The 57,671-nt window shown below is 67.9% G+C and carries 46 protein-coding genes, 3 tRNA genes and 1 riboswitch (1 of these 50 running past the window's edge); of the genes, 19 read left to right on the top strand and 30 right to left on the bottom strand.

The features are described from left to right. Both AC1RM6_RS23875 and AC1RM6_RS23870 read right to left on the bottom strand, forming a co-directional pair. Nucleotides 1-40: the start of an OmpA family protein gene (locus AC1RM6_RS23875; RefSeq protein WP_493105869.1), read on the bottom strand. The gene continues 545 nt to the left of window position 1, outside the view; the window shows 40 of its 585 coding nt (coding positions 1-40); the start codon lies at nt 38-40; its stop codon lies beyond the left edge, outside the window. Nucleotides 41-48: 8 nt separating this feature from the next. Continuing rightward, nucleotides 49-477 (bottom strand): FecR family protein, encoded by a 429-nt coding sequence (locus AC1RM6_RS23870; RefSeq protein WP_493105868.1) that lies wholly within the window; start codon nt 475-477, stop codon nt 49-51. Between the two features lie 41 nt (nt 478-518). On the opposite strand from AC1RM6_RS23870, the gene AC1RM6_RS23865 reads away from it, so the two are divergent. Next, nucleotides 519-938 carry an ATP-binding protein gene (locus AC1RM6_RS23865; protein WP_493105866.1) on the top strand — a complete coding sequence of 140 codons (420 nt, stop codon included), beginning with the start codon at nt 519-521 and terminating at the stop codon, nt 936-938. 33 nt (nt 939-971) lie between these two features. Beyond that, nucleotides 972-1,568 carry a peptidylprolyl isomerase gene (locus AC1RM6_RS23860; RefSeq protein ID WP_493105864.1) on the top strand — a complete coding sequence of 199 codons (597 nt, stop codon included), beginning with the start codon at nt 972-974 and terminating at the stop codon, nt 1,566-1,568. 135 nt (nt 1,569-1,703) lie between these two features. Here the strand turns inward: AC1RM6_RS23860 and AC1RM6_RS23855 are convergent, their stop codons facing one another. From AC1RM6_RS23855 to AC1RM6_RS23815, 9 genes are read right to left on the bottom strand one after another with little or no spacing between them, the layout of a single operon-like run. Further along, on the bottom strand, nt 1,704-3,929 hold the full coding sequence (locus AC1RM6_RS23855) for an ATP-binding protein (RefSeq protein WP_493105862.1): 2,226 nt from the start codon (nt 3,927-3,929) through the stop codon (nt 1,704-1,706). 35 nt (nt 3,930-3,964) lie between these two features. Further along, complete coding sequence (locus AC1RM6_RS23850) at nt 3,965-4,960, bottom strand: ATPase, T2SS/T4P/T4SS family (RefSeq protein ID WP_493105860.1); 996 nt, start codon at nt 4,958-4,960, stop codon at nt 3,965-3,967. Then, on the bottom strand, nt 4,957-6,057 hold the full coding sequence (locus tag AC1RM6_RS23845; protein WP_493105858.1) for a TrbI/VirB10 family protein: 1,101 nt from the start codon (nt 6,055-6,057) through the stop codon (nt 4,957-4,959). The genes AC1RM6_RS23850 and AC1RM6_RS23845 overlap by 4 nt, the downstream gene beginning before the upstream one ends. 1 nt (nt 6,058) lies before the next feature. Then, nucleotides 6,059-6,790 carry a TrbG/VirB9 family P-type conjugative transfer protein gene (locus AC1RM6_RS23840; RefSeq protein WP_493105856.1) on the bottom strand — a complete coding sequence of 244 codons (732 nt, stop codon included), beginning with the start codon at nt 6,788-6,790 and terminating at the stop codon, nt 6,059-6,061. Continuing rightward, nucleotides 6,787-7,944, bottom strand: a complete 1,158-nt coding sequence (locus AC1RM6_RS23835) for a TrbL/VirB6 family protein (protein WP_493105854.1) — start codon at nt 7,942-7,944, stop codon at nt 6,787-6,789. The genes AC1RM6_RS23840 and AC1RM6_RS23835 overlap by 4 nt, the downstream gene beginning before the upstream one ends. After that, nucleotides 7,941-10,346 (bottom strand): VirB4 family type IV secretion/conjugal transfer ATPase, encoded by a 2,406-nt coding sequence (locus tag AC1RM6_RS23830; protein WP_493105852.1) that lies wholly within the window; start codon nt 10,344-10,346, stop codon nt 7,941-7,943. The genes AC1RM6_RS23835 and AC1RM6_RS23830 overlap by 4 nt, the downstream gene beginning before the upstream one ends. 11 nt (nt 10,347-10,357) lie before the next feature. Further along, nucleotides 10,358-10,636, bottom strand: coding sequence for a VirB3 family type IV secretion system protein (locus tag AC1RM6_RS23825; protein WP_493105851.1), 279 nt, complete (start codon nt 10,634-10,636; stop codon nt 10,358-10,360). Next, a complete protein-coding gene (locus AC1RM6_RS23820; protein WP_493105849.1) occupies nt 10,636-10,953 on the bottom strand; it encodes a TrbC/VirB2 family type IV secretion system protein in 318 nt (105 codons plus the stop codon). Before AC1RM6_RS23820 ends, AC1RM6_RS23825 begins: the two co-directional genes overlap by 1 nt. Continuing rightward, on the bottom strand, nt 10,950-11,642 hold the full coding sequence (locus AC1RM6_RS23815) for a lytic transglycosylase domain-containing protein (RefSeq protein ID WP_493105848.1): 693 nt from the start codon (nt 11,640-11,642) through the stop codon (nt 10,950-10,952). Before AC1RM6_RS23815 ends, AC1RM6_RS23820 begins: the two co-directional genes overlap by 4 nt. A 146-nt stretch (nt 11,643-11,788) precedes the next feature. Here AC1RM6_RS23815 and AC1RM6_RS23810 point away from each other — a divergent pair, with 146 nt between their 5' ends. The 3 genes from AC1RM6_RS23810 (at nt 11,789) to AC1RM6_RS23800 (ending at nt 13,122) form a co-directional block, all read left to right on the top strand. Continuing rightward, the gene (locus AC1RM6_RS23810; protein WP_493105846.1) at nt 11,789-12,541 is read left to right on the top strand and encodes a response regulator; all 753 of its coding nucleotides are present in this window, start codon (nt 11,789-11,791) and stop codon (nt 12,539-12,541) included. A 63-nt stretch (nt 12,542-12,604) separates the two neighbouring features. Beyond that, the gene (locus AC1RM6_RS23805; protein ID WP_493105844.1) at nt 12,605-12,859 is read left to right on the top strand and encodes a type II toxin-antitoxin system Phd/YefM family antitoxin; all 255 of its coding nucleotides are present in this window, start codon (nt 12,605-12,607) and stop codon (nt 12,857-12,859) included. Continuing rightward, a complete protein-coding gene (locus tag AC1RM6_RS23800) occupies nt 12,856-13,122 on the top strand; it encodes a Txe/YoeB family addiction module toxin (protein ID WP_493105842.1) in 267 nt (88 codons plus the stop codon). Before AC1RM6_RS23805 ends, AC1RM6_RS23800 begins: the two co-directional genes overlap by 4 nt. 143 nt (nt 13,123-13,265) lie before the next feature. Here the strand turns inward: AC1RM6_RS23800 and AC1RM6_RS23795 are convergent. The 4 genes from AC1RM6_RS23795 to thiC all read right to left on the bottom strand — a co-directional run bounded on the left by AC1RM6_RS23795 (nt 13,266) and on the right by thiC (nt 15,631). Then, nucleotides 13,266-13,339: transfer RNA gene (locus AC1RM6_RS23795), tRNA-Cys, on the bottom strand. A gap of 1 nt (nt 13,340) precedes the next feature. Beyond that, nucleotides 13,341-13,415, bottom strand: a tRNA-Phe gene (locus tag AC1RM6_RS23790). Between the two features lie 25 nt (nt 13,416-13,440). Further along, nucleotides 13,441-13,515: transfer RNA gene (locus AC1RM6_RS23785), tRNA-Ile, on the bottom strand. Nucleotides 13,516-13,765: 250 nt separating this feature from the next. Further along, on the bottom strand, nt 13,766-15,631 hold the full coding sequence (gene thiC, locus AC1RM6_RS23780) for a phosphomethylpyrimidine synthase ThiC (protein WP_493105840.1): 1,866 nt from the start codon (nt 15,629-15,631) through the stop codon (nt 13,766-13,768). Nucleotides 15,632-15,973: 342 nt separating this feature from the next. Here thiC and crtY point away from each other — a divergent pair, with 342 nt between their 5' ends. The 9 genes from crtY (at nt 15,974) to AC1RM6_RS23735 (ending at nt 23,327) form a co-directional block, all read left to right on the top strand. After that, nucleotides 15,974-17,131 carry a lycopene beta-cyclase CrtY gene (crtY, locus tag AC1RM6_RS23775; protein ID WP_493105838.1) on the top strand — a complete coding sequence of 386 codons (1,158 nt, stop codon included), beginning with the start codon at nt 15,974-15,976 and terminating at the stop codon, nt 17,129-17,131. Further along, complete coding sequence (locus AC1RM6_RS23770; RefSeq protein WP_493105836.1) at nt 17,128-17,709, top strand: LOG family protein; 582 nt, start codon at nt 17,128-17,130, stop codon at nt 17,707-17,709. Before crtY ends, AC1RM6_RS23770 begins: the two co-directional genes overlap by 4 nt. Further along, entirely contained in the window at nt 17,706-17,987 is a 282-nt protein-coding gene (locus tag AC1RM6_RS23765) for a hypothetical protein (RefSeq protein WP_493105834.1), read from the top strand. Before AC1RM6_RS23770 ends, AC1RM6_RS23765 begins: the two co-directional genes overlap by 4 nt. 98 nt (nt 17,988-18,085) lie before the next feature. Then, nucleotides 18,086-18,424: a hypothetical protein gene (locus AC1RM6_RS23760; RefSeq protein ID WP_493105832.1), complete on the top strand. Its 339-nt coding sequence runs from the start codon at nt 18,086-18,088 to the stop codon at nt 18,422-18,424. A 103-nt stretch (nt 18,425-18,527) separates the two neighbouring features. Beyond that, nucleotides 18,528-19,727: an ADP-forming succinate--CoA ligase subunit beta gene (sucC, locus tag AC1RM6_RS23755; RefSeq protein ID WP_493105830.1), complete on the top strand. Its 1,200-nt coding sequence runs from the start codon at nt 18,528-18,530 to the stop codon at nt 19,725-19,727. Between the two features lie 205 nt (nt 19,728-19,932). Continuing rightward, complete coding sequence (locus AC1RM6_RS23750; RefSeq protein WP_493105828.1) at nt 19,933-20,682, top strand: electron transfer flavoprotein subunit beta/FixA family protein; 750 nt, start codon at nt 19,933-19,935, stop codon at nt 20,680-20,682. After that, entirely contained in the window at nt 20,679-21,608 is a 930-nt protein-coding gene (locus tag AC1RM6_RS23745; protein WP_493105827.1) for an electron transfer flavoprotein subunit alpha/FixB family protein, read from the top strand. Before AC1RM6_RS23750 ends, AC1RM6_RS23745 begins: the two co-directional genes overlap by 4 nt. Before the next feature lie 228 nt (nt 21,609-21,836). Beyond that, nucleotides 21,837-23,045: a GAF domain-containing sensor histidine kinase gene (locus AC1RM6_RS23740; protein WP_493105826.1), complete on the top strand. Its 1,209-nt coding sequence runs from the start codon at nt 21,837-21,839 to the stop codon at nt 23,043-23,045. A gap of 108 nt (nt 23,046-23,153) precedes the next feature. Next, nucleotides 23,154-23,327, top strand: coding sequence for a Thivi_2564 family membrane protein (locus tag AC1RM6_RS23735; RefSeq protein ID WP_493105824.1), 174 nt, complete (start codon nt 23,154-23,156; stop codon nt 23,325-23,327). Nucleotides 23,328-23,333: 6 nt separating this feature from the next. Here the strand turns inward: AC1RM6_RS23735 and AC1RM6_RS23730 are convergent, their stop codons facing one another. Beyond that, nucleotides 23,334-24,710: a UdgX family uracil-DNA binding protein gene (locus AC1RM6_RS23730; protein ID WP_493105823.1), complete on the bottom strand. Its 1,377-nt coding sequence runs from the start codon at nt 24,708-24,710 to the stop codon at nt 23,334-23,336. A gap of 5 nt (nt 24,711-24,715) precedes the next feature. Further along, nucleotides 24,716-25,954 carry a putative DNA modification/repair radical SAM protein gene (locus tag AC1RM6_RS23725; protein WP_493105821.1) on the bottom strand — a complete coding sequence of 413 codons (1,239 nt, stop codon included), beginning with the start codon at nt 25,952-25,954 and terminating at the stop codon, nt 24,716-24,718. A 79-nt stretch (nt 25,955-26,033) separates the two neighbouring features. On the opposite strand from AC1RM6_RS23725, the gene AC1RM6_RS23720 reads away from it, so the two are divergent. Both AC1RM6_RS23720 and lepB read left to right on the top strand, forming a co-directional pair. Then, nucleotides 26,034-26,654 carry a class I SAM-dependent methyltransferase gene (locus AC1RM6_RS23720; protein WP_493105819.1) on the top strand — a complete coding sequence of 207 codons (621 nt, stop codon included), beginning with the start codon at nt 26,034-26,036 and terminating at the stop codon, nt 26,652-26,654. Between the two features lie 96 nt (nt 26,655-26,750). Further along, nucleotides 26,751-27,686 (top strand): signal peptidase I, encoded by a 936-nt coding sequence (gene lepB / locus AC1RM6_RS23715; RefSeq protein ID WP_493105817.1) that lies wholly within the window; start codon nt 26,751-26,753, stop codon nt 27,684-27,686. A gap of 29 nt (nt 27,687-27,715) precedes the next feature. Here the strand turns inward: lepB and AC1RM6_RS23710 are convergent, their stop codons facing one another. The 3 genes from AC1RM6_RS23710 to AC1RM6_RS23700 are packed head-to-tail and all read right to left on the bottom strand — an operon-like array spanning nt 27,716 to nt 44,171. Beyond that, the gene (locus AC1RM6_RS23710) at nt 27,716-30,853 is read right to left on the bottom strand and encodes a CHAT domain-containing protein (RefSeq protein ID WP_493105816.1); all 3,138 of its coding nucleotides are present in this window, start codon (nt 30,851-30,853) and stop codon (nt 27,716-27,718) included. Then, the gene (locus AC1RM6_RS23705; protein WP_493105815.1) at nt 30,850-42,420 is read right to left on the bottom strand and encodes a beta strand repeat-containing protein; all 11,571 of its coding nucleotides are present in this window, start codon (nt 42,418-42,420) and stop codon (nt 30,850-30,852) included. Before AC1RM6_RS23705 ends, AC1RM6_RS23710 begins: the two co-directional genes overlap by 4 nt. Further along, the gene (locus tag AC1RM6_RS23700) at nt 42,420-44,171 is read right to left on the bottom strand and encodes a ShlB/FhaC/HecB family hemolysin secretion/activation protein (RefSeq protein WP_493105813.1); all 1,752 of its coding nucleotides are present in this window, start codon (nt 44,169-44,171) and stop codon (nt 42,420-42,422) included. Before AC1RM6_RS23700 ends, AC1RM6_RS23705 begins: the two co-directional genes overlap by 1 nt. A gap of 283 nt (nt 44,172-44,454) precedes the next feature. After that, nucleotides 44,455-44,655, top strand: a riboswitch (cobalamin riboswitch). Between the two features lie 79 nt (nt 44,656-44,734). Between AC1RM6_RS23700 and AC1RM6_RS23695 the strand changes: the two genes are divergently transcribed. Beyond that, entirely contained in the window at nt 44,735-46,648 is a 1,914-nt protein-coding gene (locus AC1RM6_RS23695) for a TonB-dependent receptor plug domain-containing protein (protein WP_493105812.1), read from the top strand. Between the two features lie 225 nt (nt 46,649-46,873). Here the strand turns inward: AC1RM6_RS23695 and AC1RM6_RS23690 are convergent, their stop codons facing one another. The 8 genes from AC1RM6_RS23690 to AC1RM6_RS23655 form a co-directional block, all read right to left on the bottom strand. Next, nucleotides 46,874-48,079 (bottom strand): glycosyltransferase family 4 protein, encoded by a 1,206-nt coding sequence (locus tag AC1RM6_RS23690; RefSeq protein ID WP_493105810.1) that lies wholly within the window; start codon nt 48,077-48,079, stop codon nt 46,874-46,876. Then, the gene (locus AC1RM6_RS23685) at nt 48,076-49,044 is read right to left on the bottom strand and encodes a Gfo/Idh/MocA family protein (RefSeq protein ID WP_493105809.1); all 969 of its coding nucleotides are present in this window, start codon (nt 49,042-49,044) and stop codon (nt 48,076-48,078) included. The genes AC1RM6_RS23690 and AC1RM6_RS23685 overlap by 4 nt, the downstream gene beginning before the upstream one ends. Then, entirely contained in the window at nt 49,041-50,183 is a 1,143-nt protein-coding gene (locus AC1RM6_RS23680) for a Gfo/Idh/MocA family protein (RefSeq protein WP_493105807.1), read from the bottom strand. The genes AC1RM6_RS23685 and AC1RM6_RS23680 overlap by 4 nt, the downstream gene beginning before the upstream one ends. A gap of 120 nt (nt 50,184-50,303) precedes the next feature. Continuing rightward, on the bottom strand, nt 50,304-50,876 hold the full coding sequence (locus AC1RM6_RS23675; RefSeq protein WP_493105806.1) for a JAB domain-containing protein: 573 nt from the start codon (nt 50,874-50,876) through the stop codon (nt 50,304-50,306). A gap of 8 nt (nt 50,877-50,884) precedes the next feature. Then, nucleotides 50,885-51,322 (bottom strand): hypothetical protein, encoded by a 438-nt coding sequence (locus AC1RM6_RS23670; protein ID WP_493105804.1) that lies wholly within the window; start codon nt 51,320-51,322, stop codon nt 50,885-50,887. 70 nt (nt 51,323-51,392) lie between these two features. Further along, nucleotides 51,393-51,740 carry a hypothetical protein gene (locus AC1RM6_RS23665; protein WP_493105803.1) on the bottom strand — a complete coding sequence of 116 codons (348 nt, stop codon included), beginning with the start codon at nt 51,738-51,740 and terminating at the stop codon, nt 51,393-51,395. Between the two features lie 67 nt (nt 51,741-51,807). Next, nucleotides 51,808-52,374 carry a helix-turn-helix domain-containing protein gene (locus AC1RM6_RS23660; protein WP_493105801.1) on the bottom strand — a complete coding sequence of 189 codons (567 nt, stop codon included), beginning with the start codon at nt 52,372-52,374 and terminating at the stop codon, nt 51,808-51,810. Between the two features lie 259 nt (nt 52,375-52,633). Further along, nucleotides 52,634-53,458 (bottom strand): alpha/beta fold hydrolase, encoded by an 825-nt coding sequence (locus tag AC1RM6_RS23655; RefSeq protein WP_493105799.1) that lies wholly within the window; start codon nt 53,456-53,458, stop codon nt 52,634-52,636. A 271-nt stretch (nt 53,459-53,729) separates the two neighbouring features. On the opposite strand from AC1RM6_RS23655, the gene AC1RM6_RS23650 reads away from it, so the two are divergent. Further along, a complete protein-coding gene (locus tag AC1RM6_RS23650; RefSeq protein WP_493105797.1) occupies nt 53,730-54,671 on the top strand; it encodes a GlxA family transcriptional regulator in 942 nt (313 codons plus the stop codon). Between the two features lie 24 nt (nt 54,672-54,695). On the opposite strand, the gene AC1RM6_RS23645 is transcribed toward AC1RM6_RS23650, so the two are convergent. Next, on the bottom strand, nt 54,696-55,727 hold the full coding sequence (locus AC1RM6_RS23645; protein ID WP_493105795.1) for a zinc-binding alcohol dehydrogenase family protein: 1,032 nt from the start codon (nt 55,725-55,727) through the stop codon (nt 54,696-54,698). Between the two features lie 80 nt (nt 55,728-55,807). Continuing rightward, nucleotides 55,808-56,524: a hypothetical protein gene (locus AC1RM6_RS23640; RefSeq protein ID WP_493105793.1), complete on the bottom strand. Its 717-nt coding sequence runs from the start codon at nt 56,522-56,524 to the stop codon at nt 55,808-55,810. Nucleotides 56,525-56,774: 250 nt separating this feature from the next. Between AC1RM6_RS23640 and AC1RM6_RS23635 the strand changes: the two genes are divergently transcribed. Beyond that, a complete protein-coding gene (locus tag AC1RM6_RS23635) occupies nt 56,775-57,530 on the top strand; it encodes a pentapeptide repeat-containing protein (protein ID WP_493105792.1) in 756 nt (251 codons plus the stop codon). The last annotated feature ends 141 nt before the right edge of the window (nt 57,531-57,671 follow it).

Genomic DNA, 57,671 nt, shown 5'->3' with positions numbered 1-57,671 from the left:
CGCCGAGCGCGACGAGCGCCGTCAGGCCGATCATTCCCATCCTCGCCATCATGGCACCTCGACGATGAAGCGGGTGCCGCGCACCCCAAGCAGCGAGGTCGGCGTGCGCACCTTCATCGCATCGCGCTGCGACTTGGCGATCTGGCCCGATACCACCGCCAGCGATCCGCGATTGACCTCGGTCAGGAAGCTGCCGGCCTGGGTCGTGCGATTATAATCGAACTTGCTCACCGCGATCCGGCTGTTCGGACCGACCGCGAAGCGGGTATCGTCGATGAAGGTCAGGCTCATCTGCCCGTCCTTGCCGGTCACCAGCACATCGCCGGCCTGGAGCTGGGTGCCCGGTGCGGGTGCGACCTTCTTGGTTCCGCGTTCGATGGCGGCGTTGCCGGCCGCACGCTTGATGCGGCCGATCTCGGCCCAGGCCGGCGAGCCCGCCAGACCGATCGCCAACAAAGTCAGAATCGCCCGGCGCATTCGCATCCCCTTGTCGCGATCATTGTGACATAGCTCAGGCCATGAGCGGGGGCGAATCCAAATCGGCGGCGGTAACGAGTTGCCTCGACGCGAATGCCAGCGTCCATCTCTTCGTCGAACTGGTGCGCGGCTTCGCCGGGCAACATCGTCTCGCCGATACCGATGGCGCGCGGCTCGCGATCATCGTCGAGGAACTGGTCTTCAACCTGTTCGACCATGGCGGCGTCACCGAAGGCGACATGATCGAACTCGCGCTGGCGCTGACCGATGCCGGGGTCGTGCTCGCGCTCGCCGATCCCGGCCAGGCCTATGATCCCCGCGGACATCGTTCGACCGAGGCGATCCCCGATCGCGGCGGCGGCGCGGGACTCGCGCTCGTGGCAGCGTGGACGACGGTCCTCGACTATCGAAGCGGCGACGGTCGCAACCGTCTCGACCTGCTGTTGCCGCTGCAAGACTAGCTTAGCATCGCGGAATATCGCTAGATATCGACGATGATTCGCCGTTTTCTGCTGTGCCTCGCCGCGTTCCTGTCAGCTTTGGGTGTCGTTGCCCCGCCGGCATCCGCCGCGCCCGGCATCGTCCGCGTCCGCTTCGACACCAGCGCGGGGCCGATCGTGATCGCGGTCGACACGAAGCGCGCGCCGATCACCGCGGGCAATTTCCTGGCCTATGTCGACGAAAAGCGGTTCGACGGCAGGACCTTCTACCGCACCGCCCGCGCGAAAAGCGATCCGAGCAGGGGGCTGATCCAGGGCGGCATCAACAACAAGGTCCGCTACGCGCGCAATCCGATCCCGCACGAACCCAACGACCGCACCGGGATCAAGCATGAGAACGGTACCGTATCGATGGCGCGCAACGCCCCCGGCAGCGCGATGGGCGATTTCTTCATCACGATCGGCGCCGCCCCACAGCTCGACGCGAGCCAGGGCTATCCGGGCTATGCCGCGTTCGGCCATGTCGTGAGCGGCTGGCCGGCGATCCGGCGCATCCTCGCCGCCCCGACCTTTCCCGGCGGCTATTCGCGCGAGACGATGGGCCAGATCATCCGCGAACCGTTCAAGATCGTCTCCGCCCGGCGGCTTTGAGAACAACCGGCAGAACTCCCGCCCCCTCTCCGTTCGTGTCGAGCGTAGTCGAGACACGGTCCACCACCGCGGGGTGTCTCGACTACGCTCGACACGAACAGCTGGTATTCAAGGCCCCCGGTATGAATCGGAAACTCAGGCCGCCTTCGCTTCCGACAGCGGCACCCGCAGCTCGGTGACGAAGCCGTTCACCGACCGCGCGAAGCGCACGTCGCCGCCATGCGCGCGCGCGATCGATCGGCACACCGCCAGTCCCAGCCCGCTGCCGCGCTTGTCCGACGAGACCGCATTGGCCGCGCGGTAAAAGGGCTCGAACGCCCGCTCATAATCCTCCTCGGGCACGCCGGGGCCGTCGTCGATCACCTCGGCGACCGCCTCGTCGGCATCGACATGCAGCCGCACCCGCGCGCAATCGCCATATTTGACCGCGTTCTCGACGAGATTCGAGAACAGCCGGCGCATGCCGAGCACGTCGACCTCGACCGGCGCCGGCTCGCTGCGCTCGATCGTCACCCTGCCGCCGACCATCGTCGCATCCTCGACGACATCCTCGAGGATGGTACCGAGATCGAGCCGCTCGCGTATTCCCGGCGACGAGGCGTCGCGGATGAAGCTGAGCACCGAGGTGATCATCGCCTCCATCTGCTCGACCTCCTCGATCATACCGGCGCGGACATCGTCGTCGTCGACATCCTCGATCCGGAAGCGCAGCCGGGTCAGCGGGGTGCGCAGATCATGGCTGATCGCGCCGATCATCGCGGTGCGATCGTCGACGAAGCTCTTGAGCCGGCTCTGCATGATGTTGAAGGCACGCGCCGCGCGGCCGACCTCGGCCGGACCGTCGAGATCGAGCACCGGCGCCGCCGGATCGCGGCCGAGTTGCTCGGCCGCGGCGGCGAAGCCGCTCAGCGGCTTGACGATCCGCCGCGCGAACAGCCAGCCGAGCGGCGCCACCACCGCGAACGCGATCGCGAACCACAGCAGCACCCGGCGCTGCCACGCATTGGGGAAGCCCTCGGGCGCCGGCTGTACCACCGCCCAGCGCCCGTCGCCGAGATGCAGCGCGGCGACGAAATCGCCCTCGACGAACGGCGCCGGCGCCAGGCCGAACAGGCCACCGGCGCGGCCCGGCAGCGGGATCACCGGCTCGGGCGAGGCCGACGATGCCGGTTCGGGCCGGCGGATATCGACCTCGGCCTGGGGCGGCTGGCGCAGCAACATCCCCGGGACGGCGGCCGCGCCGGCCGACGATGCGGCCTCGCCCCGCGGCATCACCGGCTGCGCCGGCCGGGCGAACTCGGACGGCAGCCGCTGCCCCTCGATCGCCGGGCGACGCGTCGGCGTGGCCTGCGCCTCGGGAACGATCGACGAGCGGCTGGGCATCGCCTGGAACGGCATCTGGCCGAGCGGCTGGCCCTGATTCTGGCCGGGGAACTGACCGGCGCCGCCGGGCCCGCCGATCCGCGGTTCGAAATTGCTGCCCGGCTGCAGCGTCTGCCCGCCCGGCGGCAGCACCGCGCCCCCCGCCGGACTGGTCGTGTTGCCGCCCGATGGCTGGTTCGGATTCGTCGGCACCACGGTACCGGTCTGCGATGGATCCGGCCGATGCGGGTTGCGCAATATATCGGGCACCGTCTCGCCATTGTCGCCGCGGATCCAGATCCCCCCGGGACTGCGATCGGCCCGCGTCGGGTCGAAGCGGATCAGCGGCTCGGGCCGCTGCGGCCGCACCGCATCGCTGCCGGGCGGCACCATGACGCGGTCGCGGCGCGGCCCGCCATGCTGGGCGCCATCGGGCAGCATTCCCGGCGGCAGCATGTCGCGGCTCGGCGGCTTGGCGCCGGCGGGCAGGTCGCTCGGCGGGAATGGCCGCGGCGGCGGCACCGTCGCCTGGGCGAGGATCAGCAGCGATGCCTGTTCGACGCCCGTCTTGGCAGGAGGCGACCAGCCGAGGACCGGGCCGTCATTTGCCTTGAGCGCGGTCTTGCGGCCCGCCGAGGTGCCGGCGAACGGCAGTGGCGTGTAGAAGGCCAGCCGGACATCGGCCGGATCGACGCCGAGCCGTTCGGCCAGTTCCTTCTCGGATCGTGTCGACACCAGCCAGCCGGCGCCGTTGAGATCGGGCGGCCCGGGCTGGATCACCCGCTGCAGCGGATCGGGGCGTTTCTCCGCGGTCGGTACCCCCTGCAGCGCCGCACCGATCTCGGCAAGGCTGTGCTGCGGGGTCGGCGCCGGCGGCAGGATCATCGTCAGCAGCAGCGTCACCAGTTGCGCGACGATCAGCCCCGCGAGCAGCAGCGCCAATATCTGGAGCACCAGCGGCGGACCGCCCCAGCGGCGAGGAGAGAGATATCCCGGCATCATGCCCCCATATTGCCATAGCCCCGCACGGCTCGCTATCGTTTGCCGTCATCGAGATCGCGCGTCTCGACGATGGCGCCGATCCGCCGTTGCCCGTTCACCCGATCGAGCTGAACCACGACATCGATCACCGACCGCGCATAAGCGATCGTGTCGACGCGGCCGAGCCCGAGCCCGGACTGCATCACCATCAAGGCGAGCTGCTCGAGCGCGCCCGCCGGCGAATTGGCGTGGATCGTGCTGAACGAGCCGGGATGGCCGGTGTTGATCGCGCGCAGGAAGCTCACCGCCTCGCGACCACGCAGCTCGCCCAGCACGATCCGGTCGGGCCGCAGCCTGAGCGCCGCCTGGAGCAGGTCGTCGGTCGAGACCCGCGCCTCGCCCAGTTCGCCCTTCACCGCGACCAGGCCGAGGCCGTTGGCGCCGTGCAGCCTGATCTCGGGTGTATCCTCGACCAGGATCACCCGCTCGTCGGTGGGAACCTCCCGCAGCAGCGCGTTGAGGAAGCTGGTCTTGCCGGTCGAGGTACCGCCGCTGATCAGGATCGTCCGCCGCCGCCGCACCGCCTCGCGCAGCCAGGCGACCGGCTCGGCCTCGCGATCGATCGCCGGCGGCGATGGCATCCACCCGATCGGACCGGCCGCATAGGCATCGAGCGGCAGGTCGATCAGCCGGTGGCGGCGGATCGCCAATGCCCAATGCGCCCGCGTCGCCGATGGCCCGACGAACTGGGCGCGTGCGCCACCGGGCAGCGTCGCCGCCAGCAGCGGCCGTTCGCGGTTGATCCCCTGATGGCTGACCCGCGCGACCTGTTCGGCGAGTCGCTGGAGCAGCCGGTCGTCGACCCCCGGCGCATCGACCCGGGCCATGCCGACCGGCGTTTCGATCCACGCCTCGCCGGGTCGGTTGACGAGGATCTCGGTGACGTCGCCCTGGGCCAGCCAGCCCGCGAACGGCGCGAGATAGGTGGCGAGATAGACGTCGCGCCCGGCATCCTCGTCGAACCGCGCATCCACCGGCGCGGCGCTCATGGCGCCGACTCGGCGGCGACCGTCGAGAAATCGAGATCGCGTGCGGTGAAGATGCGGATCGGCTGGCCTTGGCGGATGCGGACGGTCGGCGGGATCTGCGCATCGCGCTGAGCGGCGACCGACGCCGCGCTCTGCCCGCCCGAGACGATCAGCGAAGCGCCACCGGTGCCGACCGCGCTCAGCCCGCCGACCACCGACAGCAGGATCGCCGATCCGAAGCGCTTGCCGAAATGGCCGTCGACCTCGCCGCCCAGGCCGCTCCGCCCCGAAAAATCGGTCGCCGGCGATCCGAGCGCGATCGACACCCCGTCGGGCCGCAACAGCCGGGTCCACAGCACATAGGCACGGGTCTGACCGGCGGCGAGGCCCGATTTATACTGGCCGATCAGCCGCGACGAGCGCGGGATAAGGATATGGCTGCCGTCGAACGAGCGGACGTCCTGGCTGACCACCGCCCGAACATAGCCCGGCAGGTCGCTGTCGATCGCGGTCTCGAGGATCGCCGCGATCAGCGTGCCCTGGCTGACGGTGTTGGCGGGATCGGCCATCCGGGTCGCGCTCGCGGTCTCGACCCCGCCATCGCCGACCCGCGCCGCGAAGGCTTCGTTCTCCGACAGGCCGGCCGCACCCGCAGGCTTCACGGTCGGCGCGGCGATACCAAGCGCGGCAGCGGCGGTCTGGACGGCAACCGGGCTCGCATCGAACACCATCACCGGCGAATGGGCGGCATCGATCGCGGGCGTCGTCGCCGGCGGTGCGATCGGTATCGCCGAAGCCGGGGCGGCGACGACCGGCGCCGGCGCTGACGCCGGAACCGGCGCCGGTTTGACCGAGGGCAGCGCGACGGCGGCAGGACGGGCGGGCTCGACCACCGGTACCGACCGATTCGCGCTCATCGACCAGAAGGTGAGCCCGCCCAGCGCCAGCGCCACCGCACCGCCCGCGGCGAGGCCGAAGCCGTCGCGCCGCGCGGTGCGGCCGGCGACGATCGGGAAGCCATTGCGGCTGGCGACCATCAGCGCATTGTCGTCGAGCGTCAGCCGGGGATCGGACTGCACGGTCGCGTCGTCGTTCAGGATCAGACTGGTGCCGCTCATCTCAGCGCTCCGCGGTGCGGGCGGTCGCCGCCGGGACGATCGGCGCGATCCGTTCGATCGCGGCACTTTGCCGGCCCGATCGCAGCACCAGCCGCTGTGGCACCCCGTCGACGACGATATAGTCGCCCTGGACGCTGTAATTGACCGGCCCCTCGCTGCCGTCGGCGCCGATCGCGAGCATCGCCGGAAGATCCGCCCCGCGCGGCCAGGCGAGATAGATCGACCGGCCGTCGTCGAACGCGCGTTCGGGGGCCAACGCCTTGGCCCCCTTTGCCGTCCACGAGAAATTGAGCCGGGTCGGCGACGGCACCGGCGCCACGACCGGCGCGGGCGCGGGCTCGGCGGCCGGCGCGATCGCCGGCGGCTCGGCATAGGTGAAGCGTAGCGCGTAGAGCGGCGCCGCCCCCTTCGCCCGCGCGACGAGATCGAACATATAGGTCCGCCGGTCGGTCACCACGGTCATGTTGGTGCGCGCATTGGCGACCACCGGCTTGAGGAAGAGCAGGGTCGCGCGGCGGTTCGGGGTCACCTGCCACGCCGAAGAGTCGCCCAGCGCGACATTTTCGATGCGTTCGTCGGCCGCGAACAGGATCGTCGACTGGATGCCGGTGCGGCCCGCGACCGCCACCACCGCCTGCGCGTCGTAGAACAGGGTGCGGACCCGGCCATCGTCGGCCAGTGCGGGCATGGCCGCTGCCAGTCCCGCCACCCATGCGGTGATTCGCAGCATCATGGCATCTTCTCCTTCGACGGCGGAACCGGCCGGCCGATGACCCGCAACCGATCGCTCGCCGGCGAAGCGGGCGGCACGAGGAGGCCGAGCGACGCCAGCGGCGCACCGCGCAGGTTCGGGGCGCGGTCGTTGGCGGGAACGCCCAGCCCGGCGACGATCGCGTCGACGCGCGCACGGTCGGCCGCGGGCCGCGCGCCGCCACCCCGCGCCCGCGGCACGGCCGTCTCGAAATAACGGTCGCCCTGCGCGGTCGTGCGGATTTGGTCGGCGGGACGATCGTCACCGCCCGCCGGCGCCTGCCGGCCCAACCGCCAGCCGGCGGTCAGCGTCACCGCGACCTTGAGCACCATCGCCATCAGCATCAGATAGACCGCCGCGCCGAGGAAGATCGTCACCGCCGCACGCATCGTCGGCTCGCCGCCCATCGCCAGCCCGGCGATCGCCGGGGTCAGCATGGCCAGCGCACCGCCGCCGATCAGCACCGTCAGCAATGGCACCAGCGCGAACAGCACCATCGCCTTCAGCCAGCCCTCGAACAGCCCGCGGGTGCCGGCGAACAGGGCGAACACTATGAACACTGGCCCGAGCGCGAGCAGCGCCGCCAGCGCGATCCGCGCGACGATCAGCACCCCGACCGTGCCGAGCAGCAGCATCAGCGCCGCGATCCACAGCAGGTCGGCCGGGGTGAACGACGCCGCCGCCCTGGCCGGCTCGCTCGCGACCTGCGCCGCGCCGGCCGCGGTCGTGATCGCCGCGAACAGCGCGTCGAGCCGGTCGGCGAACAGCGCCGTCGCCGATCCCTTGGTGCCGACGATCAGCGATGCGATCTGGTCGGGCGCGCCGGTCGCGAGATTCCACACCACGCTCTGATAGGCGAGCCACGAGGTCGCGAAGGTCAGCGCCAGCCCGAGCCCCATCATCCGCGGGGTCAGCATCGACAGGCTCAGCCGCGACCGGCCGGTCAGCAGGTTGATCGCGAGCAGCACGACATGGAGGGTCAGCATCAGCGTCAGCGCGGTGCCGAGCACCGCATGCGCGCCGAACAGCCGGCCGAACGCGATCGCGGTCGCCTCGCCGCTCATGCAGTCGACGCTGCGCAGCGCCTCGGCGATACCGCCCGGCCCGTCGATGCCCAGGGTCGGACAGCCGCTCATTCGGCGGCCTCGAGCGCCGCGTCGGCCTCGGCGGCGCCCGGCCAGGGCGATCCGGCGAGGATCGGATACCAGCGCGCGGGATCGTCGCCGACCACCGACCGCAGCATGTCGAGCCGCCGCACCATCGCCTCGCGCCCCGACAGCACCAGCAGCACGTCGGGACAGCCCGCGAGATCGAGCCGCGCCACCACCGAATGATTGGCGTGGCGCAGCAGGAAGCAGCGGCTGTGCGCGGGCAGCGCCCGGATCAGGTCGAGTTCATGCTCGGACAGGCCGAAGCCATCGATATAATCCTCGGCGCGCGCCTTGGGGTTGGGCATGAAGATCATCGTCGCGGTCTGCTCGACCAGCGCCGGCGCGATCGCGCTGTCGAGCGCGTCGCGCGCCGACTGGGTGGCGAAGCCGACGATCGCGTTGCGCTTGCGCAGCGTCTTGAGCCAGTCGCGGATGCGCGCCGCGAAGATCGGATCGTCGAGCGCCTTCCAGCCCTCGTCGATCAGGATCATCGTCGGCTCGCCGTCGAGCCGCTCGTCGATCCGGTGGAACAGATACATCATCGCCGGGCTGCGCAGCCGCGGCTGGTCGAGCAGCAGGGTCATGTCGAAGCCGAGCACCCGCTGGTCGAGGTCGAGCGCGTCGGCTTCATTGTCGAACAGCCAGCCATGCTCGCCGTCGCCGATCCACGGATCGAGCCTTGCGGCGAGGTCGCCCGGTTCGGGGCGGCGCGCCCCGCCGAGCAGTTCGCGGAAATGGCGCAGCCGGCGCAGCGCCGGGTCATGATCGAAACAGGCATCGACCGCGGCGGCGATCCGCGCCTGCTCCTCGACCGTCGCCGCGTCGAGCAGCATCCCCAGCCAGTCGCGCAGGAAGGCGCGGTTGACCGGACTGTCGGGCAGCTGCAGCGGGTTGAAGCCGGTCGGCTCGCCCGGCTGCAGCCGGGCATGATGGCCGCCGATCCCGCGCACGAAGATCTCGGCGCCGCGATCCTTGTCGAAGATGATCGTGCGCGGCGCGAAGCGTTGCGCCTGCGCGGCGAGAAAGTTGAGCACCACCGTCTTGCCCGACCCCGATGGGCCGATCAGCGTGAAATGGCCGAGATCGCCCTCGTGGAAGTTGAAGAAATAGGGGGTGCCGCTGGTGGTCTCGAACACCGTCACCGCGTCGCCCCAATGATTGGCGTCGGGGCGACCGATCGGGAAGCCGTGGAGCGACAGGAAGCCCGCGGCATTGGCGGTCGAGATCAGCGAGCGCCGCACCAGATAGGCCTCGTTGCCGGGAAACTGGCCCCAGAAGGCGGGCTCGAGGTTGATGTCCTCGCGCACCGCAACCGCGCCGATCTCGGCGAGCGCGGCGGCGGCGGTCGCCATCGCCCGGTCGAGCAGCGCCGGGTCGGCCTCGCGCACCAGCAGGCTCAGATGATGATCGCCATACCCGACCTGGCCGGCGCCCAGCGCATCGCGCGCGGCGAGCATCTCGCGCCGCTCGGTGCCGCCCTCGTCCTCGCTCGCGCGCTGGCGGCGCAGCGCCAGGTCGATCCGCTCGCGGGCGATCTGGCGGTCGGCGGGCGCGAAGCTCTCGCTGAGCACCAGCTCGTGCGGCAGCCGCAGCAGCCCGTCGATCATCCCCGGATGGGTCGCGTCGGGATAGTCCTTGATCCCGAGCATGCCCGAAAAAGCGCGCGAGATCGGCCCGCGCGTCTCGATCGCGTCGAGCCCGAAGCTGACCCGCGCATAAGGGATATGATGGCCGAGATCGCCCCGCCCCTTGTCGGTGTCGGGCATCCGCACCGGCCGCATGTCGCCATTGTAGAGCGCCGACAGCAGCGCCAGCGGCTCCGAACAGCCATCGGCGATGCCGAGCGCGCGCGCGCCATAAGGCTGGAGCGCGGCGAGCAATGCGGTCACCGCCGCGTCGAGATCGCGCAGCTCGGCGGCGTCGAGGGTGAAATCGCGCGAAAAGCGCCGCCGCAGCCGCGCCGGCAGCCCGGTCTTGCCGCGCGCCGGCCGCCGCACCAGCGTCAGATATTGTTCGTTGACGAACAGCCGCCGCCCGCCGAGCCGCTCGCGCCAAATCCGGTCGATCTCGCTCGACAGCGGATCGGCCTCGACCGCGCGCGGCGCGACCCGCACCCGGCGGCGGATGACATGATGATAGACGATGAACCGCGCGTCGAGCACGCTGCGCAGCATCACCTCGCGCACCGCCGCCATATGGTTGAGCGTGTCGCTCTCCTCGGTCTCGAACGGCAGCCCGGCGACATGGATCGACCGCATCAGCGCCCCGTCGCGCAGCATCAGCGTCGCGGCGTCGACATGCTCGGCATAAGGCAGCCGGTCGCCCGCGCGGGCTTCGCGCCGGCCCCAGGCGGCGGGTCCGATCCAGCGGGCGGGCTTGGTCGTCATGGCGGCTCTCCTCACGGCGCGTAGCTGTTGCAGCCCCAGCGCCGCCAGTTGCGGACGCGCGGGCAGCGGCTGACCCGGGTCAGCCACAGGTCGAAGATGCGGGGTTCGCGCAGGCAGGCGAGATAGCCCGCGGCGTGGATCAGGGCGGCGACCGGCAGCGCCAGGAAACTGCGGGTCATCAGGAAGGCCTCGGTGGTCACCGCGGCTTCGATCACGAAGAAGCTGTAGGTCACCCCGCCGAACATCTGCGGGCGGGTCAGCGCGCGGAACAGGGCGGAGCGGGCGAGCATCAGCGCGAGACCATCGCCGCCGACTGGATGCCGCTGACGATCGCGCTGGCGCCGAACAGGATGAAGCAGCCGACGATCACGGTCGCGCCGAACCGCCAGTTGAGCCGGCCGGTCAGCATCATGAAGCCGACCATCGCGACCGCGATCACCGCGACCATCGTCGCGACATTGCCGAGCAGCGTCCCCTGCAGCCAGCCGAGCGCGGCGACGATCGGACCCGCACCTTGCGGATCGGCCGACTGGGCGAGGGCGGCGGCGGGGCTCGACGCGAACGTCGCGGCGGCCAGATATCGGGAAAGCGGGATGCGCATCGTCATTCTCCTGCGGGCGCGATCGGAACGGCGGTCGCCAGGCGATCGACGATCGCCGCGACATAGGCCTGGGTTTCGCGGATGGGCGGTATGCCGCCGGCGCGCAGCACCCGCGCGGGGCCGGCATTATAAGCGGCGAGCGCCTTCTCGATGTCGCCGTCGAACAGGTCGAGCTGCCGGCGCAGATAGCGCGCGCCGCCGGCGAGATTGGCGATCGGGTCGCGCGGATCGACCCCGAGCGTGCGCGCGGTCGCCGGCATCAGCTGGGCGAGCCCGATGGCGCCTGCCTTCGACACCGCCTGGGCGTTCCAGCGGCTCTCCTGCCACACCAGCGCCTCGAGCAGCGCCGGACTCATGTCGTTGGCGGCGGCGATCCGCTCGATCGCGGCGCGATAGGGCGCGGGCACCGCGGCCGCGATCATGGGAAGTGCCGAGCTCGCCCGAAAAGGCGATGCCGCGCTGTCGGGCAAGGGGATATCCGACGGGTCGGCGTCTGCGGGCGGCTCGGTCTCCTTGGCGCCGCCGTGCCAGCGGACAGCGCCTGTGCCAGCGCGGATCGCCACCGCCCCGTTGGGGGCGATGGCGATCACGTCGGCCTGGGTGGGACCAGCGAAGCCGGCGGCACCGCACGCCGACAAGACGCCGAACGCCTTGACCGCCGGGCCGCTCCACCAATGTCGCCTCACTGCTCTCATGGCAGGGAGATTCGGGGCTGCCGGTTACCCGCCAATGTCGGCGGATGGCGCGAATGTTGCGCCGATATGGCAATCGCACCGTTCGGAACGCCACTTTTTCGGCCTTCTGCAAAATGCCGGTGATGTTCGGCTGGCAATTGGGGGCCATGAACGCCATTCTCCCCCCCATGGATCTCGAAACCCATATCCTGATCGTCGACGACGACCCGGGGATCCGCACGCTGATGTCGTCCTTCCTCGACAAGCACGGGTTCCAGACCGACACCGCGGCCGACCCGGTCGAGATGCGCGGCAAGCTCGAAAAGCGCGCCTACGACCTGATCGTGCTCGACGTGATGATGCCGCGCGAGGACGGGCTCACCGCGCTGCGCGAGCTCCAGCGCGGCACCGCGCCGCCGGTGATCATGCTATCGGCGGTCGGCACCGACGTCGACCGGATCGTCGGCCTCGAAATGGGCGCCGAGGATTATCTCGCCAAGCCGTGCAACCCGCGCGAGCTGCTCGCGCGGATCCGGACCGTCCTGCGCCGCAACCGCGGCGAGGCCAAGCCCGCCTCCTCGGCCACCCCAGCCGCGCGCCAGTCGTCCGAGGGCGTGCTCCATTTCTCGGGCTGGCGGATCGACATGCTCGCCCATGCGCTCCACGATCCCGAGGACCGCCCGGTGATCCTGTCGACCGGCGAGTTCCGGCTGCTGCGCGCCTTCGTCGAGCATCCGCGCCGGGTGCTCACCCGCGACCAGCTGCTCGACTATGCGTGGAGCCAGGATGCCGAACAATATGACCGCGCGATCGACGTCCAGATCAGCCGGCTGCGCCGCAAGCTCGGATCCGACGGCAGCGAGCTGATCAAGACCGTGCGCAACGAAGGCTATATGTTCGTGCCGGCGGTGACCGCCTGAGCTAGGCGCGCTGACAGTACGTCAGGCTTGACGTTGTACCAATATAGGTACAACATTCTCATCATGAAATCGATCAGCTTTTCCGACGCGCGTGCCAATCTGAAAACGGTCATGGACCGTGTATCGGAAGACCGTGCGCCGATGGTGATCACCCGGCAGAAGGCCGAGAGCGTGGTGATGGTGTCCGAAAGCGAATGGGCGTCGATCGAAGAGACGCTCTATCTGCTCAAATCGCCGAAAAACGCTGAAAATCTGCTCGCGAGCATTGCCGACCTCGATGCCGGCAAGGGCGAGGAACGGTCGCTGATCGAACCGTGAAGATCCTTTTCGGTCCCCGCGCCTGGACCGACTATCTCGCTTGGCAGGCCGAGGATCGCAAGATCCTCGAACGGATCAACATGCTGATCCGCGAGGCCACCCGCGATCCGTTTCGCGGCACCGGCAAGCCCGAACCGCTGGCCGGCAATCTGAGCGGCTGGTGGTCGCGCCGGATCAACTCCGAGCATCGGCTGGTCTATCGGGTCAGCGGCAAAGGCGATGCCCAGGCGCTCGAGATCGCGCAGTGCCGCTATCATTATTAGGCCTGCTTCGCGATGGCATCGCGATCGATTGTAGGACGTCGGGAAAAAACGAACGCGATCCGCCAAGTGAGACGCCATCTGATTTAACCAATTTGGTTCAAACATGTCTGTAGAGCGCCGCGACCCAAGATCGCGGACGCGAATGGACACGCCGACAGGACTCGAACCTGCATGACCGGAGTTGCAGTCCGGTGCGTAGCCTTTCCGCCACGGCGTGCTGGTGCCAAAGGGTGGAATCGAACCACCGACGCGCGGTCTTTCAAACCGCCGCTCTACCCCTGAGCTACTTCGGCGATTAATATCTTCGGGAAATGAAATTGGTTGCAGCGGCCGGGATCGAACCGGCGGCCTGGGCCTTATCGGGACCCTGCTCTACCACTGAGCTACACTGCATCCGGCAGTGCGCACGAACGCCCGCCCTTCAACAGGTGAAGGCGGTAATTCGCGCGGTGGTAAAGAGCGTATGGCGTTCCATGATGATGCGGCGAATAGCGAATCGATTCACGCGACGCAAGAAGAATTTCACCGATATGGTGATTTGCCAGGCATTCGGGCGACTCGCCGCGCACAGGCGGCCCCGGCTCCCATCGTCATAGGAGCCGGGAAGCAGGTGGCGGCGGTCCCCATTCAGCAATCCGTCGGATCACTCCGCCGCGGGCAGATAGATCTCCCCACCCTTCTCGCGGAACACCTCGCTCATCTGGCGCATGCCGTCTTCGGCGGCCAGAAACGCGTCCGCCGGCTGGTTCTGGGTCGCCGCGAAGTCGCGCACCTCCTGGGTGATCTTCATCGAGCAGAATTTCGGCCCGCACATCGAGCAGAAATGCGCGCTCTTGGCGCCCTCGGCGGGCAGCGTCTGATCGTGATACTGCTCGGCGGTGTCGGGATCGAGCGACAGGTTGAACTGGTCGCGCCAGCGGAATTCGAAGCGCGCGCGGCTCAACGCGTCGTCGCGCAGCTTGGCGGCCGGATGGCCCTTGGCCAGATCGGCGGCGTGGGCGGCGAGCTTGTAGGTGACGACGCCGACCTTGACGTCGTCGCGGTCGGGAAGCCCCAGATGCTCCTTGGGGGTGACGTAGCAGAGCATCGCCGTGCCGAACCAGCCGATCATCGCCGCGCCGATCGCCGAGGTGATATGGTCGTAACCGGGCGCGATGTCGGTGGTCAGCGGCCCGAGCGTGTAGAAGGGCGCCTCGCCGCAGGCCTTGAGCTGCTTGTCCATATTGGCCTTGATCTTGTGCATCGGCACATGGCCGGGGCCTTCGATCATCACCTGGACGTCATGCTTCCACGCGATCTGGGTGAGTTCGCCGAGCGTCGCGAGTTCGCTGAACTGCGCCTCGTCATTGGCGTCGGCGATCGATCCCGGGCGCAGCCCGTCGCCGAGCGAGAAGGCGACGTCATAGGCCTTCATGATCTCGCAGATTTCCTCGAACCGCTCGTAGAGGAAGCTCTCCTTGTGGTGCGCGAGGCACCATTTCGCCATGATCGATCCGCCGCGGCTGACGATGCCGGTAACGCGCTTGGCGGTCATCGGGATGAACGGCAGCCGGACGCCGGCATGGATGGTGAAATAATCGACCCCCTGCTCGGCCTGCTCGATCAGCGTGTCGCGGAAAATCTCCCAGGTCAGGTCCTCGGCGACGCCGTTTACCTTCTCGAGCGCCTGGTAGATCGGCACGGTGCCGATCGGCACCGGCGAGTTGCGCATGATCCATTCGCGGGTGTCGTGGATGTTGCGGCCGGTCGACAGGTCCATGACGGTGTCGGCGCCCCAGCGGATCGACCAGACCATCTTGTCGACTTCGGCGGCGACGTCGGAGGCGACCGCCGAATTGCCGATATTGGCGTTGATCTTGACCAGGAAGTTGCGCCCGATCGCCATCGGCTCGGATTCGGGATGGTTGATGTTCGACGGGATGATCGCGCGGCCGCGCGCGACCTCCGAACGGACGAATTCGGGGGTCACGAAATCGGGGATCTCGGCGCCGAAATCCTCGCCGTCGCGCAGCAGCTTCTCCTTGAGCGCGGCGCGGCCGACATTCTCGCGGATCGCGACATATTCCATCTCGGGGGTGATGATGCCGCGGCGGGCATAATGCATCTGCGAGACATTCTGCCCGGCCTTGGCGCGCAGCGGCCGCTGGACGACGTTCGGGAACGGCGCGACGCCGCCGCTGCGGTCGGGGCCCTTCAAGCCATTGTCCTCGGGCTTGACCCCGCGGCCCTCATATTCCTCGACGTCGCCGCGACCGACGATCCAGTCGCGGCGCAGCGCCGGCAGGCCGGCCATGATGTCGATCCGCGCCTTGTCGTCGGTATAGGGGCCCGAACAGTCATAGACCCGCATCGGCGGCTCGTTGGCCGACGGCTCGAGCGCGATCTCGCGCATCGCCACCCGCACCACCGCGCCGTCGTCGCGCGCCGGGCCCTGGACATGGATCTTCTTCGATCCGCGGATCGGGCCGGTCGTGACCTTCATTTCGGTGCGCGCGGGAATATCGGCCATCGACTGCTTTCCTCTTCATGTCGGAGTCTGAGCGGTCTGCTCGCCAGTCCCACCGACTGGCCGCGCTGCCCGCTCCCTCCGCCGGTACAAGCCGGATCAGGTTCTTCGGGTCGCGGCGCATCGCAGCACCGCCTCTCAGCCATCGGCTCCCCGGGGTTGGCGCCATCCTAACCGCAGCGACGGTCCGGGGAAAGACCCGATCCGGTACCCCGGCAAATCGATCGCGGCGGCGTCGGCCCGACCGCGATCGCCCGACGAGTCGGCGGACAATTCGATCCGGATCGGAACGACTTGATCGGCGAAGGGTGGCATGTGCGGCCCCCGGGGCTATAGTCGCCGCCGATGACCCCACCGACGGCTTGCGATCTGGCGATTATCGGCGGCGGCCTTTCCGGCGGGCTGATCGCGCTCGCCGCACATCGGGCGCGGCCGACCGCGCGCATCCTGCTGGTCGAGGCCAAGCCCGCGCTCGGCGGCAACCATCTGTGGACCTTCCTCGACAGCGACATCGACAAGGCCGACCGCGCGCTGCTTGAACCGTTGATCAGCTATGGCTGGCGCAATCTCGAGGTGATGTTCCCCGATTATCGCCGGACGATCGCCGACGGGGTCTATGCGATCCGCTCCGACCGCTTCGACCAGGCGCTGCGCGAGATACTGCCCGCCGATTTCATCGTCAGCGGCCGCCAGGCGATCGGCGTCGCTCCCGACGGCATCGTGCTCGAGGATGGGTCGCTGATCGCCGCCGGCGGGGTGATCGACGCACGCGGCGCCGCCGACCTGTCGCTGATCGACACCGCGTGGCGCAAGTTCGTCGGCTACGAACTCCAGCTCGCGGGGCCGCACAGCGTCCGCCAGGCGCGGCTGATCGACGCCGGCATCGAAAGCCAGGACGAGGGCCTCAGCTTCCTGACGCTGATGCCGCTCGACACCAGCCGGCTGTTCCTCGAGGACGTCCATTATGCCGCCGACACCGCGCTCGACGTCCAGGCCTATGCCCGGCGGATCTTCAACCTCGCCGCCAAGCTCGGCTGGAAGATCATCGATTCGGCGCGCGGCCAGGCCGGGGTGATCCCGGTCGCGATGGGCGGCGATTTCGAGGCCTATTGGCAGTCGGGCGGCGCCGGCATCGCCAAGGCGGGCCTGCGCGCCGGGCTGTTCCATCCGGTCACCGGCGGATCGCTCGCCGACGCCGCGCGCACCGCGCGGCTGGTCGCCGGACTGTCCGACTGGTCGGGCGCGGCGCTCCACAAGGCGCTCCATGCCCATGCGAAGAAAGCCTGGAGCCAGCGCGATTTCTATCGCCGCTTCACCGCGCAGATGATGCGCGGCAACGCCCCGGCCGAACAATATCGGCTGTTCGAATCGCTCTATGACAAGGAACCGGCGCTGGTCGCGCGCTTCCACGGCATGCGCCTGACGATGGTCGACCGGCTTGCGCTCAGCCTCGGCGATGGGCCAATGCCGATCGCATCGATGCTCGGGGGGAGGAAGGCATGAAACGGCTCTGCATATTCTGCGGATCGAGCCCCGGCCATGACCCGGTCCATGCCGCGGGCGCCCGCGCGCTCGGCGAGACGATCGCCCGCGCCGGGATCGGCCTCGTCTATGGCGGCGGCCGGGTCGGACTGATGGGAATCGTCGCCGACGCGGCGATGGCGGCCGGCGGTGAGGCGATCGGGGTGATCCCGCAGGCGCTGTTCGATCGCGAGGTCGGCCATGCCGGCCTCACCGAACTGCGCGTGGTCGGATCGATGCACGAACGCAAGGCGATGATGGCCGATCTCGCCGACGGCTTCGTCGCGCTGCCGGGCGGGATCGGCACGCTCGAGGAATTGTTCGAGATCTGGACCTGGGGCCAGCTCGGCGACCATCGCAAGCCGGTCGCGCTGATGAACGTCGCCGGCTTCTACGATCCGCTGATCGCGTTCCTCGACCAGCTGGTCACCGCCGGCTTCTTCAAGCCCGAACATCGCGCGATGCTGATCACCGGCACCGACCCGTCCGCGCTGATCGACGCGATGCGCGGCTACGCCCCGCCCGAACTCGGCAAATGGATCGAGGCGCTCGAACGATGAGCGCCTACCCGACCGCCGCCTCGGTGCCGCCGCCGATCTGGCACCGTATGCTGCTGGCGATGTGGGGGCTGTTGTCGCTGCTGGTGGTCGGCCTCTATGGCTGGCAGGCGATCGCCGAACCCGACAAGGCCGGGGGCAGCCTGGCGATGATCGGCATCGGCCTGCTCTACGCATCGGCCTTCGGCATGGCCGGGCTGTTCGTCCGGCGGCGCTACCTGCTGCGCAAGGCGGCGCGCGAGGCCTTTCTCGCGCGGCTCGATAGCGATCGCACCGGATGAGATCGATCCGCCCTGGACCCGCAAGACTCCGCGACGTTCATGGCCGATCAATATGCCGGGGTTCATCCGCCCGACCGTCTTCCATCGGAAAGCTCGCCATGGTCCGTCCTCTTCGCCTGCACCGCCTGCTCCTGCCCGGCTTCGCCGGCCTGATCGCGCTCGCCGCCTGCACCACGGTCTCGCCCGAGGCGCGGGTGCGGACCAAGCTGATCGAGGCCGGGGTCAAACCGCGGGTCGCCGCCTGCATGGCCGAACGGATGGTCGACCGGCTGTCGCTGGTCCAGCTCAAGCGGCTCCAGTCGCTCGGCGGTCTCCCGAAGCAGGACGCGAAGTCGTTGAGCATCGACGAGATCGTCTATCGGCTGCGCGCGCTCAAGGACCCCGAAATCACCTCGGTGGTGCTTCGCGCCGGGATCGGCTGCTCGATCGCGAACTGAAAAGCCCCGCTTCGCCGCTCGCGCGGTCGAGTTGGGGTTTCCTTCCCCGCCCGGCTGTGCTTAAGCGCGGCGGATTCTCTCGGACTCGGGGACCTCGCAGACCATGAACATCCACGAATATCAGGCCAAGGAACTGCTCGCGAAATTCGGCGTCGCCATTCCCGCGGGCTATGCGGCAATGACCGTCGACGAGGCGGTCGAAGCCGCCGGCAAGCTGCCCGGGCCGCTCTATGTCGTGAAGTCGCAAATCCACGCCGGCGGCCGCGGCAAGGGCAAGTTCAAGGAACTCGCGCCCGAGGCCAAGGGCGGTGTCCGCCTGTCGAAGACCCTCGACGAGGTGCGCGCCAACGCCACCGACATGCTCGGCAACACGCTGGTGACGATCCAGACCGGCGAAGCCGGCAAGCAGGTCAACCGCCTCTACATCACCGACGGCGCCGACATTAAGTCGGAATATTATCTGTCGATGGTCGTCGATCGCGCCACTGGCCGCATCGCGATGATCGTCTCGACCGAAGGCGGCATGGACATCGAGGAGGTCGCCCATTCGACCCCCGAGCGCATCCAGACGATCGTCATCGATCCGGCCGAAGGCTTCATGCCGCACCATGGCCGCGCGGTCGCTTTCGCGCTCAAGCTCAGCGGCGACCTCAACAAGCAGGCCGCCAAGGTGGCCGGGCAGCTCTACGACGCCTTCGTCGCCACCGACATGTCGATGCTCGAGATCAACCCGCTGGTCGAGACCGTCGACGGCAAGATCCTGGTGCTCGACGCCAAGGTGAGCTTCGATTCGAACGCGCTGTACCGCCACCCCGACATCTTCGCGCTGCGCGACGAGTCGGAAGAGGACGCCAGCGAGATCGAGGCGTCGAAATACGACCTCGCCTATATCAAGCTCGACGGCGACATCGGCTGCATGGTCAACGGCGCCGGCCTGGCGATGGCGACGATGGACATCATCAAGCTCAATGGCATGTTCCCGGCGAACTTCCTCGATGTCGGCGGCGGCGCCACCACCGAGAAGGTGACCGCAGCGTTCAAGATCATTCTCGCCGATCCGGCGGTGAAGGGCATCCTCGTCAACATCTTCGGCGGCATCATGCGCTGCGACACGATCGCCGAAGGCATCGTCACCGCCGCGCGCGAAGTGAACCTCTCGGTGCCGCTGGTCGTCCGCCTCGAAGGCACCAACGTCCAGGCCGGCAAGGACATCCTCGCCAATTCGGGCCTGCCGATCGTTCCGGCCGCCGATCTCGGCGACGCCGCGCAGAAGATCGTGGCCGAGGTCAAGAAGGCCGCGTGATTTCAACCCCCCTCCCGCTCCGGCGGGAGGGGGACAAGAGACCCGGCGGCAAGGCCCGGTCGAAGCAGGATGGGGAAAGACCCGGAACATCCGGGCGCGCAGGGCAAGGCTCCGCAGATCTTCAACCCGCAAGGACCGACGCTCATCGACCGGGTCTTCCTATCCTTCGGCCGAAAAGGTCGAAGGAATCGAAGGAGAAGCTGAGATGAAGGTGCTTGTGCCCGTCAAGCGGGTGATCGATTACAACGTGAAGCCGCGGGTCAAGGCCGACGGCACGGGTGTCGACCTGGCGAACGTCAAGATGTCGATGAACCCGTTCGACGAGATCGCGGTCGAGGAAGCGATCCGCCTGAAGGAAAAGGGCGTCGCCACCGAGGTGATCGCCGTGTCGATCGGCGAACCGAAATCGCAGGAAACGCTGCGCACCGCGCTGGCGATGGGCGCCGACCGCGCGATCCTGATCGTCGCCGAAGGTGAGGTCGAGCCGCTGGGCGTCGCCAAGCTGCTCGCCAAGGTCGTCGAGGAAGAGGCGCCGGGCCTCGTCATCCTCGGCAAGCAGGCGATCGACGACGACAGCAACCAGACCGGCCAGATGCTCGCAGCACTGCTCGGCCGCCCGCAGGGCACCTTCGCCTCGAAGGTCGAGGTCGAGGGCGACACCGTCAAGGTCACCCGCGAGGTCGACGGCGGTCTCGAGACCGTCAGCCTGACCACCCCCGCGATCGTCACCACCGATCTGCGCCTCAACGAGCCGCGCTATGCGTCGCTGCCCAACATCATGAAGGCCAAGTCCAAGCCGCTCGCGCAGAAGACGACCGCCGATTATGGCGTCGACGTCACCCCGCGCCTCAAGACCCTCAAGGTCAGCGAGCCGCCCAAGCGCGTCGCCGGCGTCAAGGTCGCCGATGTCGACGAGCTGGTGGCCAAACTCAAGGCGATGGGAGTCGCAGCATGAAGACGCTTGTCTGGGTTGAACACGACACCGGCGCGATCAAGGATTCGACGCTGGCGACGATCACCGCCGCTGCGAAGCTTGGCGAAGTCGACCTGCTGGTCGCAGGCGCCGGAGTCGCCGATGTCGGCGCCGCCGCCGCGCAGATCGCCGGCGTCGCCAAGGTGCTGGTCGCCGACGACGCCGCCTTCGACCATGTCCTGCCCGAAAATGTCGCGCCGCTGATCGTCGAGCTGATGGGCTCGCACGACGCCTTCCTGGCGCCGGCGACCGCCAACGGCAAGAACATCGCCCCGCGCGTCGCCGCCCTGCTCGACGTGATGCAGATCTCCGAGATCCTGTCGGTCGAAAGCGAAGACACCTTCACCCGTCCGACCTATGCCGGCAACGCGATCGCGACCGTCCAGTCGTCCGACGCGAAGAAGGTGATCACCGTGCGCGGCACCTCGTTCGAGAAGGCCGCCCGCGAGGGTGGTTCGGCAACGGTCGAAGCCGTCGCCTCGACCGGCGACAAGGGCCTGTCGAGCTTCGTCGGCGCCGAGATCTCCAAGTCGGAACGCCCCGAGCTGACCAGCGCGAAGATCATCGTGTCGGGTGGCCGTGCGCTCCAGAATTCGGAGAACTTCCACGAGATCATCGAACCGCTCGCCGACAAGCTCGGCGCCGGCGTCGGCGCCTCGCGCGCCGCGGTCGATGCGGGCTATGTGCCCAACGACTATCAGGTCGGCCAGACCGGCAAGATCGTCGCCCCCGAAGTCTATATCGCGATCGGCATCTCGGGCGCGATCCAGCATCTCGCCGGCATGAAGGACTCCAAGACGATCATCGCGATCAACAAGGACGAGGACGCCCCGATCTTCCAGGTCGCGGACATCGGCCTGGTCGGCGACCTGTTCAAGGTCGTCCCGGAGCTCACCGGCAAACTCTAAGCGATATGAAATCGGGTGGAATCACCCGATGACTCGCATATCGCGACCAGCAAAAGCTCAGCCCGGATCGATCGATGCAATCGGATGATCTGGGCTGATTGGTTGTACCAGGATGACACAAGGGGGCGGAGCCGCGAGGCTTCGCCCCTTTTTGTTGCCGCCGGTTCGACAGCGCGCAATCGCCAACCCGCGATTTCGTGATAAGGCTTCGCGCATGATGGTGCGCGCATGAAGGCCGAGGGGGAATATCAAGGCGCGGCGATGGCCGATCCCGACTCGCGCGATGTCGAGACCATCGCCGGCCTCACCGCCGTGCCGACGATCCTCAGCGCGGTCTGCCGGGTCACCGGCATGGGCTTCGCTGCGGTCGCGCGGGTCACCGACACACGCTGGATCGCCTGCGCGGTGCGCGACGAGATCGACTTCGGGCTCAAACCCGGCGGCGAGCTCGATCTCGCCACCACGATCTGCGACGAGATTCGCGGCCACCATGCCCCGGTGGTGATCGACCATGTCGCCGAAGACCCCGTCTTCCGCGATCATCACACCCCGGCGATGTACGGTTTCCAGAGCTATATCTCGGTGCCGATCCTGCGCGCCAACGGCGAATTTTTCGGCACGCTGTGCGCAATCGATCCCAATCCGCGCGACCTGCGTTCGTCGGCCGCGCTCGACACCTTCACCTTGTTCGCGCAGCTGATCTCCACCCAGCTCGAGGCCGACGAGCGCGCGCAGGAACGCGACGCCCGGCTGCTCGACGCCGAGACCACCGCCGAGTTGCGCGACCAGTTCATCGCCGTGCTCGGCCATGATCTGCGCAATCCGATCGCCGCGGTCGAAGGCGGGCTGCGGCTGCTCGAGCGCACCCCGCTCAACGACCGGGCGCAGATGGTGCTGGGGATGATGCGCACCAGCACCGCGCGGATGTCGCGGCTGATCGACGACGTGCTCGACTTCGCGCGCGGCCGCCTCGGCGGCGGCCTGCCGATCGATCCGCAGGTGCACGCGACCCTCGGCGACATGCTGCATGGCGTGGTCGACGAGATTCGCGTCGCCCATCCCGCGCGCCAGATCGAGGCCGACATCGCGCTCGACACGACCGTGGTCTGCGATCCCGCGCGGATCGCCCAGCTTTGTTCGAACCTGCTCGCCAACGCGGTCAGCCATGGCGACCCCGCCGCCCCGATCCGCGTGTCGGCCAGCCACCGCGACGGCCATTTCCGGATCGACGTCGTCAACCAGGGCGAACCCATTCCCGAGGACAAACGCGCCCGGCTGTTCCGGCCGTTCACCCGCGGCGAACAGGGCAATCCACGCGATGGCCTCGGCCTGGGTCTCTACATCGCCTCGGAGATCGCCAAGGCCCATGGCGGCCGGATCGACGTCGATTCGAGCATCGCCGAAACCCGCTTCGTCCTGATGATTCCGTCCGGCTGATCCGCCACCGCAGTCGGGCGACCGCTCCGCAGGCGGAACAAAAGCCGCGTCATCCGGGTTCGGACAGGCACAGATTGAAACCTGCGCCCCCCAACCAGGAGAACCGGCGTGCTCATCCATATCATCATCGTCCTGATCGTCGTCGGCGTGCTCCTGTGGCTCGTCAACAATTACATCCCGATGGACGGCAAGATCAAAAGCATCCTCAACGCGGTCGTCGTGATCGTCGTGATCCTGTGGCTGCTCCAGGCGTTCGGACTGCTCAGCGGCCTCGGCGTCTGATTTGACCTATAGCTCGGCGGCCCTTTTGAGGTCGTCGACGAACCGGGCATATTCCTCCTCCTTGCGGCTCGGATCGGGCATGCGGAGGAGGAAGCTCGGGTGGATCGTCGCCAGGCCCTTCGTCCCGTCGGGCAGGATCAGGTCGCGATCGCGCTGCGAGGTCAGCGTTAGCGATTTTCCCATCTGCGAATGGATCGCGGTGGTTCCCAGCATCACCAGCCGCGCGGGCCTGATCAGCTTGCGCTCCTGATCGACCCACCAGCGGCAGGCGCTGATCTCGCCGGCATTGGGCCTCGCGTGGATCCGCCTCTTGCCACGCTGCTCATATTTGAAATGCTTGACCGCGTTGGTGACATAGGCGCGCGACCGCGCGATACCGGCATCGGCGAGCGCCTGGTCGAACACCTGCCCCGCGGGACCGACGAACGGCTTGCCCGCCAGATCCTCCTGATCGCCCGGCTGTTCGCCGACGAACATCAGATCGGCATCGAGCGGCCCTTCGCCGAACACCGTCCGGGTCGCGCAGCGATGGAGGTCGCAGCGCGTGCAGCCCTTGGCCTCTTCGCGCAGCCCCTCCCACGCCGTCTTCGCATTGCCGCCGGCCATGCTGCGCTCCACCATCTTCGCCTCGCGCGCCTGCGCGCCCGCGATCAGCGACGGGATCAACGCGGTTTCGGGCATATTGGCCCAATAACGGCGCGGCATTTCCTTCACCATCATCCCGACCTTGAGCCGGGCCGGGTTGAAGATCGCGGCATAATAGCCCTTCCACAGATCCTCGACCGGGTCGCCCGCGGGCGCATCCGAGCGGTGCGCCCCCGGGCTTTCGGCGAGCGTTGCGCCGTCCCAATGGATCGACAGGTCGGGGGACAGAATCGACCAGCGCATATGGGTGAAGCGCCGCATGAAGAACCCGGCATTGGCGCGCACGATATGATGTTCGGGTTCGAACCAGGCGACGAAGCGGACGGCTTGGTCTTCTTCGATCTCGCGGAAGCGGACGAAGGCCCGCATCTTGTGGATGTCGCGGCCGACCTCCTTCGCCAGCAGCGCGAGCCTCCGGTTCAGCGGATCGGCCTCGTCCTCGATCGCCCGCGGCTGGTCGCGCAGCCGCACCAGCATCGCATAGAGTAGGGCGAAGCGCTCGCGATCGCGGTGCAGGATCACCTTGTCGGCCAGCCCGAGAAAGGCACGCGGCACGTCGAATGCCGCGCCGGCGGGCGGTATCGGCAGATCGTCCCCGCCGCCGCCGAACAGATCGGTGCCGTCGCCGCCGTCCCAGCCGATATCGGCCGGCGCCACCCCCATCAGCGCGAGCCGCCGGGCGGCGGTCCGCCAGCCCTCGACATCGTCGGGCCGTTCGAGCTGGACGCGATATCCCATGGCGATCAGGCCGCGAACAGCTCCATCTGGGTCATCACCCGCCGCTTGAGATCGACCCGGTCGATCAGCCCGGTCGGGCGCCAGTCGGCGGCGACGATGAACGGGCGCAGCTTGGCGATCGAGACGCTGAGCCGGCCGAGATCGGCCAGCCGCAGCCGCCGCCAGCGCCGCGACGCGAGGATCGCATCGACGCCCTTCACCCCCAGCCCCGGCACCCGCAGCAGCATCTCGCGCGGCGCGCGGTTGACGTCGACCGGAAAGCTGTCGCGGAATCGCAGCGCCCAGGCGAGCTTGGGGTCGATGTCGAGCGGCATCATCCCGTCATCGTCGGCCGCCGCCGCGACCTCGGCCGGGGCATAGCCATAGAAGCGCATCAGCCAGTCCGACTGGTAGAGCCGGTGCTCGCGCATCAGCGGTGGCCGGTTCAGCGGCAGCACCGACGACGCATCGGGGATCGGGCTGAACGCCGAATAATAGACCCGGCGCATCCCGAACCGGTCGTAGAGCCGGCTCGCGGTGGTGACGATGTCGCGGTCGTTGGCGCTGTCGGCGCCGACGATCATCTGGGTCGACTGGCCCGCCGGCGCGAAATTGGGCGCCGAGCGATAGCGCTTCTTGGCATCATGCCCGGCCTCGATCGCCGATTTCATCCCGCCCATCGCCGCGCGGATGCCCATCGCCGATTTTTCGGGCGCCAGCCGCGCCAGGCCCGGATCGGTCGGCAGCTCGACATTGATCGACAGCCGGTCGGCATGCCGCCCCGCCGCCTCGATCAGTTGGGGATCGGCATCGGGTATCGTCTTGAGATGGATATAGCCGCGAAACTGGTGATCCTCGCGCAGCGACCGCGCGACCTCGACCATCTGCTCCATCGTATAATTGGACGAGCGGATGATCCCCGACGAGAGGAACAGTCCCTCGATATAATTGCGGCGGTAGAAAGCGAGGGTCAGGTCGACGACCTCCTTCGCGGTGAAGCGCGCGCGGCGGACGTTCGAGCTCTTGCGGTTGATGCAATAATGGCAGTCGAAGATACAGCTGTTGGTCAGCAATATCTTGAGCAGCGAGATGCAGCGCCCGTCGGGCGCATAGGCATGGCAGATGCCCATGCCTTCGGTCGATCCGATCCCGCCGGCCTTGCCCGCCGAATCGCGCTTCGACGTGCCCGACGACGCGCAGGACGCATCATATTTGGCGGCGTCGGCGAGGATCTCGAGCTTCTGACGTGTATCGAGTTGGGCCATATGTTCTTATTATGTTCCATCGACTTCGCTGTCCAGCCTTGGCCTTGGCTGCGATCGCCGTTCGTGCCAGCCTGTCCCGATGCAGGACGACGCCGACCGGATCATCGAACATTATGAGCGCCACGCGGCGACCTGGACGCGGGCGCGCGGTGAACATCTTATCGAGGGCGTTTGGCTCGATCGCTTCGCGGCGCTGCTGCCGCCCGGTGCCGACATTCTCGATCTGGGCTGCGGTCCGGGCGTGCCGATCGCGCGCGATCTGGCCGGACGCGGCCACGCGCTCACCGGGGTCGACTCGGCGCCGGCGATGGTCGCGATGTTCGCGGCCAATCTGCCCGGCGCGACCACGCTCGTCGCCGACATGCGGACGCTGGCGCTGCGCCGACGCTTCGATGGGCTGCTCGCATGGGACAGTTTCTTCCATCTGCGCGTCGACGACCAGCGCGCGATGTTTCCGATCTTCCGCGACCATCTGCGCGACGGCGGCGCGCTGATGTTCACCAGCGGTCCGAAACATGGCGTGGCGATAGGCCGTTTCGAAGGCGACCCGCTCTACCATGCCAGCCTCGACCCGGCCGAATATCGCATGCTGCTCGCCGATCACGGCTTCGCCGTCGTCGATTCGGTGTTCGACGATCCCGCCTGCGGCGGGCACAGCGTGTGGCTGGCCCGCAAGCTTGGGCGGCATTCGGCGCGTTGAAAGCGCCCGACGCGGCGCTTGCTCCATAACGGGCCGACCCGGCGTTGAAAGCCGCGTCTCGCTCCGCCACGATGCCCGCAGTTGATGGGGGATCATATGGAGCAAGAACGCTCTTTCGGCGCACGAATCGGTATTTCCTTGCTCAATCTGCTGACGCCGGGATTGGGCCTGCTTCGGTTGGGAAAAGCGCGCGCCGCGACCAGCTATGTTGCGGCCCCTATCTTTTTCATCATGGCGTTGACGGCGCTTGCCGCGGCAGGAGCCCGGCCGAATTTCCCGGTCGCGGCCGTGATCGCCGCCATCGCCATTGCCGGCACCGCCATTCTTTATATCGGTGCCATCGCCCATAGCTGGCGTGCGAGCCGGGATTCGGTCGCCGGCATCGCCTGGTGGTCGCGCTGGTACGGCCTTGTCCTGGTCGCGATCACATCGTGGCTGCTGGCTCAGGCGAGTGTCACGATGCTGCACGCCTTCTACAAGCCATTTTACGTTCCCGCGGCAAGCATGGCGCCGACGCTTCTGCCGAACGACAAAATTCTCGCCGACATGCGCGCAACGACGCCCCCTCGCATGGGCGATATCGTCCTGATCGCGTTTCGCGATCAGCTGCGGGTCGCACGCGTGATTGCGGTCGGGGGCCAGCGCATTGCCGTTCGCGATGGCGTACCGGTGATCGACGGCCGCCCGGCACGGCAACGCTTCGTCGGAACCCTGGACGATCCCGGTCTCTTCCTGCCGGACAGCGGCATCGCGAGGAAAAGTCACGAGACGCTCCCCGGTGAAGCAGCGAAACCTCACGACGTTCTCGATCTCATGCCGACCGAACTCGATGAGATGGCCGAGGCGATCGTGCCCGAAGGCCATATCTTCGTGATGGGGGACAATCGCGACCAGGCGGCCGACAGCCGGGTCGATGCCACCCGCAACGGTGTCGGGATGGTCCCGTCGAACGACATCCGCGGCAGGCCGCTGTTCATCTATTGGAGCCGCGACCGATCGCGGATCGGCGCAATCCTGAACGATAGTCACTGACCACCCGCCTGCGGCGGGTGGTCGGACATTTATTGCTGGGCGACGTTCGTCGGAGTCGGCGCGGTCGCGACCGTCTGCGGCTTCTCCGCGCCCGCCGGGATCAGCGGACGTTCGCCGTCGCCGACGATCGCGAATGCCGACCAGTAATAAGGATGCGAGGTGTCGGGGTCGTCCATCAGCCCGTTCTGCGCCTTGCGCATCGCCGTCGCCATCGGGGTTCCCGGCGGCGCGGTGAACAGCCCGGTGATCAGCCGCTTGGTCGCGTTATAATCGTCGGGCACCGGCCAGTGGCTGGCGATCACGGTGCGGGCGCCGGCGCCGACAAAGGCCCGGACCAGACCGTCGAGCGCGAAATTGCCGCCGGTGGTGATGCCCGCCTCGCGCGTCGCCGAGACCGTCGCCATGCCGGCGGTGTCGCACGCCGACAGCACGACGACGTCGGCGTCGAGCTTGAGGTCGAAGATCTCCTTGAACGACAGCAGCCCGTCCGAGGTGCCGCCGCCGAACGAGGTCAGCAGCGCCGGACGCGCCGGGCATTCGGGCCGGGGCGCGGTCACCAGACCATGGGTCGCGAAATGGATGATCCGATATTGCGACAGGTCGGGCAGCCCCTCGATCGTCGTGTCGGAAAACTGGTCGTCGACGATCAGCTTCGACTGGTCCTTCCCGATGATCCCGCTCGCCAGATAGAGTTCGGCGGCGCTGATCGGGTGGTTCCAGTTGCCGACCGGCCAGGCGCAGTCGTCGGACAGCGCCGGCGGCGGCACGAAGAAGGGATTGGCGCTCGGCCGGGCATTTTCGCCGAGCCCGATATAGCCGAGCTTCGCCTTCGATGGCGCGGTCCCGCGGCCGTCGGCGAACGAACGCGGCGACACCACCGTCGAGACGTCGCGGTCGCGGCCCAGCCAGGGCACCCCGCGGAAGTCGAAATCGTCCCCGCCCTTCTTCACCCGCGCGACATAGGCGTCGACCGGGCCCTGTTCGGTCGGCAGCAGATTGGCGGGCAGCTGCAGCAGCGGGCCGTCGGGCTCGTAGATGAAGTTGGTGACCGACTTCATCTGCGCGTCGACCGGGCCGAGCAAAGCGACATAGAGCTTGCGCGCGAGCACGAGGTCGAACGGATAGGTCGCGACCTGGCCGTTCTCGATCTTCACGACCGAGTCACGGATCTTGGCGACCATGTCCTCGAGCTGCTTGGTGGTGACCCCGATCCGATAGGCGCGCGCGCCATCGGGGGTGACGAACATCGCATAGCCGTCCTGGCCGACCAGCGTGACCTTGAAATAGCCGTCGCCGGGCTTGAGCACCTTCTGCAGTTCGCTGACGTCCATCGTCGCCGGCGCGAGCACCCGGTAGCGCGGGAACTGGGCGAGCTGCGACTGGAGCGCGGTCTGGTCGCGTTCGAAGCGCGCCAGCCGCTTGCGCGCGGCCTCGAGCGCATCCTTCTCGTCGGGATTGGGCTGCGAGGTCATCCGCGCGATGTCGCCGGTGGAGCGGGCGATCTCGCGGGTCAGCGTCACCGACTGGCGGAACAGCGTCGCCGCCTGGTCGTCGCCGCCCGACAGCTCGCGCGCGAGCAGCGCCTGGGTCTGGGCGATGCCCGGCCGCAGCATCACCTGGCTCGCCGCGAACATGCCGGCGACCGCGGTCGGATCGCTGTCGGCCTTGTCGGCGAGCACCCGGAAATAAGGGCGCAGCAGGTTGCGCACCGATGCCATCGATCCGGGGATCTGCTCGGCGCTCTTGACCACGTCGGCGAACATCTGCCGCGAGCGGTCGGCCTGGCCGTGCCGCGCGAGGAAGCCCGCGAAGCGCGCGCGCGCCGCCAGCAGCGCCGCGGTCTGCGGGTTGTTGATCTCGGTGGTCTGGAGCGCATCGGCATAGAGCCGCTCGGCCTCTGGGATATTGCCCTCGGTCTCGGCGAGCAGCCCGAGCTCGGACTGGATGCTCGAGCGCAGCCACGCGGTCGAATTGAGCTTGCCCTCGCGGACCGCGCCCATCGCCTTGACCGCGTCGGCGAAGCTCGCGCGCGCCTGCGGATATTTCTTGTCGATCCGGAACGCGACGCCGCGCAGCTGGAGCGCCTGGGCGTCGAGGATCTGCGCGCGCTCGAACGGCTGGAGCTGGCCGTCGATCGCACCGCCGAGCTGCGCCATCGCCTTGTTGTCGCGGTTGATCTGGTCGGCGACCGCCGGCGAGATCGAACCCTTGGTCAGCGCCGCATCGGCGACCGCCGTGCCCTGGACCTGCGCGACCGGCTTGGCCAGTTCGTCGAGCGCGGCCTGGACCTTGCCCTGGTTGAGCTGGTGGATCGCGTGGAAGTTGCGCAGCAGCCGGCCGACGATCGGATCGGCGAGCGCCGACGGGGTCGAGGCCCGCGCGAACAGCGTGTCGGCCGCCTGGAAATTGCGCTGGTTCGATTCCTGAAGCGCTTGGTTGGCGAGATATTCGGAGGTCCGCGCATCGGCGCGCGCGCCGCTCGCGTCGCGCTCGACCAGCGCCTCGAAGAACTCGGCCGCTTCGGCATAGGAACCGTCATTGTTGCGCGAATAGGCCTCCGCCAGCGCGCTTTCCGAATCGAGCGCGCCCGCCTGGACCCGCGCGAACGCCGCCGGATCGCCGGCCGAGGTGGTCGCGACCTGGACCTCGCCCTTGACCGGCTGGTCGGCCATGATCGTCCGCAGGCCGAGCTGGAGCGCGCTGTCGTAACCGCCCAGGCCCTCGGCGGCATAGACGATGTTGCCGCGCTCGACCGTATAGCTCTTATAGGCGAGCTGGTTGGTCTGGTCGGTGCAGGTCATCGTCTTGGCGTCGCCGATGCCCTCGACCTTCACCGCGACCGGCGCATCGCATTTCAGGTCGCTGCTGCGCTTGGCGGCGATCCGGGCATAGACATCGTCCTTGCCCTTGCGCAGCGCATGCAGCGTGCCGACCGACGAGGCCGCGTCGCGACAGACGATCGAATAGCCGCGGTCGAACATGTCGACGAGCAGCGGCGTCACCGCCTTGCTCTGCGCGGTGCACAGCACCCCGGCATTGCCGATCCTGAAGCTGTTGCGCAGCGACAGCGATGGTGCGGCTTCGACCGCCGGCACCGACATCATCGCCGAGACGGCGACCAGGCCGATCGCCCCGATCGCGAGGCCGAGATCACGAACGCGGATCATGGGTTCATCTCCGTCGGGCCGTTCGGGCCATCGCTTGGGGTGCCGGCATCTCCGCTCAGGCCATCTTCGCCGCCCCACAGGCTGCTGTTGCCGCTAGAGGTCACCGGAGTATCGATCGTCGGGGCGCCCCCGCCGATGCTGCTGGTGTCGATCAGGACGTTGACCTTGACGCTGCTCGACGCTGCCGCGGCCGCGTCATCGCCACCATCATCGCCGCCGTCATCCCCGTCATCGGATCCGCCGCCCGCGCCGCTGCCGCCGGCGGGTCCGCCGCCGTCAGAGCCCGGACCGACCGCACTCGTCCCGCTGCCACTGATCGCCGACTGGATGCTCGCCGCGATCTGGACGACCTGGTTCTGCGCGACCGTCTCGATCGGCGCCGCGCCGCAGGTGATGCTGCCGAAAGCACAGCCATTCACGCCCGAGCCGGTGGTGATCCGCGGCGTGACCGCGCTATCGACCACGACCGCATTGAACGTCGCGGACTGGCTGACCGGCGTACCGGTCGCATTGACCGCGTTGCCGAACAGCACCACGTCGATCGGGGTCGTGCCGTTGCCGAGCGCCGCGATGTTGACGCCCCCGGTTCCGACCGTGAGCCCGGCCGGTGCCGTGCTGGTGCCGCTGTTCGCCACCAGCAGCGTATTGCCGGTCGCGAAGTTCAGCCGCCCGGCCTGGACGAAGCCCGCATTGTTCACCGCATCGCCGGTTTCGCCCGCCGCCAGTGCCGCGTCGCGGCCCACGAAGCGTGGATCGGCGGCGAGCTGGCTGAGCAGGCTCGATTTGCCGACCGCGATATTGGTCGCCGAGATCGACACCACGCCATTGACGATATTGTCGCTCCCCAGCGACCGCAGCCGGCCGCTGTCGGTCGCGACTTCGAAGCGCGAGCCCGCGGCGAACGCCGCGCTGTTGGCCGCCGCCATGTTGGTGAAGTCGACATTGCCGGCAACCCGGACCACCCCCGGGCTGGTCAGCCTGAACCCGCCATTCGCCCCATTCAGCTGGGTCGCCGCGTTGAGCGTGAACGCCTGCACGGTCGCATCGCCCGCGGTACCGACCGAGATCTGGGTGGCGCGCAGCCGTCCGATCTCCGCCGCATCGAGCAGATAGCCCGCGGTCTGCGCAGTCCCGCCCAGCGTGGTCTGGCCGGCGCTGCTGGTGAGGGTCAGCGCGGTGGTCGACGCGCCGCCGAGGCTGCCCGCCTGGCCGATCGTGATATCGGCCGAGGTGACGCTGATCGTCGGCGCGGTGACCGCCCCGGCGAACGAAGCGCCGCCGCTGCTGGTGACCGCCACATTGCCTGCGTCGATCGACGATCCCGCGGTGAAACTGCCCGCGTTCACCGCGAAGGCGCCGCTGGTCGTCACCGCCCCGACGAAGTTCGCCGTACCGGGACCAGTGTTCGGCCCACCGATACTGGTGACCGTCACGCTGCCCGCGCCGAGCGACGATCCCGCGGTGAAACTCGCCGCGTTCACCCCGAAGGCGCCGCTGGCCGTCACCGGCCCGGTGAAATTCGCCGTCCCGCTGCTCGTGACCGACACGCTACCCGCGCCGAGCGACGATCCTGCGGTGAAACTCGCCGCGTTCACCCCGAAGGCGCCGGTGGTGGTCACCGCCCCGGTGAAATTCGCTGCGCCGGTGCTCGCGACCGTCACGCTGCCCGCACCGACCGACGATCCAGCCGTGAAACTCGCCGCGGTGATCCCGAATGCGCCGGCGGTCGTTACCGCCCCGCCGAAATTCGCCGCGCCGCTGCTCGTGACCGACACGCTGCCCGCGCCGAGCGACGATCCCGCGGTGAAACTCGCCGCATTCACCCCGAAGGCGCCGCTGGTCGTGACGGCGCCAACGAAGTTCGCCGCACCGTTGCTGGTGACCGCGACCGAACTCGCATTGATCGGAGCGGCGGCGCCGAACGACGTCCCGCTGACGGTGATGGCGCCGGCGTTCACCGCCCCGCCGAGATTGACCGCGCCGGTGCTGGTGACGTTGAGCGATCCTGCGTCGACCGCGGCCGCGTTGAACGCCCCGCCGGTGAAGCTGAGGGCGCCCGTGGTGGTGAGCTTGCCGCCGAAGGTCGCCGCCCCGGTGGTGGCCATGGTCAATGTCGTCGCGCTGATCGGCGCGGCGGCATTGAGCGACGTTCCCGCAAGACTGACACCGCCGCCGTTGACGGCACCGCCGAGAGCGATCGCGCCGGCGCTGTTGACGCGCAGCGTCGCGGCCGAGATCGTCGACAGCGCGCTGAACGCATTGCCCGCGACGTCGAAACGACCGCTGCTGACCGGTCCCGTGAACTGGATCGCGCCCCCGGTCCGAACCGGCGTCAGCGCGAGCAGATCGGCGAACATGGTGCCGTCGCGAAGCTGGCCGTACATGCTGGCGTTGCCGACATAGAGCGCGCCGGCGCTGCCGGTGCTCGCAGCGCCCACCGAAACCGCATTGGCGGCGAGCAGGGCGACATTGCCGCCGGTCGCGATATTGCCGGTCGTGATGTTGCCGGTACGCGACAGCAGGCCGATATCGGCGGTCGAGGTGACCCCGCCGAGCAGGACATTGCCGCCGGCTTCGATGCCGATGCCGAGCTCGGCGCCGGTCGAAAGCCCCGACTGCAGGCTCGCGGCGGTCAGCGTCGACCCCGCTTCGAGCGTGATCGATCCGTTCGATCCGACCGCGCCGACATTGATCGCCGCCCCCGAACTCAGATCGACGAAGCCGGTGGCATTGACCGCACCCGCGAACAGATCGCCGACCGCATCGATCGTGACCCCGAACGGTACACCCGTCGCGGTACCGCCGCTGTTGAGATCCGACACCGCGACCGCGCCGACCGTGACCTTGCCGCCGCCCGCGATGTTCACCGCCTCGGCCTTGAGATCGCCCGTGACGATATCGGCATTGACGCCGGCCGGCGCACCGGTCGTCGTGATGTTGATCGTGGCTTTGCCGGTGGTCGGGGCGACGACCATGCCGTTGCGCACCGTGAACAGGAATTGTCCGGCGACGCCGTCGTTGCTCATGCTGATCAGCGGGCTGGTGCCGCCGTTGATGAAGCTGCCCGCGACGCGCGATCCCGCCACCTCGAAATAGCTGCCCGCGGCGCCGGTGCCGGCGTTGAAGCCGACCGCCGGCGAATTGCCGCCGAGGCCGGCGACCCCGCCATTCGCCTCACCGGTCTCCCAGCCGACATTCGCATAATTGAGATAGATGTCGAAATTGCCGGTGCCGGTGTCGACCCGATCGGTGAGCACGATCTGGAACGTGTTCGTCTTGTCGACCCTGCTGCTATAATAGCCGACGCCGTTCCATGTCGCGCCGAAGGCGTTCCGGCCGGCATAGGTGCCGGTGCCGTAGCTCACCCGGCCCGAGGCCGAATTGCTCGTATCGACGTCGGCGAAGAAGGCGGCGATGATCGGCGGACCGACATAATCGGCGCCGAGACCGGTCGGGGTGTAGGACGCGCTGCCTTGGCCGAAGGTCACATAGCCGTTATTGCTGACATAGGTGCTGCTGTAGGTCGTACCGAAATAATTGGCCGCGAAGCCGAGCGCGGTCTCCGGCGCGAAGCAATCGTCGCAGGTCTGGACGAAATTGCTGTCGAAGCCCGAAACCACCCCGCCGCTGACCCCACCGGTCCCGTTGGCGCCAGTGTTGCCGTTGCCGTTGCCGTTGACGACACCGGTCGTCGAATCGGCGACCAGCGGCCCGGTGCCCGCGGTCAGGTTGCCGGCCGTCACCGCGCCGAGCGCGGTCAGATCGATCGATCCCGCCGCACGGACATTCCCCGTTCCCAGCGTGCCGTTGGCGAACAGGCTCACCGCGCCGCCGCTGCTCTCGACATTGCCGACGCGCACCGCGCCGCCATTGCCGCTCGCCGAGATCCGGGTGACCGCGTTCAGATCGCCGGTGGTGATGGTTCCCGCAGCGGTGAGCGTGATGCCCCGGCCCGCGGTGACATTGCCCGCGGTGACATTGCCCGCAGACGACACCAGCTGGACCGCGCCGCCGGCCTGGACGGTGCCGGCGACGATATCGGCTGCCGACAGCAGCGAGAGCGCGCCGGTCGCCGTCAGGCTGTTGGGCAGTTGCAGCGCGGTGGCGCTGTCGATGCGGATCGCCCCGGCATTGACCGCCGATCCGAGCGCCACGCTGTTGCCCGCGAGATTGAGCGTACCGGTCGAGATCGGACCGCTCAGATTGATCGCGCCGCCGACCCGCACCGGGGTCTGGCCGAACAGGTCGGCCGTGGTCGAATCGCCGCTGAGCGTCGCGAACATGCTCGCATTCGCGACATAGACGGTGCCGGCCGCACCGGTGGTCAGCGCGCCCGCCGTGACATTGTTCGATGCGAGGAGGGCCAGGCTGTCGGTGGTCGTGATGCTGCCGGCGACGATGTTGCCATTCTGCGCGACGATGCCGATGCCGCCGCCTGCCTGGATGCTTCCCGGCGCCTGGCTGCTGCCGATGGTCACATTGCTGCCGACCAGCGCGACACTGAGCTCGTCGCCCGCCGCCCCCGCGGTGACGCCCGCGACCGACAGGGCGCCGCTGCTGTTGAGGCTGACGCTGCCGGCGGAATTGATCAGGCCTGTGGTGATCGGGCCGCTCCCGACCAGTTCCGCCCGCGCCTGGACATTGATCGCGCCGCTGGTGATCGCGCCGAGCGCCGCCGCCTTGATCTGGTTCGCGGTCACGGTGCCGTTGATCGTCAGCGTGCCGCCGATCGCGACCGGATCGAGCGGCAGGTAGGCGGCCGGATCGAGGCTGCCGCCCTCCCCCGCATACATCGTCGAATTGGCGATATAGACGCCGCCGTTGGGATCGCCCGCCGACAGCGCGCCCGTCGCGACATTGGTGCGCCCGAGCAGGACGATGTCCGAAAGCGAGGTGATCCCGCCGGTGGCGATGCTGCCGCCATTGGCGAGGATGCCGACATTGCCCCGACCATAGATGCTGCCGGTCGTCACATTGCCCTGGGCGTTGATACCGACGACGAAACCGCGCTGCGCCAGCTGCGACGGCGTCGCCCCCGCGCTGAGCGCGCCCAGCGTCGCATTGCCGCTGGTGGTGATGCCGATCGAATCGCCGGCCGTGATCGTGCCGGTCGTCACATTGCCGACCGCGCTCAGATTCGCGCTGAGCCCCGTGCTGATATTGCGGGCGGTGATCGTCCCGCTCGTCGGCGTGACCATGCCGGTGGAGGTGTTGATGAGGCCGCCGAGCTGGGCGACGCCACCCGACACGATATCGCGCACGCTGATCGAGACCGGCGACAGCAGCGCCACCCCGCCCATCGGCGCCGAGACGTCGCCGGCGATCGCCACCGAGCCGTTTACGCTGCGCACCACCACCGAATTGGTCGAGGTGACGCCGCTGACCGCCGACAGGCCGACATTGCCGACCGAAATCAGGCTGCCGTTCAGCCCGATCCCCGCACCGCTGTCGATGCGTGCGGTCGCGCTGTTGATCGTCGATCCCGCGGTGACGCCGTTGGCGGCGGCGATATCGAAGCGGCCGGTCGAAACCGTCCCGCCGAGATTGATGGTCCCGCCGACCCTGAGCGGCGTCATCGCGATCAGATTGGCGAACACCGGATTGCCGCTGGTCGGATAGACGCTGCTGTTGCCGATCGCGAAGGTGCCCGCGGTGCCGGTGGCGACCGCCCCGGTCGCGACATTGGTCGCGGCCAATATACCGACGTCGCCGGTGGTCGTGATAGCGGCGGCGGAGACGCTACCGGTCTTCGACAGCAGCCCGACATCGCCCGATGCGGTGATCGTGCCGACCGTGAGATTGCCCGACGCCTTGAGCGCCACGCTCGTATCGAAACCGGACGATTCGGTTCCACCCGCCGCGCTTGCCACGGTCAGCGTCGAACCCGATTCGAGATCGATCGAACCGCTCGAAATCAACGCGCCGGTGTTGATCGATCCGCCCGACAGCTTGACGAACTGGCCGACATTGATCGCGCCGGTGTTGATCGCCCCCAGCGCCGCGGCCTTGAACAGGCTGGCGTTGACGGCGCCGTTGACGGTCAGCGTGCCGCCGATCGCGACGGGATCGAGCGCGAGATAGGTCGCGGGATTCAGGCTGCTGCCGTTCTGGCCATACATGCTGGCATTGGCGATATAGACGCCGCCCGATGTCGACCCCGACGACAGCGCGCCGGTCGTCACATTATTGGCCGCCAGCAGGACGACGTCCGCCGTCGTCGACCCGATGCTGCCCTGGGCGTTGATGCTGCCGGCCCGCGACAGCAGGCCGACATTGCCCCGTGCCGAGGTGTTTCCGCCCACCGTCAGACCGCTTTGGGCGTCGATCGTGACGACATAGGCGTCGGTCGGCGACTGGACCGGCGTGGCGCCGGCGCTGAGCGCTCCCAGATTGGCGGTACCGCCGGTGAAGATCTTGATGCCGTCATTGGCGGTGATCGCGCCGGTGGTGACATTGCCCGTGGCGCTCAGATAGGTGCTACGCCCGCTGACGACCGGTCCGCCGACCGTGATCGTGCCCGCGGTGGGCGTGATCGAACTCTGGCCGAGCACGCTGCCCGCGGCAATCACGCCACTGGTCGCAGTGAGCGCACCGGTGGCGATGTTGCCGTTCGAGATCAGGTTGATCGAATTGGCGACCTGAACATTGCCTACCGAGAGCCCGGTCAGGCCGCGTAGCATCGCGCCATTGCCGGCGATGGCCCCCTGGACGTTGAGCACGGCCCCGGTGCTGGCGAGTTGTACCCCGCCGCTGGTGGCGGTCACACCGCCGGTTGTCACGTTGCCGGGTGCCGTCACCGTGATCGCAGTGCCGCCGAGCGCGCCGGTCGAAACGCCGCCGCTGGTGGAGGTGATGCCGAGCGCCCCGGTTGCAGTAACCGCCTGCGCGACGATCGCTCCCGTCGCGCCGATCTGGACGGCCTGTCCGCCGATCGCTCCCGTCGCGGTAAACGTGCCGCCGCTCGTGGCGGTGACATTACCCGTGGACTGGAGGATTCCCGCCTGGAGATTACCGCCCGAGGTGAGCTGAATTGCGGTACCGGAAACATTGCCGGCCGTCAGCGCGCCACTGGAGCTGGCGACCACCACATTGCCATTGGCGGTCGCGCCACCGATGGTGACGCTGTTCGGCGCCTGGATGACCAGCGGCGCCGCCGCCAACTGCTGGAAAGCGGTGCCGGTGGTGATCGAATCGGCGACGGTCAGCGCGAGACTGTTGGCGCGGAAGGTTCCGGTGCTCTGGATCCCGGTGAGCGGGGTCGCGCCGTTCTGATCGACATAAGTCACGATCGAGCCGGCATCGATCGTCGCGGTACCGCCGACCGCGATCAGGCTGCCGGCATCGGCGGTGATTCCCATCGCACCCGGCGTCCGCAGCGAGACATTGCCGTTGATGGTGATCGTGCTGCCGCCCAGCGCGGTTATTTCGCTCGGCGTCTGTGCGACATCGGTAAGAACGCCGTTGGCGTCGAAGCGCGGCACCGTGCCGAAGGAGCCGGCATTGGTCAGCGTCAGATTGCCCAGCGTCATCGTGCTGCCGCCGAGCGCCTGCACATCGAAGCGACCGTTGGTGGCCGCGCCCGTGGTCGCGCCGCTGCCGCCGATTCCGTCGATATTGCCGACGACACCGCCGCTCGAGGTCAGCGTGCCCGCGATCGTCGTGGTGAAACGGGTGGTCGAGGCGACCGTTGCGTTGCCGCCGAAACCCGCGCCGCCGGCGCCAAGCGTCGTGCCGTCACCGCCGGCGCCGCCGAAACCCGACGCCGCGAACTGGATCGCATTGGCGGTAACCGTGGTCCCGCGCGCGAGGATGTTGACGAAGCCGCCGACACCGCGGCCGCCGGCGCCGCCGACGCCATTATAGGCGCTTTCGCCATCATAACCGCCATTGCCGCCACTGCCGCCATAGCCGAGCGCATAGGCCCGATAGGTCCCGAACGTCGCCGATCCCGACGTCGCGGTCGTCAACACGCTGGAGAAAACGCCACCCTGGACGTTGCCGCCGAAGCCTTGACCGCCGACGCCACCGACATAGCCGGTGCCCGTGTCCGAATCATAGCCGCCGTCGCCACCGAAGCCGCCGAAGCCGCCGGCATCGAGCGTCGCGTCGGCGACGCTGAGCCGCCCGCCGCCCGCACTGCCGCCTGCGAACACATTGCCGCCGATGCCGTCGCCGCCCGCCCCGCCAGCGGCGGTGTCGTAATTATAGCCGCCATTGCCGCCCAAACCGACAGCCTCGGCGCGCAGCCCCCCGAGCGTCACCGTGCTGATCGCATTGGGCGCCGACGTCACCGTCAGCGCCTCGACATCGGCCTCGCCGCCAGTGCCCTTGCCGCCGATCCCGCCGCTGCCATAATCGGCCTCGCCGCCCGTGCCGTTGGCCGAGACGAACGCGCCGATGCCGAAGCTGCTCGACCCGCCGTCGGTGACGGTGATCGTGCCGCCCGCCTGCGCGAGTATGCCGGCGAAACCGCCGGTGCCGGCGCCGCCATTGACACCGCCACCACCCTGGCCCTGCGCATGGAGGACGAGATAGTTGGAAAAGTTCGCCGTACCGGCATTCGCGAACACCTCGACATCGCCGCCGATGCCGTCGCCGCCGGTCGAGTTGTTCGACGGGCCGATCGCCACCGCGCCGAAGCCTCCCGACCCGGCGCCGCCTTCACCATTGGCGTACAGCACGGCGCCGCCGGTCACATTGAGCGTGCCGCCCGGATTGGGTTGCAGATAGGCTTGGCCGCCCATCCCATTGCCGCCGAGGGTACCGCGACCGCCGAAGCCGTTTACGCTGAGGTCGAGCGTGTTGATGGAAACTGTGCCGTTCCCGCCGATGAAGGCAAAGCCGCCCGTCCCGAGCGCACCGGCGGTAGTAGCGGATGCCGCTCCGCCATATCCGTTGGCGCTAACGACGGTGGCACCGCCAACCGAAGCCGCCGCGCCGGCCGAAGTGTTGATGTTGAAGTTGCCGCCGGTGCCCGTGCCCGGAGTGATGCTGGTCAGATTGTCGTTGCCCGTCCCGCCGAAGCCGTCGAGATAGGCGCTCAGGTCGCTCGACAGTTGAATCGTGCCGGCATTGGCGTTGATTGCGAAATTGCCGCCCTTGGCGATTCCGCCGCCGACGCTGGCCGCTTCCAAGGGCGGATTGTCGACATAGCCATTGGCCGCGGCAGTTACCGCGCCGCTGATCGTCGTCGTGCCGGCACCACTGCGGAAGATGCCGGTCTGCCCGCCATTGGCGTTGCCGACCACGTCATCGGTGAAGGCAGAACCCGAGGCGGCATCGGCCGTCAGGTCGACCGTGCCATTGATGGTCAGCGTGCCGCCGGCTGCATTGATGGTCGCGCCGCCGCCGACGGCAAGCGTCGGTGCGCCGCCGCCGATTGCGGCACCGCCCCGCGCGCCGTTGCCTCCGAAGCCGCTGGCATCGGCACTGACCGCGCCGAGCGTCATCGTGCCGCCGGCGTTGAAGACAATCGAAGTGCCACCCTTGCCCAGTCCGCCGGTTCCGGTATCGCTCGAACCGCCGAAGCCGCGGGTCGCCAGCGTGGTGACACCATTGTTGATGACACTCTGTCCGACATTGCCGGTGCCGCCAGTACCCAGGCTGGCGGTACCGCCGGTGCCCGCGCCACCATTGGCACCGTTGGCGCCCGCGCCGCCGATGCCGATCGCCTCGACGTTGAGGCCGTTGAAAGTCGCCGACGAATTGGCGGCGGCGCTGATATAGACGAGTCCGCCCTGGCCCGAACCGCCCGTCGTTCCGACACTCGAGTCGGCACCGACGCCCCAGCTATAGATGTTCGACGCCCCCGTGACCGACAGCGAGCCACCATTGGCATAGACGTCGACGCGACCACCGGTGGCGTTGACATCGGTCGCGCCCGAGCTCGCCGGCCCCGCGCCGGCATCGATCCGCAGGCTGCCGAGGCTCACCGTCGAGTTGGTGCTCGCCCCCAGGAACACCTGCCCGCCCTGCAGCGTCTTGACGCCGCCGCCGACGTCAGCGGGCGCAAGTGCGCGCGAATCGATGTCGAGCATGCCGCCGATCGTCAGCTGGGCAGCCGGCGCATTGGCCTGCGCCGAAATATTGCTGGCGTTGACCGTCACATTGCCGCCGGTCGCGCTGACGCCGAACCCGGACACGCCCTGGCCGATCACCTGCGATGTGAGGATCGCATCGCCGCCGATCTGTACCGAACCGCTGCTGGTGGCGAGGAGCGAGACGTTGGCCCCCGTCAGCGGGCCGTCGGTCGGCCCGAAACTCTTGGCGGTGCTGAGGATGGCATCGCCGGCGATCGACAGGACCGACCCGGCCCCATCGGCCGCGACCTGGACACCGGTGCCGCCATGGACATGCAGGCTGCTGGCGAAGCGGAGCGTCTGCCCCTGGAAGGCGTTGACGCTGGCGAAGCCGCGCGCCGCGGCGAACGTGTTGGCATTGAACCTGCCGCCGCTGATCTGGAGCGACGCCGAGCCGGTGCCGGAGGTATAGTCGATGCCGCCGTTCACGACATTGTGGCCCGCCGACAGGACGATGGAATCGCCCTGGAGTTCGGCCGAGCTGGCGACGTCGAAACCGAGGCTGGTGTTTCCGGTCAACAACAAAGTGACCGCCGAATTCTTCGGCATCGTCACCAGATAGATGCTGTGCCCGGCCGAAACCCCCGAACCGAACAACGTCGTGCCGCTATGCTGAAGCGCAAATCCGTTATTGGCGTCGGAGCCGGTGGTGATGTTGATATCGAACAGATTGCCGTTGATGGTGATGTCGGCCTGCTCGGCCGCGACATAAGCGGCGGCGCCGTCGGTGGTGACCGTGCCCTGCTGGCTGATCGCCGGGGCGACGATCGCGACATAGGAGCCGGTATTCTGGGCGGCGATCTGCGCCTGCTGGAGGACGGTGACCGCACCGGTCGTCGCCAGGCCGCTGGTGTTGGTGAAGGTGGCGTGGTTGCCCGAGAAATTGGTCGGATCGAGCGTCGACAGGACCAGGCCGCCGACATTGATCTGCGCGGTGTTGCCGATCAGGATGCCGCCCGGCGAATAAATCCAGACATTGCCGCCAATATTGGACTGGCTCGTGCTGGTGAAGCTGTTGATCGCGCCGTTGAGCTCGATCGCGCGGCTTTCGGTGCTGGGCAGGATCCGGTTGATCACCGTGAAATTGCTGACACCGTCGCCTTCGAAGCTGACCGTCTTGCCGGCCGGCAGAAAATTGATGTTGCCGGTCGTGCCGGTATCGTTGGGCGCCCAGTTTAGGATCGCCGTGCTCGAACCGATATAGATATGATCGGTGTTGCCGTTGGGGTCGGCATAGCCCGACGCCGACGTGCTGAACTGGCCGCTCGTCATCACGCCCTGGAAGGCCTGGCCCTGGTAGGAACCGGGAATGACGACCGCGCCATTATAGGTGCCGACCGTGTTCGACAGCGTGAAATTGCCCGAGAAGGCGTTGCTCACCGGCATTGCCAGCGCGACGCCGAGCGCCATCAGCGAGGTGCTCGTCCGCGACGTGAACATCGGCTTGCGCCGGGGCTGATCACCGATCGGCTGGTTATCGATACGCATTACCGGGCACCCCAGGGCCAAAGTTTGGTGGACAAGGAAATCAGGAAGCGTGGATCGTGGCGGTGGGTCTGAGCCCCCGCGGCGCGCATCGGCACGGCGACGGTCGCGTCGAGCCGAAAACGGCTGTTGAGCGCGGCATGGAAGCCGCCGCCGAGCGAGACGATCCCGTCCTCGTCGGTTCGCACGCCCGGCGGACCCTTGATCCACGTGAGCGCGGCATCGGCGAACACGAACGGCTGGACCTGGAAATTATAGCGCGGCAGCGGCGAGAAATAATTCCAGCGGAATTCGAACGAGCTGCCCAGACCGTCGTCACCGATCGTCGTGCCCGGATCATAGCCGCGGCCGACCGAATAATTGCCGGTCGAGAATTGCTCGAAGCTCAGCAGCCTGTCGAACGCATATTGCGCACGCGGCAGCACCGCGAAGCGCACGCCGCGGCCCATGTCGATTTCGGCCTGACCCTGGAAGCGGATCAGCGAGGCGGTCGGATCGGCGAGCGGGCGGCTGGTCGCGACCGAACCGGTCGAACCGCCCTTGCTCGCCCCGAAGATATCGAACCCATGGCGGAATTCGAGCGAGCCCGACGCGCGCCAGCGCTGCACGCGCTGTTCGGAGACGTCGTTCGCCTCGAAATCGGCGCGCAGGAAGCCAACCCGCAGATGGTCGCGGGTCAGGTCGAGGCCGGCGAATTTCACCGACTGGTTGAGATAGTCGAGGCCGCCGGTCAGCGAGAGGCTGAACTTCTGGCTGCGCACCACCGGGTAGCTGAGGCTGCCGGTGGCGAACAGGGTGCGCGCCTTGAGATCGGGCAGGCCGGGGCCGATGTCGGGCTTGGTCCAGGCATAAGTGAGGTTACCGCCGATCGTCAGCCCCTCATGGCCCAGCTTCATGTCGTAGCCGAGCTGGGCGATCTGCTGCTCCTTGAAGTCGGCGGTGCTCGACAGCGATCCGGTCAGCCGGTCGCCATTGCCGATCAGCCCGTAGACCTGCCCGCGGACCAGGCCCGACCAGCGGCCGGTGCCGTGCGAGGCGAAATTCTGGATATTGGCATCGACGTCGAGCGGGGTGCGCACGACGCTGACCTCGCCGACCAGTTCGCCCGGCACGGTGTCGGCGGGCTTGAGCGACAGCCGCACGTCCATGCCCGGCACGTCGCGCGCGAGCAGCAGATAGCGTTCGGCCTCGAACCGGTTGAAGACCTGGCCGTTGTTGAGCTTCGACAGATAGCCGGCGAGAATCTTCTCCGAATTGCCGGCATCGCCGCGCACCCGGATCGCGACGATCTTGGCGAACAGCACCTCGAACTTGACGACGCCATTCTCGATCTTCTGGGTCGGGACCTGGACCGCGGCGAGATAGCCCTTGTCGCGCAGGATCGTCGCCGCCGCGTCGCGGATCGTGCAGATCGTGCTGATCGGCCGCGCCTGGCCGAGGAAGGCGGCATAGGCCGGGCGCAGTTCGTCGGGGGTGACCCCCTGGAGATTGTTGAATTCGGCGGCGGTGATCGTGACCTTGATATCGGCATAGGCCGGGTCGTCGAGCGCGCACGGCGCCCGCTCGATGCCGCCGTCGACGGTCAGCCTTGCCGCCTTCGGCGCCTGCTGCGGCTGCACCCGGGTGACCTCTTCGCGGGTCGGCGCCAATTGCTGGGCAGTCGGAACGGCTTGGGCCGTGGCGATGGTGGGGGAGAGCAAAGTAGCGAGGGCTACTGCCTGGACGCCTGCGATCGGTACGATACGATTACGCACAATTCCCCCCGAAACATATATTTGCGACCGCCCCGTCGCATCGTGGGTCTTAGTTAATAACTATCGCCCTGTCATCCTGCCTGGCCATGCACTGCGGCGAAGCGACCCGTCGAATCGGACAGGTCGAGCATCTCTGGCGGGGGATGCCCCAAGCATTGAACGCAATTCTGCCTCCGATAAACGCACAATTGCAACAACCTCATAGTCTTGACCAAGTCACCGGACCGTGACGGCCGTCACAATGATTAACGTTACGTTGTTGCCCGGCAAAAGGTTGCGGCCTAGAGCAGCGGACGCAACAGGTTCCCAGCGATGGGAAAAAGGGAAGCCGGTGCGGGGAACGGTCCCTCATCCCGGCGCTGCCCCCGCAACTGTGATCGGCGAGTCGCCGTCCCACGCACGCCACTGGATGCCTGCATCCGGGAAGGCGGGACGACCACGCAGACCCGAGAGTCAGGAAACCTGCCCGTTGCGGTCGTTCCATCGCGCGGGCGGGGTGTACCGGGCGGTCGAGGTGATCCTCGCGTGGCGACGTTCGAAAGGGGCCACCGAGGGAGACGCACATGCACGACCATCATCTTGATCGGGGTCTTCTTGGCGCCGGGCGCATCGCTCTCGCGATGATCGCGCTCGGTGCCGGCGCCGACGCGCGGGCCGAGGAGGAAGCCGACACGATCGTCGTGACCGCGGCGCGGTCCGAGCAGCCGATCGCCGAGGTCGGCCAGTCGATCACGGTCATCGACCTCCGGACGATCGCGCAGCGCCAGACGCTGTCGCTGCCCGACCTGCTGCGCACGACGCCGGGCATCACCGTGATCCGCAACGGCGGCGTCGGGTCGCAGACCAGCATCGCGATCCGCGGCGCCAGCAGCGACCAGACCGTCGCGCTGATCGACGGGGTCAAGCTCAACGATCCCGCCTCGACCGGCGGCGGCTACGACTTCGCCGACCTGCTCACCGACAATGTCGAGCGGATCGAGATTTTGCGCGGGCCGCAGTCGGTGCTGTGGGGCAGCCAGGCGATCGGCGGCGTCGTCAACATCATCAGCCGCACGCCCACCGACACGCCGTCGGCATCGCTGCGCGGCGAATATGGCTATCGCGACACCGGTCATGTCAGCGGCAATATGTCGGGCAAGATGGGGCCGGTCTCGGCGAGCGTCGGCGCGACCTATTTCCGTACCGACGGCATCTCGACCTTCGACGAGCAACTCGGCGGCACCGAGCGCGATGGCTATCATGTGTTCGCGACCAACGCGAAGCTGGGAATCGCGATCGCCGACGGCGTCAGCCTCGACCTGCGCGGCTTCTATTCGAAGAGCCGTGCCGATCTCGACGGCTTCCCCTCGCCGGCTTTCAGCTTCGCCGACACCGGCGAATATAACCGCACCGAGCAGTTCGTCGGCTATGCCGGGCTCAACGCCGCGCTGTTCGACGGCCGGCTGAAGAACCGGATCGCCTTCGCCTACACCAATGTCGACCGCGACAGTTTCGATCCGGCGAGCATGACGACCAGCACCTTCACCGGCCGCGGCCGCAACCAGCGGTTCGAATATCAGGGAGTCGCCGAGATCGCCGATGCGGTCCACGCGACCTTCGGCGCCGAGCATGAGCAATCGCGCTACCGCACCACCAGCATCTTCTCCTTCCCGGCCGGAGCGGTGTCGCGCGCCAAGGTCGATATCGACAGCGTCTATGGCCAGGTGACGGTGACGCCGGTGACCGGGCTCAGCGCCGGAGCCGGGCTGCGCTACGACGATCACAGCCAGTTCGGCGACGCGACCACCCTCAGCGCCAATGCGGTCTACAGCCCGAATGCAGGCGCGACGACCTTCCGCGCGAGCTATGGCGAGGGCTTCAAGGCACCGTCGCTCTACCAGCTCAAGGGCGATTTCGGGAATAAGGATCTCCAGCCCGAGAAGGCCAGCGGCTGGGACGCCGGAATCACGCAGAGGATGCTCGACGGCGCGCTCGAGGTCAGCGCGACCTGGTTCGAGCGGCGGACACGACAACAGATCGACTTCGACCTGTCGAGCTCCACTTATGCCAATATCGCCCGGGCTCGCGCGCGTGGGGTCGAACTCGGCGTGCGGGTGAATCCGGTCGAACATTTCACGATCGTGGCCAACTACACCTATAGCGACGCCGAGAATCGCGAATTCGGCGACCGCGATTTCGGCAAGCCCCTCGCGCGGCGGCCCAGGAACAGCGTCAGCGCTTCGGCCGATTATGCTTGGGACTTCGGCCTGTCAGCGGGCGCCACCATCACCAGCGTCTCGAACAGCTTCAACGATGCCGGCAACGACCAGCGGCTCCAGGGCTATACGCTGGTCGACCTGCGCGCGGCCTATCCGGTGATGGAGAAGGTCGAGATTTTCGGGCGGATCGAGAATCTGTTCGACGAGCGCTACGAGACCGCCTTCCAGTACGGATCGCCGGGCCGCGCCGCCTATGTCGGGGCGCGGGTGCGCTACTGAGAAGAAGCGGAAGCGGTACGACAGGATCGGCGGGGGGCAGCGCCTCTCGGCACAACCGCCGATCCTGTCGGCCGGACGTCAGCCCGGTATCCCGCATCTGTCGCGGCGCGGGCGGCCTCGGATTGGGGAACGAGGGAACGCCCGGAATGCGGCACGCGGGGCTGGTCGCCTGCGGTGAGTCGTTCATATGCCTGCCGGGCACTGCACCCGAGTCCGGAAAATTGCTTACGCAGCCGAACCGGTCTGGCCGAACAGCGCGATCAGCCGGGGGGCGATCGTCGCGAGGTCGTGGCGCGTCTCGATCCGGTGCCGGCCCTCGCGGCCCATCGCCGCCAGCTGCTCGGGCGAGGCATCGAGCGCCGCCGCGATCGCCGCCCGCAGCCCGTCGCCGTCGCCCGGATCGCACAGCCAGCCGGTTGCGGCGTCGACAAGTTCGGGGATCGCCGCGACCCGGGTGGTGATCGCCGGCCGGCCGAGCGCGAACGCCTCCATGATCACGATCGGCAGCCCCTCGGCATGGCTCGGCAGCAGCAGCGCGCGGCTCGCGGCGATCAGGTCGCGAACCTCGGCATTGCTGCGCCAGCCGAGCAGCGTCACCCGGTCGCCGAGCCCCCGGCCCGCGATTTCGGCCTCGATCGCCGCGCGCATCGGCCCATCGCCGACCAGCACTATCTCGAGCGTGGGGAAGCGCGGCGCGAGCGCCGCGACCGCCGCCGGAATTTCGACCTGCCCCTTTTCCGCGCACAGCCGGCCGACGCAAAGCAGCGGTCCGGCGGCGACGGGCGGGGCGATGTGCGGAATTTCGCATATATTCAGGCCGCAGGGGATGACTTCGATGCGCGGCCAGCAGCTTTCGGGGAGCAGTTCGTGCAATTTTTCCGCGCAATATGAGCTGATTGCGACGATAGCCGCGGCATGGCGGGCCTTGGCGACGATGCCGGCGGCGTGCGGATTCACGAACTCGTCGGGGCCGTGGACGGTGAAGCTGTAGCGCGGCCCGCCCATCAGCCGGCACAACATCGCCACCGCGGCGGCGTTGGTCGAGAAATGGGCGTGGAGATGGTCGATGCCGAGCGCCGCGCAGCGCGCGCGCAGCCGGATCGCCTGGAGCAGATAGGCGATGTGCCGCACCCGCCCGCCGCCGGCGCAGGCAATCAGCGAGCGCAGCGCCGGCAGCGCGGCGAAGACCGCGCGCGGGCGGGTCAGCAGCGCGGCGATCGCGCCGACGAGCAGCACCCCGAGATTGCGGGTCAGCAGATATTCGGTGCGGCGCTGCTCGGCGATGTCGAGCGGATCGACCAGCCGCTCGTCCCAGTGGCGCACCGCGAAGCGCTTGACCGGCACACCGGCCGCCTCGATCGCAGCGATCTCGCGCCGGATGAAGGTGGTGCTCGTCATCGGATAGCTGTTGAGCAGATAAGCGAGGGTCATGACGCGCGTGCCTGGCCGATCAGCCGCTGGACCTCGAGGGTGAGCTGATGGGTGAGCACCGGGCTCTCGATCGCGCCCGAACGGACCAGCGCGCAGAAATGGGCGAGTTCGGGCGCATAAGGCGAACGGCCATAAGGATGCCAGCGCCCCGCCAGCCGCGCGAGCAGGTCGGCGCCACGCCGGACGAACGGGTTCTGGGCGAGCGGACCGGCAGGACGATCGCCGATCCGCCGCGCGGTCAGCAGCGGCGCCGGCACCGCGACATGGCCGTCGGCGAGCGTCACGTCGAGCCGGTTGGCAAGCCGGTCGACCAGCGACACCGCCAGCTCCGAGCCGCCGCCGTCGCTATGATCGAGCCGGAAGCGCGCGACGATGTCGCGGCCGGCCGAATCGCGGCGGACCTCGATCGCCGCCTGGTCGACCGGCCCGAGGATCAGCCGCGCCAGCGTCAGCGGATAGACCGCGCGGTCGAGCAGCACCCCGGCATCGGGCGCGAACAGCCCGGTCTCGCGGGTCGGATAGCCGAAGCTCGCCTCGACCCGTCGCGCGCCATGCGCGCGGGCGATCGCGATCGCTTCGGCGACCGCCGGCAGGAACGGGGTCGCGACCGCTTCCATATAGAGGCAGCCCGCCGCCCGGGCGGTCGCCACCACCGCCTCGGCCTCGTCGGGATCGCAGGCGGCGGGTTTCTCGCACAGCACCGGCTTGCCCGCCGCGAGCGCCGCGAGCGACAGCCGGGCGTGATCGGCGTTGCGGCCGGCGATATAGACCGCGTCGACCGCGGGATCGGCGAGCGCCTCGTCGAAGCTGCCCGCCGCCGCGACCCGGTTGTGGATCGCGAAATCGCGGGCGCGGGTCGGATCGCCCGAGGCGATCCGCACGACCCGCGCCTCGGCAGAACCGGTGATCGTCGCGAGCATCCGCGCCGCCATCGCCCCGGTGCCAGCGACCGCGAAACCGATCAAAGCGCCCAGTCCATCGGCGCGATCGGATCGAAGCCGGTGCGCATCGCCTGGTCGCCACCCGCCTGCATCGCCAGCGACACCTCGGTCAGGTGGAGCGCGAAATCGCCGGCGAGCCGCGGCGCGCGGCCGGCGGTGATCGCCCCCGCCATCTCGGCGACTCCGAGCGCGAAGTTCATCGACGCCGCCCCGCGCCGGCCGACCTTGGGATGGGTCGGACCCGACAGCCGGACCCGGCGCGCGAACGGCCATTCGACCAGCCGCCGCCGGATCGCCCGCCGCTGGCGGATCCGCACCGCCGCGCCATTGGCCCAGGCCTCGTCAATCTCGAGGGTGCCGCCATCGCCGAAGATCCGCAGCCGATGATCATGGCGCGCGACGATCGAACAGGTCAGCCGCGCGACCACCCGCTCATCGAAGAACAGGCTCGCCGAGGCATAATCGGGGGTATCGTGGCCGGCGCCGGTCTGGCCGTCATCGAGCAGCCGCGCCGATCCCGAGACGATCCGGCGCACCGGGCCGAACATCGCCATCAGCCAGCCGAGATAATAGCCGGCATGTTCGAGGGTGCAGCCGGTGCGGAACTCGTCCTCGGCCGGCCAGGGCGCACCGCTGGCGCTGGTCCACAGCCGATAGGGAGCGTCGGGCAGGAAGCCGTCGTCGAGTTCGGCATAGACCAGCCGCGGGGTGCCGATCCGCCCCTGGCGCAGCGCGGCCCAGGCGGTCTGCGCCGCCTCGCCCAGCAGACTGCACGGCGCCGAGGCGAGATGCACGCCCCGGGCGCGGGCCATGGCGACGAGCCGCTCGGCTTCGCCGAGGGTCAGCGCGAGCGGCTTTTCGCACCAGACATGGCGGCCTGCTTCGATCGCGGCGAGGTTGATCGCACCATGCGCATAAGGGTTGGTGAGGTTGAGGACGATGTCGGGGGCATCGGGGCCGTCGCCGAGCAGCGCGTCGAGACCAGCAGCGGCCTTGATGCCCCAATGGCCGGTGAAGGCGGCGAGACGGACGGGGTCGATATCCCAGACGCCGACGATCGCGAGCCCCGGAAAGGTGCGCAGCGACGGCAGATAGAGATCGGCGACATAGCCGGTCCCCACGATGGCGATCTTCGCCCGGATGTCTGCGTCTGCGCCCGCCATGGGCGGCGACCCTAGTGCATGGGATGGAGCGGTGGGAACCGCTTTTGCGCCGATATCGGAGCAAGATCCCTCAAACCTCGCCATTCCGGCGAACGCCGGGATGGCGGAAATTCGGAGGGGTCAGAGCAATCCGCGCTCGCGGAAGCTGGTCCAGCCCGAGCGGGCGATGACGAGATGGTCGTGGATCGCGATTTCGAGCACCGAGGCGGCGGCGACGATGCGTTCGGTGGCTTCGATGTCGCCGCGGCTCGGATAGGGATCGCCCGAGGGGTGGTTGTGGACGAGAATCAGCGCGGTCGCGCCGAGCTCGAGCGCACGCTTCATGATCTCGCGCGGATAGATCGGCGCCTGGGTGACCGACCCCTTGCCCATCACCTCGTCGCGCAGCAGGCAATTGCCGGCGTTGAGGAACAGCACCCGCAGATGTTCGGCGGGATCATAGGCCATGCTGGCGGTGAGATAGGCGATCAGCGTCTCGGAGGTCGAGAAGACCGGGCCGCGCCGCGCTTCGGTGCGCAGGCAATGAAGCATGGTCGAGCGGACGATCATCAGGAAGCCGACGATGCCGCTTTCTTCGGGCACCACCGCGTTGAGCGCGTCGGGGCTGGCGGCGAAGATCGCGGGCAGCGAGCCGAATTCGGCGAACAGCGATCGCGCCAGGCTCTGCGCGCTGGTCCAGCCGAACGGCTGCAACAGCGATTCTAGTAGCGCACGCCCCTGCGCATCGCTGCGGTATGGGCCGCTCTGACCCCAATCACCATGGCCGCCAGCATCGGATAGGCCCAGAACCCCTGCGCGATCGAATAGGCCCGCGGCACTATCGCGGGGTCGGCGAGCCTTGCGAGGTGCGTTGCGACTCCGATGACTTGAAAGGCTGTTGTCCATAATGGCCAATATTTGTCGCTGCGCAGCGCCAGGGTGAGGAAGGCGGCGAGGACCCCGAGATCGACGATGAACACACCGGTCTGCAGGGATTGCCATTTCGATCCGAAGGCGACGGCAACGGCCGTGAGGACCGATCCGCCCGCCATGATCCCGGCGCCGTGGCGCTCCGTCTCCCCACCGAAACGGATCGCATAGGCACAGCAAGAGAGCAGGGTGATGAGGTAGACCAGCTTGAGGATGGCGATTAACGTCATCCCTTGACCGGACCATAAGGGGGGGGCCCGGTCAAGCTCGCCGGCCTACCTCATCGGGGGGGGCCGTCTATCAGGCAGCAGTACGCTCGACGATCGTCAGGCCGCCCGGGTTGAGCTGAGCCTTGTCGCCCAGTCCGCCGAGCGCCAGCGTGCGCAGACCGATCTGGTCGCGCGTTTCGGCGAGTTGATGATGGGTGTCGACGATGCCGCGGCGGGCGCGCACCAGCGCGGCCAGCGTCTCGGCGGCGGCTTCGACCGCGCCCTGGCCGATCACGGCCGAGAGATTGGCCTCGCAGCGAGCGACCGGGATATAGCCGTTCAGATCAGCGACGGCGGTGAGGGCGGCATCGATGGCCTCCTCCGCGGCGATCAGACGAGCGGCGACTTCCTGGGCGGCATGGCGGCGTTTGTTGAGCATGTGGGTCTCCTGGCGCGCCGCCGCAGCGACACGTCTGAATATCTATCAATCTTGGGGTGCTTCGGGCTTAGAGGAGCCGCGAGAGCGCATCGAGTCCGGCGAGCAGCGCACCGAACGAAAGGGCGGTTCCAACGGCGATCGCCAGGATCCAGCCCACACGAGAAAGATAGCCTAAGTCATTACGTTCGCCTCCCGCCATCGGCACGGGCAGACGAAGCGGCGGTGCCATTCTCCAGGACGATGCCTGGAATGCAGCCTGTTCTTCTCTCAGCATGTTCTCGCCGAGAGACTGGCCGTAGCGCCGATCTTCGTGATTGCCCGTTGGAGCCAGAATGGGCTGCGGGGCGGCAGGAGCAACATACGGTGGTTGATATACGGACGTTTGATACAGGTCCGGGCGCTCATATTGCGCGAGCAGACGCGCCGCCTCGAAGCGGCTGGCAACCCCGAGAGTCTGGATCGCGACACGCAGGCGCTGGTCCACCGTATGCGGCGAAATGTCCAGTTCGCGGGCGATATCCTTCGAGGACATGTGCATCAGCACACGGCGCAGACAGTCACGCTGACCCTCGGTCAGCCTGGCAATGGGATCGATATCCATTTTGCCCACGTTCTCGCCCAGTGCTCGACTCATGCAATACACCTAATATGTACGCATGGTTCCAGCGTCCACTCAATCTCCGCATATGCCGTGTATCAGCGTCGTATCAAAGCGATTCGCATGGGCGTCAAACGCCGCGAATGGACATGATATCGGCTGATATGGCCGATATCGGTTGATATAGGGTTGATATAGCGACCGCTAAGAATCGAAAATCGGACGCAAAAACGCCGATTGCCGCGGCGAATCACGATCGCCGACGCCGCGGAAAATATTCGGCGGCCACCTCGCGTCACTCGTCGAGGAAGGTCCGGCAATGGGCGACGAACCGCGCCGGATATTGGAACAGCGCGCCATGGCCGGCATCGGGATAGACGAGGAGCTGCGCGTCGGGCATCGCCCTGGCCATGGTCAGGGCGTTGACGAGCGGGAACATGCCGTCGTCGCTGCCGTGGACGATCAGCGCCGGCCGCGTGATCGCGCGCAGCGTCGCGTCGCCCTCATCCTTGCCGGCGCACCAGCCGATGATCGCCCGCGCCTGGGGTTCGCCGACGGCGTCGCCATTGTCCGGATCGCGATCTGCCGAACGCGCCGCCGCGCGGGCGACGAAGGCGCGGCCCGCGCGCTGGCTGGGTTCGGACGGGGTGAAGAAAAGCGGCAGGCGTATGTCGGGCGCGGCGCGGGAGAAGGCGTCGTCGATGACCGCGCGCAGATGCTCTTCGCCGCCGAGCGGCGCGGCGCCCGCGATGATGAGCCTGCCGATCAGATCGGGGTGTCGTGCGGCGAGGATCTGGGCGATCATGCCCCCGAGCGAGAAGCCGAGCAGGTCGACCTTCGCGAAGCCGAGGGCGCGGATGAAGGCTGCGGCGTCGGTCGCCATCTGTTCGACCGTATCGGGCGTCCGGCCGGTCGAACCGCCAACGCCGAGATTGTCGAAGGCGATGACGGGCCGCGTTGCGGCCAGGCCGTTCGCCACCGCCGGATCCCAACCGTCGATCATACCGGTGAAATGCTGAAGCAGGATGAGCGGCGTTCCGGCCGCCGACCCCAACCGCCTGAACGCGAAGCGGGCGTCACCGACGGGAAGATATTCGGTCGTCGCGGTTTCGAGGGTCATGGCATCTTCCTTTGCGCGCGGTGTCGCCCGATGCGGCATCGATCCGGACGAGGGCCCGGCGTCGATGCTCCAGCATCGCATTGCTGCCCGAGCGCTACCGGCAACCCCACCGCACCGACAGGACGTAGATGCCGTCATTCCCGCCATGGCCATGGCGGGGTGCCGCGCCGACCGCCATCTGCGTGCGGTTATGAAGATGCGGGGATATCCCGGATCGATTTGCCCGACTGCCGCACAGGCTGGTAGCGATGGCGACCGTCACGGAGAAAGCATGAAGATCGGCCTTGTCCTCTGCCCGAATTTCCAACCCGTCTGCTTCGGGGCGGTCGCGGCGTTCGACGTCGCCAACAAGCAGGCCGGCACGACGCTCTACGATGTCGACGTCGTTTCGGAGACCGGCGGGCTGATCGCCGCGACGTCGGGCATGCAGGTGATGACCGCCCCGTTCGGCGATACCCGATATGACACGCTGATCGTCGCCGCGGGGCTGGAGATACCGACCTCGTCGCCCGGGTTGATCCGGCTGCTTCGCGCCGCGGCCCGCGACGCGCGGCGGGTCGCCGCGATTTGCCTCGGCTCATTCGTGCTGGGCGATGCCGGCCTGCTGAACGGGCGACGCGCAACCACCCATTGGCGTTATGCGCAGGCGCTGCACGATCGCTTCCCGCGATGCGACGTCGATATGGACAGGATCTTCATCGCCGACGGCCCGATCTGGACCTCGGCGGGAATGACCGCTGGCACCGATCTGGTGATGGGCATGATCGAGCGCGACCATGGAGTCGATGTCGCCCGTTCGGTCGCGAAGGGCATGGTGATGTATCATCGCCGTTCGGGCGGACAATCGCAGCATTCGGCCCTGCTCGATCTCGGCGCCAACGAAGACAGGGTGCAACGCGCGCTGAATCACGCCCGCCAGAATCTTGCCGCGAACCTGACGATCGACGCGCTTGCCGAGGCCGCCTGCCTCAGTCCGCGCCAGTTCACGCGGCTGTTCCGGTCGGAAACGGGGACCACGCCCGCGAAGGCGATCGAAGCGCTCCGGCTCGAAGCCGCGAAATTCATGCTCGAACAGAGCCGGCTGCCGATCGAGACGATCGCCCGCGAGGTCGGATTTGCGAACCGCGAGCGGATGCGCCTGGCCTTTGCCCGCGTCCATGGCGAGGTCCCGCGCGCGATCCGCAACGACGCCGGACCGCTCGCGGCGCTTTAGCAGGGAGCGCCGATGCGTTTCGCGTCAGCGCTCGCCCGAACTCGGCCAGCCCGCGAGCACGATCTTGCCCCTGGCGCGCCCGCTCTCGATCAGCGCATGGGCGCGGCGGAGATTTTCGGCCGAAATCTCGCCGAAGCTGGCGGCCAGGGTCGTCCGCAGAGTGCCGGCGTCGATCAGTCTGGCGACCTCGCCGAGCAGGGCGCCCTGCTCGGCGATATCGGCGGTGCCGAACATCGAGCGGGTGAACATGAATTCCCAGTGGGTCGATACGCTCTTCGCCTTGAACGTCGACACATCGAGCGACGCCGGATCGTCGATGAGCGCGAAGCGCCCTTGTGGCGCGATCAGCCGGGCGATCTCGTCGAGATGGTCGCCGGTGTTGGTGGTCGAGAACACGAACGCCGGCTGCCCGATTCCCAGCCGCTCGACTTCCGCCGCGAGCGGCCTGGCATGATCGATGACATGATGCGCGCCGAGGCTATGGCTCCATTCGACCGTTTCAGGACGCGAGGCCGTCGCGATCACGGTGACGTCGGTCAGCCGGCGCGCGAGCTGGGTCGCGATCGAGCCGACCCCGCCGGCACCGCCGACGATCAGCAGGGCATGCGCAGCGCCGGGCACCGGCTTGCGGATGTCGAGCCGGTCGAACAGCGTCTCCCATGCCGTGATTGCCGTCAGCGGCAGCGCCGCGGCCTCGGCGAAATCGAGCGAGGCCGGCTTGCGCCCGACAATACGCTCATCGACGAGGTGAAACTCGGCATTGGTGCCCGGCCGCCCGATCGCCCCGGCATAGAATATCGTGTCGCCCGGCGTGAACAGGCTCGCCTCGGGCCCCACCGCCTCGACCGTGCCGGCGGCATCCCAGCCGAGTATTTTCCATGACCCCGGCTCGGGCTGGGCCCGCATCCGGACCTTGGTATCGACCGGGTTGACCGACACGGCCTCGACCCGGACCAGAATATCGCGGCCGGTGGGTTCGGGCAGCGGCAGTTCGATGTCCATGAGCGAGGCTGGATCGGCGATCGGAAGCGGAGAACGGAAACCGACGGCTTTCATGATATCTTGATCCCGGAATTGGAGCGCGGAGCGATCGGCGGCGTGCCGCCTGCGGGAGGTGCCCCCCAAGGCATGTCGCTTCAGACGAGCCGAAAGTTCGACAGGTCGATCGAAACGACGAGAGGCTCCGCGTTGAAACCGCCATCGGGTTGCCGGGCGAAGATGCGCCGCCTGGTGGGGAATTTGATCCCGGAGACTTCGCCATAATCCTCGATGATATGCGCGGCGGTGGTATTGCCGGCGATCTCGACATCATAATCGTGGCGCCTGAGCAGGCCGTCGCGCTCGAAATAGAGGGTCTGGACACGGCTGTGGGTCGCGATGCCGGCTGGGAAACGCACCGCGAGGCGGCGCCAGCCATTGTCGGTCGGCCAGGCCTCGAGTTCCTCCATCTCCATCCCCGGCCAGGCGAGGAGGAACGGCATGTTGAGATAGGTCCACATCGCGCAGCCGGCGAAATAGGCGAGCTGGAGTTCGCTCCATGGCGTCTGCAGCCCGTGACCGGCGAAGCTGGCGCGGGGGTCGATCAGCTCCTCGAGGACCGTTCCCTCGCGAGCCTCGAGGGCGACGCGGCCTGGCTCGAAACGCGAGTGCCGATCGCCGGCGCCAAACGGAGCATGCTCCGCCCATTGTGTCCGGAGGCCCACGGTAACGCTGGTCCGTTCGAGAGTCAGCGGCTGGCCCTTAAGCGACCATAAAGCGCCACCCTGCACGAGGTCGGCCGAGACCCGTTCGAATTTGCGCCAGCGATCGAGCCCGCCATGGGCTTCGATGGCCAGGTTCGCGAGTGGTGTCATGGTGCGCTCCTGCGACGGCCCAGCGAGATGCCGCGGCCTCATCGTCGAAGATTAGGCGCGCGATGAAGCCCGCCGAACGCCTTAGATGCCTTGTTTTCGGCCAAGGGGGCCGTGCGTGGAACGGGCGGCCCGCGGCTTGCCTCCGGAAGGCCCCTGTGGGAAAAGCGGAGCCGGACACCGCTCCATTTCGGGCACGCGCACCGCCGCCACTGCCCTTCCCGCTTTTTCTTCCACGGGGAGACCGCGAGCGATGAGCGTATCAATCTCGACCATCCGCTTCGGCCGACTGGCCGCGTCTGCCTTCACGCGCGATATCGAAAAGGCCTATGCCTTCTATCGCGACGTGCTCGGCTTCACGAAGCGCTTCGAAAATGGCAATCCGGTCGGCTTCATGATCCTGCAGAAGGACGACGCCGAACTGCATCTCAGCCTGGTCAAGGGCCATACGCCCTCGACCACCAATATCGCCAGCCTGCTGGTCGACAATGTCGACGCGTTGCACGACGTGCTGGTCGCGGCCGGTGTGCGGATCATCAAATCGCTGGCCGACAAGGACTATGGCCTGCGCGCCTTCGTCTTCGCCGACCTCGACGGCAACCGCATCGACGTCGGACAGCCGATCGAGGGCGGCGCGCCGCGGCGCTTCGAGGACCGGAACCTCACCGGCGCCGGCTTCGTCAATTGCCGGCTCACCGGCGCGGCGTTCGACGACGTCGATCTGTCTCAGGCCAGCTTCGACAACGTCAATCTCAGCGGCGCACGCGTGACCAACGCCAATCTCGGCGGCGTCTCGATCGAAGATTGCCGGCTCGCCGGCGCGGCGTTCGACGATGTCGATCTGTCGCAGGCCAGCTTCGGCAACGTCAATCTGAGCGGCGCACGCCTGACCGATGTCAATTTCAGCGATGTCTCAATCGACAATGCCAATATCGAGGGTCTGACGATCTTCGGGATCGATATTCAGGCGCTGGTGCAGGCCGAACTCGCGAGGCACGGCAGCGGGTAAACCCGCTGAGTTTCATGTTTGCTGGACGCACGAAGCCCCGGTCGCTTGTGGCGCCGGGGCTTTCGTGTGTGTGTGTGTGTGTGTGTTGGTTGCGGGGACAGGATTTGAACCTGTGACCTTCAGGTTATGAGCCTGACGAGC

The organism is Rhizorhabdus sp. GW822-FHT03C02 (genome assembly GCF_058801765.1).
This window is presented reverse-complemented; position numbering and strand designations above follow the sequence as displayed.

Bases quoted from the DNA above. Each gene is read 5' to 3' on its own strand.
- AC1RM6_RS23870 (WP_493105868.1), bottom strand. From the start codon at position 477: ATGCGCCGGGCGATTCTGACTTTGTTGGCGATCGGTCTGGCGGGCTCG.
- AC1RM6_RS23865 (WP_493105866.1), top strand. From the start codon at position 519: ATGAGCGGGGGCGAATCCAAATCGGCGGCGGTAACGAGTTGCCTCGAC.
- AC1RM6_RS23860 (WP_493105864.1), top strand. From the start codon at position 972: ATGATTCGCCGTTTTCTGCTGTGCCTCGCCGCGTTCCTGTCAGCTTTG.
- AC1RM6_RS23855 (WP_493105862.1), bottom strand. From the start codon at position 3,929: ATGCCGGGATATCTCTCTCCTCGCCGCTGGGGCGGTCCGCCGCTGGTG.
- AC1RM6_RS23850 (WP_493105860.1), bottom strand. From the start codon at position 4,960: ATGAGCGCCGCGCCGGTGGATGCGCGGTTCGACGAGGATGCCGGGCGC.
- AC1RM6_RS23845 (WP_493105858.1), bottom strand. From the start codon at position 6,057: ATGAGCGGCACCAGTCTGATCCTGAACGACGACGCGACCGTGCAGTCC.
- AC1RM6_RS23840 (WP_493105856.1), bottom strand. From the start codon at position 6,790: ATGATGCTGCGAATCACCGCATGGGTGGCGGGACTGGCAGCGGCCATG.
- AC1RM6_RS23835 (WP_493105854.1), bottom strand. From the start codon at position 7,944: ATGAGCGGCTGTCCGACCCTGGGCATCGACGGGCCGGGCGGTATCGCC.
- AC1RM6_RS23830 (WP_493105852.1), bottom strand. From the start codon at position 10,346: ATGACGACCAAGCCCGCCCGCTGGATCGGACCCGCCGCCTGGGGCCGG.
- AC1RM6_RS23825 (WP_493105851.1), bottom strand. From the start codon at position 10,636: ATGCTCGCCCGCTCCGCCCTGTTCCGCGCGCTGACCCGCCCGCAGATG.
- AC1RM6_RS23820 (WP_493105849.1), bottom strand. From the start codon at position 10,953: ATGACGATGCGCATCCCGCTTTCCCGATATCTGGCCGCCGCGACGTTC.
- AC1RM6_RS23815 (WP_493105848.1), bottom strand. From the start codon at position 11,642: ATGAGAGCAGTGAGGCGACATTGGTGGAGCGGCCCGGCGGTCAAGGCG.
- AC1RM6_RS23810 (WP_493105846.1), top strand. From the start codon at position 11,789: ATGAACGCCATTCTCCCCCCCATGGATCTCGAAACCCATATCCTGATC.
- AC1RM6_RS23805 (WP_493105844.1), top strand. From the start codon at position 12,605: ATGAAATCGATCAGCTTTTCCGACGCGCGTGCCAATCTGAAAACGGTC.
- thiC (WP_493105840.1), bottom strand. From the start codon at position 15,631: ATGGCCGATATTCCCGCGCGCACCGAAATGAAGGTCACGACCGGCCCG.
- crtY (WP_493105838.1), top strand. From the start codon at position 15,974: ATGACCCCACCGACGGCTTGCGATCTGGCGATTATCGGCGGCGGCCTT.
- AC1RM6_RS23770 (WP_493105836.1), top strand. From the start codon at position 17,128: ATGAAACGGCTCTGCATATTCTGCGGATCGAGCCCCGGCCATGACCCG.
- AC1RM6_RS23765 (WP_493105834.1), top strand. From the start codon at position 17,706: ATGAGCGCCTACCCGACCGCCGCCTCGGTGCCGCCGCCGATCTGGCAC.
- AC1RM6_RS23760 (WP_493105832.1), top strand. From the start codon at position 18,086: ATGGTCCGTCCTCTTCGCCTGCACCGCCTGCTCCTGCCCGGCTTCGCC.
- sucC (WP_493105830.1), top strand. From the start codon at position 18,528: ATGAACATCCACGAATATCAGGCCAAGGAACTGCTCGCGAAATTCGGC.
- AC1RM6_RS23750 (WP_493105828.1), top strand. From the start codon at position 19,933: ATGAAGGTGCTTGTGCCCGTCAAGCGGGTGATCGATTACAACGTGAAG.
- AC1RM6_RS23745 (WP_493105827.1), top strand. From the start codon at position 20,679: ATGAAGACGCTTGTCTGGGTTGAACACGACACCGGCGCGATCAAGGAT.
- AC1RM6_RS23740 (WP_493105826.1), top strand. From the start codon at position 21,837: ATGAAGGCCGAGGGGGAATATCAAGGCGCGGCGATGGCCGATCCCGAC.
- AC1RM6_RS23730 (WP_493105823.1), bottom strand. From the start codon at position 24,710: ATGGGATATCGCGTCCAGCTCGAACGGCCCGACGATGTCGAGGGCTGG.
- AC1RM6_RS23725 (WP_493105821.1), bottom strand. From the start codon at position 25,954: ATGGCCCAACTCGATACACGTCAGAAGCTCGAGATCCTCGCCGACGCC.
- AC1RM6_RS23720 (WP_493105819.1), top strand. From the start codon at position 26,034: ATGCAGGACGACGCCGACCGGATCATCGAACATTATGAGCGCCACGCG.
- lepB (WP_493105817.1), top strand. From the start codon at position 26,751: ATGGAGCAAGAACGCTCTTTCGGCGCACGAATCGGTATTTCCTTGCTC.
- AC1RM6_RS23710 (WP_493105816.1), bottom strand. From the start codon at position 30,853: ATGATCCGCGTTCGTGATCTCGGCCTCGCGATCGGGGCGATCGGCCTG.
- AC1RM6_RS23705 (WP_493105815.1), bottom strand. From the start codon at position 42,420: ATGCGTATCGATAACCAGCCGATCGGTGATCAGCCCCGGCGCAAGCCG.
- AC1RM6_RS23695 (WP_493105812.1), top strand. From the start codon at position 44,735: ATGCACGACCATCATCTTGATCGGGGTCTTCTTGGCGCCGGGCGCATC.
- AC1RM6_RS23690 (WP_493105810.1), bottom strand. From the start codon at position 48,079: ATGACCCTCGCTTATCTGCTCAACAGCTATCCGATGACGAGCACCACC.
- AC1RM6_RS23680 (WP_493105807.1), bottom strand. From the start codon at position 50,183: ATGGCGGGCGCAGACGCAGACATCCGGGCGAAGATCGCCATCGTGGGG.
- AC1RM6_RS23670 (WP_493105804.1), bottom strand. From the start codon at position 51,322: ATGACGTTAATCGCCATCCTCAAGCTGGTCTACCTCATCACCCTGCTC.
- AC1RM6_RS23665 (WP_493105803.1), bottom strand. From the start codon at position 51,740: ATGCTCAACAAACGCCGCCATGCCGCCCAGGAAGTCGCCGCTCGTCTG.
- AC1RM6_RS23660 (WP_493105801.1), bottom strand. From the start codon at position 52,374: ATGAGTCGAGCACTGGGCGAGAACGTGGGCAAAATGGATATCGATCCC.
- AC1RM6_RS23655 (WP_493105799.1), bottom strand. From the start codon at position 53,458: ATGACCCTCGAAACCGCGACGACCGAATATCTTCCCGTCGGTGACGCC.
- AC1RM6_RS23650 (WP_493105797.1), top strand. From the start codon at position 53,730: ATGAAGATCGGCCTTGTCCTCTGCCCGAATTTCCAACCCGTCTGCTTC.
- AC1RM6_RS23645 (WP_493105795.1), bottom strand. From the start codon at position 55,727: ATGAAAGCCGTCGGTTTCCGTTCTCCGCTTCCGATCGCCGATCCAGCC.
- AC1RM6_RS23640 (WP_493105793.1), bottom strand. From the start codon at position 56,524: ATGACACCACTCGCGAACCTGGCCATCGAAGCCCATGGCGGGCTCGAT.
- AC1RM6_RS23635 (WP_493105792.1), top strand. From the start codon at position 56,775: ATGAGCGTATCAATCTCGACCATCCGCTTCGGCCGACTGGCCGCGTCT.